Source organism: Acidobacteriota bacterium, assembly GCA_030949985.1.
Lineage (GTDB): Bacteria > Acidobacteriota > Polarisedimenticolia > J045 > J045 > JALTMS01.
The window spans coordinates 1-57,671 of record JAUZRX010000104.1 but is presented as its reverse complement, the minus strand read 5'-3'; the positions used below and the strand labels follow the sequence as shown (position 1 = coordinate 57,671).

Here is a 57,671-nt window from a genome sequence, read left to right as displayed (position 1 = left end):
TTCCCGGCTCCCCGGCGGAACGGGCGGGCCTGCGGCCGGGGGACCGCATCGAGGAGATCGCCGGCACGCCGGTCAGTGCGTGGCTGGCGGCACAGGATCGCCTGGCCGGGGCCGAACCCGGCCGCCCCCTCGGCCTGGTGATCGAGCGTTACGGCCAGCGACTGCCCGCCACGGTCTCGGTCGGCGCGGTGGTCGAGTGGCACGGGGACCGGATCCTCGCCGCCTCCGTCGCCCTGCTCTTTCTGCTCGGTGCCGTGGCGGTGCTCCTGCGGCCCCGCTACCGGCGGGCCAGCCTGGTCTACGCCCTGTGGTGCATGGCCGGCGCCCTCGTTCTCGGGGTGAGCTGGTCGACCCGGGCCGAGACGGCTGACTGGCTGCTCTTCTGGGTCGACCGGGCGGCACGGCTGGTTTTCCCCGCCCTGTGGATTCATCTCGTGCTTTCGCTGCGCTCCGCCCGGTCGTCCTGGCGACGCTGGCTGCCGGTGATCTACGCGCCCGCGGCGACACTGCTGGTGGCGGAGGTGCATCTGGTGGGATTCAGCGGTGCCTTGCGGGCCGAGGATCCCGTGGGGCTGGTCGACCTGCTTCAGTCCCGGATCGAGATCGGCTGGATCGGCGGCGGCCTGCTCGCGGGAGTCCTGGTGCTGGCGCTGCAGGCCCGGCGCACGTCCCGGGCCGAGCAGAAGGCCCAGGCCCGCTGGCTGCTCTTCGGCGCGGCGGCGGCGGTCCTGCCCTTCGCCGCCCTGACCTGGTTGCCACGGTTGCTCGGCGGGGTCGAGCCCTCCTGGTCCTGGATCGCCCTGCCCTTGATGGGGCTGGCGCCGGCGCTGCTGACGCGGGCGGTGATGGAATACCGGCTGATGGACCTGGCGCTTTTCGGGCGCCGAGCCGTTGCCGGGGGCCTGATGCTGGGTCTGACCGTGGTGCTCTTCCTCGGTCTGTTCAGCCTGGCGCGGGTGCTGGTGCCCTTCGTGCTGGTGCCGGCGGGAATCGTCCCGGTGCTGCTGGCGGCCGTGGGAACCGCGGCACTGGCGCCTGCCGTGCGAGCCGGTGTGCGCGACCTGGTGGGCCGCCTGTTCTACAGGCGGCGCTACAGCTTCCGCAAGGCTCTCGAGCGTGTGGCGCGGGAACTCAATGCCGAGCAGCACCTGCCCCGGCTGGCGGAGGTGCTCGAGCGGCGTATCGGTGAAGCGCTCGATGCCGATCCCGTACGCCTGCTGCTGTTGACAGACAAAGCGCGGCCGGTCGAACCGGCCACCGGACGCCCGGTGGCCGCGCGCATCGACGCTCCCCTCCGCCGACGGCTGGAAGAGGGAGAAGTGGTGACCCTGGCGGACCTGCCCGACGCTCCGGAGAATCTCCCCAGCCTGCACCTGGCGGGAGTCCAGGTGCTCGTTCCCTTGCGGGTGGAGGGTCGGGTGATCGCCCTTTTGGCGGTGGGGCCGCGGCGTCACGGCGTGCTCCTCGATTCCGACGACCTGGACCTGCTGCGCACGGTGGCCGCCCACGCGGCGGCGGCCGTGGCGGGAGCCCAGCATCTCGGCCGACTTCGCGAGCAGGTGACCCTCGTCGAGCGCCTGAAATCGCGCACCGAGGCGCTGGTGGAGGCCAGCCCGATCGCCATCGTGATGATCGACCAGGAAGGGTTGGTGCGGCACTGGAACCAGGCCGCGGAACGTCTGTTGGAAAAGCGTCGGGACGATGTGCTCGAACGGTCCTACGTGGACGTGCTGCCCCCGGCGCTGCACGAGCAGGTCCGCCAGACCCTCTACACCCTCAGTCGCACGCGCCGGTCGTTCCGGGTGCGGGTGGGGCAGGGGCGGCTGGTCAACCTCACCTGCTCCCCCCTGGGGGCGCCCTCCGCTCTCGATGGGCTGCTGCTGACCCTCGACGACGTCACCGAGCAGGTGAGGATGGAAGAGCAACTGATCCAGCAGGACCGCCTGGCGTCGGTGGGCATGCTGGCTGCGGGAGTGGCCCACGAGGTGAACACGCCCCTGACCGGGATCTCCTCCTACGCCCAGATCCTGCTCGAAGAAACACCCGCGGAGGATCCCCGCAGGCCCCTGCTGGAGAAGGTGGTCACCCAGGCCGACCGGGCCTCGCGGATCGCCCGGGGTTTGCTGAGTCTCTCCCGGCCCGGCGGGGAGGGCGCCCTGGCCCTCGGTCCCGTGGACCTGATGGACCTGGCCGAAGAGACCGTTGGCCTGATCGCGCCCCAGGTGCGCCGGGCCGGAGCCACGGTCACCTGCGAACGGCCGCCTCGGCCCGTGGTGGCCGAGGGAGACCGGTCGAGGTTGCAGCAGGTGGTGATGAACTTGCTGCTCAACGCTCTCGATGCGGTGGGCGAGGGGGGCGAGATCACCCTCCGGGCCTGGCAGGAGCGTGACGGCATGGCCCGCCTCGAGGTTCGGGACAACGGCGTGGGCATCCCCGCCGAGGCCCGCGACAGAATCTTCGATCCTTTCTTCACCACCAAGGATGCCGGCGCCGGGACGGGACTCGGGCTGTCGATCAGCTACGCCATCGTGCGCGAACACGCCGGTACCCTGGCCGTGGACAGCGAACCGGGCGAGGGCACGGCCGTTCGCATGCTCCTGCCGCTGGCCGCGGTCTCCGCGGATCGCCGCGCCGTCTGACCCGCCGGCACCGGCGCTCGGGTTCCGGGGCGAGTGCCCGTATCGCGGGCTGTGCGGCATAATCTCCCCGCCCTTTCCTCCAAGGAGCCAGGTGTGGCCGCTTCCTCTCCCAACCGGGTGCTCGTCGTCGACGACGAAGACGTGATCCGCGACGTCCTCGGCACGATGCTCGAGCGCCGGGGGGGCTACGACGTGCACCTGGCCCGGAACGGGGACGAGGCCCTGGCGCACCTGGCCAGTCACAGCGTCGACGTGGTCCTGGTGGACCTGATGCTCCCGGGCATCGACGGGCTGGACCTGCTGCGGCAGATCAAGTCCGACGACCCTACCCGGGAGGTCATCATGATGACCGCCCACGGCTCGGTGGAAACCGCGGTCGAGGCGATGAAAAACGGTGCCTTCCACTACCTGACCAAGCCGTTCCAGAACGAGGAGGTGATTCTCCTGGTGGAAACGGCGCTGACCCAGCGCCGGCTGCGTCTCGAGAACATCGGCCTGCGTCGGGCTTTGGCCGACCGGCACCGGGAAGGGCGCCTGGTCGGGCGATCGCCGGCGATGCAGGCGCTTTTCCGGACCATCGAACAGGTGGCGCCGGCTCGCGCCACCGTGCTGATCAGCGGCGAGAGCGGTACGGGAAAGGAACTGACCGCCGAGGCGATCCACCGGCGCAGTGACCGGGCCGCGGCGCCTTTCATCATCGTCAACGGTTCGAATATTCCTGCCGATCTGCTCGAATCCCAGCTTTTCGGGCACGCCCGCGGGGCGTTTACGGGGGCGGATCGGGCGCGCCGGGGGTTGTTCGAGGCGGCGGGGGGAGGAACCCTCTTCTTCGACGAGATCAGCACCATCCCCCTGCCGGTGCAGGCCAAGTTGCTGAGGGTGCTCCAGGAAAAGGAGTTTCTGCCGCTGGGTTCGGTCAAGCCGGTCAAGGTCGACGTGCGCATCCTGGCCGCGACCAACGAAGACCTCGGTGAGCTGGTGGCGCGGGGCGAGTTTCGGGAAGATCTCTTCTACCGGCTCAACGTGATCAGCCTGCAGCTGCCGCCGCTGCGGGAGCGGCGGGAAGACATTCCCTTGCTGGTGGAGCATTTTCTCGCCCAGCTTGGCGACGAGCATCGTCGGCCGGGCCTGCGCCTGGCTCCCGAGACCCTGCATGCCCTGGTGCAATACGGGTGGCCGGGGAACGTGCGCCAGCTGAGAAACTCGATCGAGAGGATGGTGCTCCTCGCCCGGGACGAGATCCTGGGCCCCGAACTGCTGCCGGAGGAGTTCCGCCAGGCTTCTCCGGTCTCCGCCCTGCCGTTGCCCGAGGGGCGCACCTTCCAGCACGCCGTCGAGGACTACGAACGCTCCCTGATCCGCTGGGCGCTCGACGAGGGGGGCGGCGTGCAGCGTCGGGCCGCGGAGATCCTGGGCATGAAGCCCTCGACGCTCAGCGAGCGCATGAAGCGCCTGGGGATCCGCTGAAAGGGTCCGGCAAACCCCGGAGCGCCCCCCTGTGCGCCGGTATTTCGGCGCTTTCCGGGGAGACAGGGCTCCAAGTCGGACACACAGGGGGCTGGCAGCGCCCCGGTGCGGGTCGCGCCCCGCACCGGGAGCCGACCTTGACACTCGGCGATCCCCTGGCGGGTGTAGATTATGCGGCGGCAGCCGGCGCCCGCCTGCCCGGGACGGTTTTATCGGGTAGAATCCCGGCCCGGTTCCCGTAGCCGCGGCAAGGGGCGCGCGGTACATGAGGGTGATCCGTTCGCAGGGGACTCGAGTCGAACGGTGGCCGAGGCCGGTCGTGCAGTCTCGCGCGGCCGGGACCGGCAGGCCTTGGCAGGCCGATGTGGAGGCCCGGGGCGACATCCCGGGGGAGGTCGAGATGAGATCGTTGCGGAAGATCCTGCTGGCGCTCGCCGGAGCCCTGGTGCTGAGTGTGGCGAGCCTGGGCCCTGTTCTGGCCGCTGTCGGCGCCCTGGAGGTCACGGTTTACGAGGTCAACAGCCAGGGTGAGCAGGAGAGCTTGCTTGACGGAGCCAGGGTGATCGTCAAGAGCATCGATGGGGCGGTGGAGCGCGCCGCGGTCACCATCGATGGCCAGGCGACTTTCGCAGGGCTGCCGGAAGGCGATTACAAGGTGAATGTCATGATGCCCGGCTACGGCCAGATCGGCCTGGACGTCGCCGTGCTGCCCAACCGGGTCAATCAGCTTCCCGTCGGCATGCGGCCGCAGAAGAGAGAAGAGCTGACGGTCCGCGCCGCCAAGGACGTGGTGGAACTCGAAAAGGGCGGCCAGACCGAGACCACCATCACCGAGGATTTCTTCGACAACCTCCCGGTGCTCGGTCGCGAGTACCAGTCGGTGTTGACCCTGGCCCCCGGCGTGCAGGACGACGACGGCGACGGTAATCCCAACGTCCACGGCGCCCGCGAGCGGGACTTCCGGATGACCGTCGACGGAGTGAGCAACGTGGACCCGCTGACGGGCCAGTTCCAGTCTTTCGTCAACGCCGACGCCATCGAGGAGATCCAGGTGGTGGATTCCGGCGCCGACGCCTCGTATGGCGGCGCTACGGGTGGATTCGGCAAGATCATCACCAAGAGCGGCAGCAACGAATTCGAAGGCACATTCAACCTCTTTTTGCGGGACTCGGCCTTCGATGGTGATCGTGCCGGCAACCGGGAGCCCACCGATTTCGGCCTGATCCGCCCCTCGGTCTTCTTCGCCGGACCGATTGTCAAGGATCACCTCTGGTACGTCGTCAATCACGAGTACATCGATCTCAAGGATCCCGTCGACCTGATCGGCGGCGACTCCTTCGTGCAGAAGCAGACTTCCTTCCGCAGCATGGATAAGATCACCTGGCAGGTGAACCGCCAGAACAAGCTGTCATTCCAGTATTCGGCGGATCCGTTCAAGATCGACCCCGCCGGTGTTTCCTCGGTGGCTCCCCCCGAAACCGGCGTCGTCTACGAGCAGGGCGGGCCGACGTACACCCTCAAGTGGACCGCGCCCTACTCGCCGACCTTCTTCTGGGAGGCGACGATGGCGTTTTCCGATATCGACCGGGAGTATCATCCCGTCGATCCCAACGCCCAGAACTCCTGCGTCTCCCGGACCAACCCGACGACCGAGCCCCTGCGGGGGATGATGTGTTTCGACGACAACCGGGGCGGCTTCCGCTCGGGCGCCTTCTACCAGGACTTCGAGGACCAGCGGCAGCGCTGGACCTACAGGGTCGACGCCGAGCAGTTCATCCAGGAGTGGCTGGGTGGAAGTCACCGGCTGAAGTTCGGCAGCACGATCGAAAACGTGCGCTACGATCGAATCAAGACCCAGCGGAATTTCCTGCGGATCCAGGCGCGATTCACCCCTATCGGGAGTATCGGCGGCCCGGGGGGCGGTGTCATCGGCTCGTCGGGGGGAGAGCAGGAACTCTTCACCACGCGTTTCGCCCGGACAGAGGGTGACGTCGATCTCCGGCAGAACGGCGCGCGAGGGAATTACTACCATCTCTACGTTTCCGATACCTTCGAGCCTGCCAGCAACCTGACCATCACCGCCGGCGTGCGTTTCTTCCGCGAAGAGATGTCCGCGCCGGGCTACGTGCCCTTCGACCCCCGGGACGAGCGCGAGGCATGGAGACAGTACCTCGACGATTGCGAGCAGTTTTTCATCGACTTGACCGGTAGGCCTGTCGGCCCCTCCGCCTGTCTCGCCCGCTTCCTCAAGGGCAGCGCTCTCGATCCCTCTCCCGCTCCGGGCATCGTTCTCCCCGTGGGAACGGGATTCACCTACCACCCCTTCGATCTGCCCCTGCCGGGCGAGCCCTGCACGACGTCGCGTTGCCGGCTGCTCCAGCAGGCGGCCGGTTTTCCCTTCGTCGGTGAACTGGACGTGGCCAACGCCCGCCCCTCCGAGACCTTCGACGTCGTCAACAACAATCTCGAACCGAGGCTGAGCATCGCCTGGGACCCGTTCAACGATGGCAAGACCAAAATCGCGGCGAGTTGGGGCCGCTTCCACAGCCAGACCTTCCTGCTGCCCCTGGTGGACGAGGCCGACTCGGATGCGGCGTTGACCCTGCGTACGCTCAAGAGTGACGGTTCGATCAGCACCGGGTTCCGAGATTTCGGCTGGTCGGTTCGAGCCATCGACCGCGACCTGGTTTCCCAGGGCAACGACGAGTGGGGCCTTTCCGTCGAGCGGGAGATCGCTCCGGAAACCAGCTTGCGTGTCCGCTATCTGCACAGGAAGTTCAGGGACCAGCTCCAGGATACCGACATCAATCACACCGCCGTGCTCTGGGAAGAACGGCCCAGCGACTTTCCCTCCTGTGACGACCCCGCAAGGGATCCCCTCAAGCCCTGCTGCAAGAAGATCGGCCGGTTCGCGGATTGTGCCGGGAAGATCGACACGGCGGGAAACCCTGTCTACGACGGCCTTCCCGACCTTCGCCTGGCCTCGCCCTTTTTCAACAACGTCTACCTGGTCGGCAACTTCAACGAGAGCAGCTACGAGGCCTACATTCTCGAGTTGACCCGCCGTTACTACCAGAACTGGGAGCTGCAGGCTTCCTACACCTGGTCCAAGGCCATCGGTCAGGCCGAAGACTACAACAGCGGACTGGGAGACGACCCGGCCAATACCGATGACGAGGTCGGTTTCCTCGAGTTCGACCAACGTCACGTGGTCAAGATCAACGGTCGCGTGATGCTTCCTTACTGGGGTGGCATTCGCATCGGTGGAGCGTTCACCTTCGCGACCGGTCGACCCTACTCGCTGGTGACGGTGCGTACCGTCGTCGATTCGGACGCCAACTTCGCTATCGGCGCATCGGGCGTCGACTACACCACCAACAGGGACTCCTTGCGCTTCGGTTCGGCGACGACGCGAAACATCTTCCCCACCGGCCGGCGCAACGACCAGCGCAATTCGCCGACCTGGGAGTTCAACCTGAATCTCCAGAAGGATTTCCGGGTTCGTTCGATGCGGGCCACCGCGCAACTCGACATCTTCAACCTGCTCAACGACAACACGCTGATTCTCCAGCGCATCGTCAGGCAGGAGGTTCCTCTTCCCGAGGGTGGTTTCGAGTTCAGGGAGATCCCTGTCGGGTTCCGCAAGCAAGGGCGGATCTTCCAGCTGCAGATGAAGCTCAACTTCTAGGAAGCCTGGAGAGGCCCCGCTGACCGCCTTCCGGCCTTGCCGGAAGGCGGTTTCGTTTCGGCTCGTGCATAATCCGGGCCACGCACGAGAGGAGATGGCGATGCTGAGGTTCTACAACTCGCTGACCCGGAGCATGGACGACTTTCGTCCCTTGCGCGAAGGGCGGGTGGGCTACTACACCTGCGGGCCGACGGTGCACGATTTCGCCCACATCGGCAATTTTCGCACCTTCGCCTGGGAAGACCTGCTGCGCCGTCACCTGGAGTACCGCGGGTTCGAAGTCCTGCACGTGATGAACATCACCGACGTGGAGGACAAGATCATCCGCAAGGCGGCCGAAGCGGGGGTCGGCATCGAGGAGTGGACCCGGCGCTACACGGAAGCCTTCTTCGAGGACGCCCGGGCCCTGGGGATCAAGCCGGCTCACCACTACCCGCGGGCCACCGAGCACATTGCCGAAATGCTGGACCTGGTACGCCGTCTCGAGGAGAAGGGGCACACCTATCCCTCCGACGGGTCGGTCTACTATCGCATCGCCAGCTTCGAGGGGTACGGAGCCCTGGCGGGCCTGGACCGGGAGAAGCTGGTGGTCGGCGCCCGGGTCGACGCGGACGAGTACGAGAAGGACGATCCGGCGGATTTCGTGCTGTGGAAAGGGGCCCGGCCGGGAGAGCCCGAGTGGGATTCGCCCTGGGGCGCGGGGCGCCCGGGCTGGCACCTCGAGTGCTCGGCCATGGCGCTGAAATACCTGGGCGAGAGCTTCGACATTCACGCCGGCGGGGTCGACCTGAAGTTCCCGCACCACGAGAACGAGATCGCCCAGTCGGAGGGCGCCACCGGGCGCCGCTTCGTCAATTACTGGCTGCACGGGGCTCATTTGCTGGCGGACGAGGAAAAGATGTCCAAGTCCCTGGGCAACTTCCACACCCTCCGGCAACTCCTCGAACGGGGTCACGATCCGCGGGCCCTGCGCTACCTGCTGATCGGCACCCACTACCGCAAGACCCTCAACTTCACCTTCGAGGCTCTCGATCAGGCCCGCAGTGAACTCGAGCGTGTCGATGCCCTCCGGCGGCGCCTGCGCACCGAGGTCGCCGGCAAGGCCGGCGGCCTGCTGCGGGCGGAGCGCCTGAGTCAGACGCGGGAGGCTTTCGCCGCCGCCCTCGACGACGACCTGAACATCTCCGGCGCCCTGGGCGAGGTCTTTCGCCTCGTGCGGGAACTGAACAGCGCCATCGACCGGGGCGAGTTGGGAGTCGAAGATGCCGACGCCGTCGAGGCCCTGCTGGTGGAACTGGACCAGGTGGTGGGCGCCCTGGTGAGCGAGGGGGGCGAGGAAGCCGTCCCCGAGGATGTGCAGGAACTCGCCCGTCGCCGGGAGGAGGCCCGCCGGGCCCGGGACTGGGCGGCGGCCGACAGGCTGCGGGACGAGATCACCGCCCGGGGCTACCTGATCGACGACACGCCCCAGGGCACCCGCCTCCAGCGTCGCCGCGACTGACGCGGGGCCTCCCGCGGCCGCAACAGGCCGACGCGGTGCTTCGGCCCCCCCGGGCTCTGCCGGGCCACAGTGGACGGGGAGGCAGGCCGATGGACGGAAGACCCGCGTCCCCCGCTCAGCGCAGCGCCCGCGGACGCCAGGCCGAGCGCCTGGCCGAGCGCTACCTACGAGCCCAGGGATACGAGATCCTGGCGCGCAACGTGCGATTCCGGCGGGGTGAGATCGACATCATCGCCCGGGACCGGGGCGAGATCGTCTTCGTCGAAGTGCGTTCCCGCAGGGCGGGATCCTGCCGTTCTCCGGAGTTCCTATCCCTGGCCAAACGTCGGGCCCTGCTGAGGGCCGCAGCCCAGTGGGTCGGCCGGGAGGGCCATGGCAACACTTTCTGCCGCTTCGACCTGGTCACGGTGCGTTTCGCCAGCCAGGAGGCGCGTCTCGAGCACCATCGGGGGGCCTTCGTCGACGATCTCGACGAGTGATCCCCGGGCACGCCCTGTTCAGGAGGCCTTGCGGGCCCGCAGGCGCAGGTGGAACGAGCGGCGGTCGAGTTCGACGGCCAGGTTCTGCCGGGTGAACAGGAGTTCGAGCTGATCGCCGGCCAGAAAGAGGCTGCCGAATCCCGTCCAGCGCTCGAGGCGGGCGATCCAGGAACCACGCAGGCTGGCCGGATCCGGCTCGAAGAGCACCGCCAGTCCTCCAGGGGTGAGGACCCGCGCGATTTCTCGGGCGACGGCCTGCAGGTCGCCCATGTGGTGGAGGGCGTCGACCACGATCACCCGCTCGAAGCTCGCCGCGGGGAAGGGCAGGGCTTCGGCACGGGCGCGGGTCGCGCCGAGGCCCCGCTCGGCGGCGCGTCGGATCATCGGCGCGGAGAGGTCGGCCACCACGGCCCGCCGGCAGCGGGGCGCGAGTCTGCGGGCCAGGCGCCCGGTGCCCCCGCCCAGGTCGAGCAGCCGCTCGCCGCCGGTCAGGGACAGGGCCTCGGCCACCGCGTCAGCGGCCCAGCGGCCCACGAGGGAGTCCCAGACCGGGGCCACCAGGTCAAAAAAACCATTGCGCGGATGGCGGGGGCGGGCGCGGGAGGGCACGGGGTTTTCCTCGTTGGGAAGGCGGGACCGCAACATTATGCGGGCCCTGGCGGAAAGTGCCCGAAACCCCTCGCCGCCGGGTGCCGGTGCTGATATCTTGAGCGCTTCAACGGGGCGTCGTGGCCCGCCCGGACGCGGTCCCCGCCTGCGGGAGGAGATGCGGTGCGAGAGGCGATCGGGAAGCTCTGGCCGGAAGCGGAATGGATTGCGGATGCCGACCTGCGCGAGAAGGTTCTCCGCTGCTGGGAGGTCGCCATGGAGCGCTCGCCCCTCGAGCCGGCGGATCTCGAGACGATCCCCTTCACCCTGCTGGTTCCCGACTGCCCGGCGACCTTCATGGAGCACAAGCGCTGCGTGGTGCACATCGCCCGCCGCTCGGCGGAGGCCATGCAGGAGTTTCTCGGCCGGGCGCTGGCCATCGATCTCGACACGGTGATCGCCGGCGCGATTCTGGCGGACGTGGGCAAGCCCCTCGAGTACGAGCTGGCCGACGGCCGGTTGCGCCAGAGCGCCCGGGGGCGGGCGCTGCGTCACCCCTTTACCGGCGTGGCCCTGGCCATGGAATGCGGCCTGCCCGACACGGTCTGCCACATCATCGCCGCCCACGCGGGCGAGGGCGACATGGTGCGCCGCAGCGTCGAGGCCACCATCGTCCATCACGCGGACTTCATGAGCTTCCTGCCCTTCAAAAATCTCTGACGGGACCCGGCCGGGGTCCCCCCGCGCGCTCCCGGCGCGACAAAGGACCGAGACCCATGAGCACCCACGAGACGATCACCGCCACCATGGCACGCTGGGCCGCGGAACTGGAATACGAGCACATCGCTCCCCAGGCCGTCCACCAGGCCAAGCGCTACCTCCTCGATTCCATCGGCTGCGCCCTGGGGGGGTACCGCCAGCACGACGTGAAGATCTACCTCGACCTGATGCAGGAGGTCGCCGGTTCCGGAAAGGCCACCGTCATCGGCAGCGGGGAGAAGGTCGATCCGCTCTCGGCTTCCCTGGCCAACGCCTTGATGGTCCGGGTGATGGATTACAACGACATCTACTGGCAGCAGGATCCCTCCCACCCCTCGGACATTCTTCCCGCGGCCCTGGCCTGCTGCGAGCGGCTCGGGTCGGGGGGGCGGGAACTGATCGTGGGGATCGTGCTGGGTCACGAGTTCGAGATGCGCATGTGCGAGGCGGCCTTCCCGGGCATCCGTGAGCGGGGCTGGCACCATGCCACCCTGACGGCCTTCGTCTCGCCCATCGTCGCCGGTCGGGCCCTGCGGCTGGATGACGAACGGATCCAGCATGCGATCGGTATTTCCGGCAGCCGTATGGCCACCCTGGGGGCCGTCACCGCCGGCAAGCTGACGATGATGAAGAATACCGTCGATCCCCTGGCGACCCAGAGCGGCGTGCTGGCGGCGCTGCTGGCGGAACGGGGCTACACCGGACCCGAGCACGTGATCGACGGCAAGGAAGGCCTGGCTCACTGCCTGGGTCCGGAGTGGAAGCTGGAAGTGCTGACCGAGGGGCTGGGGGAGTCCTGGCGCATCGAGCGCTGCGGGATGAAGGGCTTTCCCACCGAGGCCCTGACCCACGCTCCGATCTCCGCCGTGCTCGACCTGGTCAAGACCCACGACCTGGCGCCCGACGCGGTGGAGAAGGTGCGTATCCGTTCCCTGGCGCGGGCTGCGGATATCCTGGCGGATCCCACCAAGTACGACCCCCGCAGCAAGGAGACGGCGGACCATTCGCTGCCCTACTGCATCGCCGCGGCCATCGTCGACCGGCAGGTGACCCCCGCCCAGTTCCACGACGAGAAGATCATGGACCCCACCATCCGGGCCCAGCTCGAGAAAGTCGAGGTGGTGGCCGACGAGGAGATCGAGAAGGTCTTCCCCGCCCTGCAGCGCGTCCATGTGACCATCTACACCACCGGCGGCGACAGCTTCGAAAAGCAGCTCGACTATCCCAAGGGTGACTACCGCAACCCGCTGACCGACGAGGAGGTGGAAGAGAAGTTCGAAGCTCTGGCCGCGGACGTGCTCACCGACTCCCGGCAGCGGGAACTCAAGCAGGCGATCTGGGAGCTGGATTCCCTGGGCTCGGTCAGCGAGTTGCTGGAACTGACCCGGGCCGACAAGTAGATCCCGCGGCGCGACGGGAGGCAGCGATGGTTCAGACCGTCATCGAGAAGATTGCCGGGGCTCACGGGGTGGGGCTCGAGGCTCCGCAGCGGGTTCGCGCGGGGGACTTCATCACGGTGCGGCCGCGTCACGTGATGACCCACGACAACACGGCGGCGGTGATGAAGAAGTTCCAGGCCATCGGAGCCGGAAAGGTCCATGATCCCGCCCAGCCGGTGTTCACCCTCGATCACGACATCCAGAACCACTCCGCGGCGAACCTGGCCAAGTACCAGGCCATCGAGACTTTCGCCCGGGAGCAGGGCATCACGTTCTACCCGGCGGGTTCGGGCATCGGCCACCAGATGATGCTCGAGCAGGGCCACGCCCGGCCCGGTGCCTTCGTGGTGGCCTCCGATTCCCACTCGAACATCTACGGGGCGGTGGGCGCCCTGGGCACGCCGGTGGTGCGCACGGACGCCGCGGCGATCTGGGCCACCGGCGAGTTCTGGTGGCAGGTGCCCCGCACGGTGCAGGTGGTTCTAGAGGGGGCCCTTCCCGGCGGGGTTTCGGGCAAGGACCTGATTCTCACGCTCTGCGGGCTCTACGCCTCGGGGGAGGTGCTCAACGCGGCGGTGGAATTCGCCGGTCCCGGTGTGGGGACCTTGTCGATGGACGCGCGGATGACCATCGCCAACATGACCACCGAGTGGGGCGCGCTGGTGGGCTGGTTCCCCGTCGATGACGTGACCCTCGAGTGGCTCGAGGGGCGCCGGGACCAGGGGGCGCGCATCACCCCCGAAGACCTGGCCGAGTGGCGGGAGGCTCCCCCGCGTCCCGACGAGGGCGCGGCCTACGCCGGGCGTATCGTGGTCGACCTGGGCCAGGTGCGACCCCACGTGGCCGGTCCCGACACGGTGCAGGCCGTCACGCCCCTGGCCACCATGGCGGCCCGGCGGGTGTCCGTGCAGAAGGCCTACCTGCTTTCCTGCGTCAACTCTCGCTACGAGGATCTGGCGGCGGCGGCGGCGGTGCTCGATGGCCGTCGGGTGGCGCCGGGCGTGCAGCTCTACGTGGCGGCGGCGAGTCGGGAGATTCAGCAGCGGTGCGAGGCCAGCGGCGTCTGGGAGACTTTCCGCCAGGCCGGGGCGCGCTTCCTGGAACCGGGCTGCGGGCCCTGCATCGGTCTGGGCGAAGGACTACTCGAGCCCGGCGAGGTGGGGATCTCCGCCACCAACCGCAATTTCAAGGGACGGATGGGTTCGCGGGAGGCGCAGTGTTACCTGGCCTCGCCCCAGGTGGTCGCGGCCTCCGCCGCCGCCGGCGTGATTTGCGGCCCGGAAACCATGGCGCCGGTCGAACTGGAGCGCCGCTGGGAACCCCGGCCCCTCGCACCCCGCTCCAGCGGCGGCGTGGAGATCGTCGAGGGTTTTCCCGCGGTGGTGGAGGGCCGGGGGCTGCTCCTGCCCCAGGACAACCTCAACACCGATGGAATCTACGGCAAGGACTACACCTATCGCGAGGATGTGAGCCCGGAACTGATGGCCCGGGTGGTGATGGAGAACTACGACCCCGAGTTCAGCGGCAAGGCCCGCCCGGGCGACATTCTGGTCGGGGGCTGGAACTTCGGCACCGGTTCCAGCCGCGAACAGGCGGTGACGGCACTGGCCGCCCGGGGAATCGCCATGGTCATCGCGGGGAGCTTCTCGCAGACCTACCTGCGCAATGCCTACAACAACGGCTTCATCTGCATCGAGCAGGAAGAAGTCGTGCGGGCGCTGCGTGAGCATGCCGCGTCGGCCATCGAAGCCGGCGTGCGAACCATCGTGATCGATCCGGCGCTGCGGGTCGATTTCACCCGGGCGCAGATCACCTGGAACGAGCAGCACTTCGCCTTCGCGCCCCTCGGTGCGACGGCTCAGGAACTGGTTGTCGCCGGCGGCGTGGAGGCCCTCGTACGCCGGCGTCTGGGACTCGACGGAAAGTAAACGGAGACAATGACGCCATGACGCGCCACACCATCGTCAGCATGCCCGGGGACGGAATCGGCAAGGTCGTTCTGCCCCAGGCCATCCGGGTGCTCGAAGCCGTGGGTTTCGATGCGGACTACGTTCACGCCGACATCGGCTGGGAGTTCTGGATCAAGGAAGGCAACGCCCTGCCCGAGCGTACCGTCGAGTTGCTGGCCGAGCACAAGACGGGACTCTTCGGGGCGATCACCTCCAAGCCCAAGCCCGCCGCCCTGGCGGAGTTGTCACCGGAGTTGCGGGACAAGGGCTACGTCTACTTCAGCCCCATCGTGGGCCTGCGCCAGCGCTTCAACCTGGACGTTTGCATCCGCCCCTGTCGCTCGTTCCCGGGCAACCCGCTGAATTTCATCCGCCGTTCGGCGGACGGCGGCTACGAGGAGCCCAAGGTCGACGCGGTGATCTTCCGCCAGAACACCGAGGGTCTCTACTGCGGGCTCGAATGGAGTCACCCGCCGGAGGCGCTGCGCCGGGCCATGGCGGAGCATCCCAAGTGGAAGGCCTTTGCCGATGTGCCGCCGGAGCAGATGGCCATGTCGGTGCGCCTGTTCACCCGTGGCGCCTGCGAGCGGATCCTGCGCGCCGCGTTCACCTACGCGCGTCGCCATGGCTACAAATCGGTGACCGTCTGCGAGAAGCCCAACGTGCTGCGGGAGACTTCGGGAATGATGGAGGAGATCGCCGCCGAGGTGAAGGCGGATTTCCCCGACATCGCCCTCTGGTCGACCAACATCGACGCCCAGATGATGTGGCTGACCAAGAACCCCGAAGACTACGGGGTCCTGGTGGCGGGGAATCTCTTCGGTGACATCGTCTCCGACGCTTTCGCCGGCCTGGTGGGCGGCCTGGGCTTCGCCTGTTCGGGGAATATCGGCGACGAGGTGGCCGTGTTCGAGCCGACCCACGGTTCGGCGCCGAAATACGAAGCTCTCGACCCGCCGATCGTCAACCCGATCGCGATGATTCTCTCCGCGGCGATGATGCTCGATCATCTCGGAGAAGGCGACAAGGCCGAGAAGATCCGAGGCGCGGTGGCGGCGGTGGTCGCCGAGGGGCGCGTCCGGGCCTATGACATGATGAAGCTGCCTGGAGGACCGGACGTGATCTCCAGGGGAGCGGCGACCACGGTGGAGTTGACCGACGCCATCATTTCCGCCCTGTAGAAGCGAGACGTGCCATGAGCCAGGCCCCAGGGCAAGGATCGATGCGGCCCGCCCAGGCGGGGCGGCGGGGCGAGAAGGTGCGCTCCGATCTTCACGTGGCCTTCGAGCCGGCGACGGCGGGTGGCATCCAGGTCGACCTGGAGTCCCGCGTGGCCGCCTACTACGGCCGGAGGATCCGTCGGCAGGTGGAAGAGATCGTCCGGCAGCACGGCATCGACCATGCCCGCCTGCGAGTGGTCGACGCCGGGGCGCTGCCCTTTGCCATCGAGGCCCGGGTGCGGGCGGCCCTGGTGCGGGCGGGAGCCGCGCCGGCGCCGCCGCCGCCGGTGCGACATCCCCCGTCGGGAGGCGGGATCGACCGCCTGCGGCGCAGCCGACTCTACATTCCCGGCAGCGACCCCAAATTGATGACCAACGCCGGTCTCTACGGTGCCGACGGGATCATCCTCGACCTGGAGGATTCGGTTCATCCGGACGAAAAAGACGCCGCGCGCCTGCTGGTGGCGGCGGCTTTGCAGTACCTCGACTTCGGTGACGCGGAGCGGATGGTGCGTATCAATCAGCTTCCAGCGGGGCTGGAAGACCTGGATGTGGTGCTTCCCGCCCGGCCGTCGTTGGTGCTGATTCCCAAGGTCGAGTCGGCGGCCGAGGTGCGGGAGGTCGATCGGCGCCTGACGGCTCTCGACTGCCCGGTGGAAGGTGACGGCGCCGTGTGGCTGATGCCGATCATCGAGTCGGCCCGGGGCCTCGAGGCGGCGGCGGAGATCGCCGCCGCCTGCGGCCGGGTGGCTGCGCTGACCATCGGCCTGGAGGACTACACCGCGGACCTGGGGGTGGTGAAGACTCCCGGAGGCGAGGAGAGCGCCTGGGCCCGCTCCCGCCTGGTCCAGGCGGCCCGCGCCGCGGGCTGCCAGGCCATCGACTCGGTCTACGGTGACATTGCGGACCTGGAGGGGCTCGAGCGTTGGGGGCGGCGCAGCCGGGCCATGGGCTTCGAGGGCATGGGCTGCATTCACCCCTCGCAGGTGCCGGTGGTGCACCGGGCCTTTGCTCCCGGGCCGGACGAAATCGAGCGGGCCCTGCGGGTGGTCGAGGCCTTCGAACAGGCCCGGTCTTCCGGCAGGGCCGTGGTGGCGTTGGGCAGCAAGATGATCGACCCGCCGGTCGTGGAGCGGGCCCTGGCCCTGGTGGAACGAGCGCGGCGCATGGGCCTGTTGGGCGGCGAGGAGGGCAGGCGGCGATGAGAGAGCACGGCGAGATGGTGGTCAACGCTTTGGGTCGACGCGTACCCTCGTCCATCGCCGGCCGGGCCCAGGTTCCCTACCGGGGCGTCGACGCTCACCGGCCCGCGGGGCGGCGCTGGGGGCCTGCCGTGGTTACGGCGTCGGACTACCCGTCCGACGGCGACAAGCGTTTGCCGGGATTGCGGGAGGCGCTCGAGGCCTGTGGCCTGGCCGACGGCATGACCCTCTCCACCCACCATCACCTGCGCAACGGGGACCGGGTGGCTCTCGCCGCCCTCGAGGCCGCGCGGGACCTGGGCGTGCGGGACCTGATGTGGTTTCCCAGCGCTTCGTTTCCCTGCCATGCCCCGGTGACCGGACTGATGGACGACGGTACGGTGCATCACATCGAGGGCAGCATGAATGGCCCGTTGGGCGCTTACTGTTCGGCGGGAAAGATGCGGGGCCTGGGCGTGCTGCGGTCCCACGGCGGGCGCTGGCAGGCGATCCAGGACGGCGAGGTCAAGATCGACGTGGCGGTCATCGCCGCCCCCACCGCCGATCCCTTCGGCAATGCCACCGGATCGCGTGGCCAGTCGGCCTGCGGCTCGATCAACTTCGCGCTTGCCGACTCGATCTATGCCGACAAGGTCATCGTGGTCACCGACAACCTGGTGCCCTTTCCCTGCATTCCCTGGCAGGTCCAGGGCAACAACGTGGACTACGTGGTGGAGGTGGAGTCCATCGGCGATCCGGCGAAGATCGTCTCGGGGACGACCCGTATCACCCGTTCGCCTGATCGCCTGCGGACGGCGGAGATGATCGCCCGGTTGATCCGCGACGCGGGGATTCTGCGGGACGGGTTTTCCTTCCAGGCCGGGGCGGGGGGCATCGCCCTGGCCTTCGTGGGCTTCCTCAAGGAGATGATGCGCCAGGCGGGGGTGCGCGCGCGTTTCGTGCGTGGAGGTTCGACCCGATACCTGGTGGACCTGCTGCAGGAAGGGTTGACCGACTACATCCTCGATGGACAGACCTTCGATCTGGCGGGGGTGGAGTCCATCGCCGGTGATCCACGTCATGTACCCACTTCGCCCTTCACCTCCTACAACCACCACGGCAAGGGGAATTTCGCCTCGATGGTCGACGTGGCGGTACTGGGAGCCACCGAGGTCGACCTGAACTTCAACGCCAACGTGGTGACCCACTCCGACGGCCGCCTGTTGCATGGCATCGGCGGCTGGCAGAACTGCCTGTTCTCCCGCTGCACCGTGCTGGCGGTGCCCAGCTTCCGCGATCGCCTGCCGGTGATCGTGGACGAGGTGACCACCATCACCGGTCCGGGAGAACTGGTGGACGTGGTGGCCACGGAGCGGGGCATCGCCATCAATCCCCGGCGGAAAGACCTGCTCGAGGCCCTGGAGGGTTCCGACCTGCCGATCCGCCCCCTCGAGGAGATCAAGGCCGAGGTGGAAGGCCTCTGCGGCGGTGCTCCCGAGCGTCCCGCGATCACCGACGAGCCTGTGGCGGTGATCAAGTGGGTCGACGGGACCGTGATCGACACGGTGTACCGCGTCGAGCCGTAAGGCTCTCGCCGGAGCTGTCGGGAAAGAAACGCGGCTGGAGGCGCCGCCCGGATTCGAACCGGGGATAAAGGTTTTGCAGACCTCTGCCTTAGCCACTTGGCCACGGCGCCTGGAGACGACCCGCCGGGCCCGTCGGGCCCTTCGGAGCGAAGAGAATACGCCGCGGCCGACAGGGCGTCAACGCAGATCCGGTTCACCCGGCGGAGCCAAAAGCAGGGCCCTGAGGAGGTCTGGATTCGGAGGCGTCTGTCCTCTTGCGGCCTGGGCCGAATCCTCCAGCCGGGCCGCGAGGAAGGGGGCGGCGGGGGCGAGGCCGAGCTGCTCGGCGGCGGCGAAGAAAGCAGGGGTGCAGCGGAGCGTCCCGGCCTGGTCGACGGTGAGCGCCGCCAGGGCCTCGGCGGCCTGCCGGGCGCTGAGCGGGCGGGGATCGCCCCCGCCGCCGAGGACCCGTCGCGCGATGGCGGTCAGGGCCACGGCGGACCACTCCACGTCCTCGATGTTCCGGCGGCCGGCGGGCAGCCGGGCCAGCTCGGGGAGTTCCCGGGCGCCGGCGCCGAGCCGCTCTTCGAGGAAGGTGCCCATGGACTCGGCCGCCAGCAACAGCTCATCGCAGCGCTCCAGGTCCTCGACGGCCCGGAAGGGGCGGGACTCCTCCCAGCCCTCGAAGCGGGGACGATGGCGCAGCAGGCCGGCGAGGGCGCGGGCGATGGGGGCGTCGAGCCGCTCGCCGGCCAGGTGGACGCGCCGGAGCCAGCCTTGCTCGAGGCGGCGGGCCCGCTCGACCCGTTCGATGACCGCTGCCGTGCCGGCACCCACCACTTCAGCCGCCGAGAGGTGATCGAGGGCGGGGCCGAGACGGGCTTCGTCGCCCCGGGTGATCAACTCCAGCCCGAGGTTGGCGTGACAGAAGGCCAGGCGCAGGCCGTCGCGGTGGGTGCGGGGGCGGCCCAGGTGGGCCAGGGAGGCGACGGCGAAGCGGTTGCCCAGCCGGGCCAGACCTTGATGGATGAAGGCTTCGGCCCTGGAGGGGTCACACGCGGCAAGAGCCTGGGCCAGGCAGGGCAGGGGGTCGCTATCGACCGGGACCAGGGCCGTGGATGCCGCCGGTCGCGGGCTGCCTGGGGATGGGGCGAGGGACGCGAGACGTCGGGCGAGCTGTTCGGCCGTAAGGCTCGGAGCCCAGACCTCGAGGGACTCCTCGAGGGGCGGGAAACCCCGCTCCGCGAGCCGCGAGACGCGCTCGGTGTAGACCTCTTCTTCGTGCTCGGCGGGAATCGCCCACAGGACCTGCTCGAGCAGGGCTTCGTAGACCCGCGTCCCCGCGCCGCGCAGCAGGGCCAGGCCGCCGAGCAGGCCTTCGAAGGCCTTGGGGCTCAGGCGCGGGACGGGGGCTAGATAGTAGAGTCCGTCAAGGGTCCGGGGCGCCGGCTCGGGGGGCCAGCGGGATTCGTCCACCGACGGGTCGAGCTTGTACACCGTCAGGACTCGGGAGAGGGCCAGGACCACGGTCTTTTCATCTCCCTCCCGCAGCCATCGGGCCATCAGTTCGGGGCCGGCCTCGGCGAAGCGTTCAAGCCAGGTTGCCAGGCGCCCGGCGGAGAATCGGTCCCGGCCCCAGGCGTCGATGTCGAGGACGAAATCGAGCTGGTGCCGCGACGCGAGAGGCAGCAGGGCGCGCGCTTCGGCGGGGGAGGCTTCGGCCAGGGTGAGGTAGAAGTCCTGGGCCGGCAGAACCCGGGCCAGGGCCGCCGGCCGGCGGGCTTCGAGAATCGAACCGATGCGCCGGCGTGGAGAGAGGGCCAGCAGTCGCCGCCGGTTCTGCTGAAGCTGTCTCGAATGAGCGTCCACGGCCCCCATTCTGCTCAATCAAGCAGGATGCGGCCACACCGGCGGGGCCTGGGGGAAGAAGGCCTCAGGAGGTCGTGGCGGGCGTGGGTTCGGTCGACGAGGTCAGCGACGCCGACGCGGGACGCAGCAGGGTGCAGCCACATCCATGGCAGACCGCTGTTTCGAGCTCTTCGTCGGAGATTGCGTTGTGTTGCCCACAGACGCATACGATCGTGAGAATCACCATCCACTCCTAAGCCCAGCCCACGAATAACATGGTTCGATCTCAGGCTCCGGGCCACAGGAATTGACAGGATTCTTGCGGCAGGAAGAGTGCCGCCGAAGCCTGGGGCCCCGGGTTCCGGTCCGCCGGCTCCCATTTCCTTGTGCACCAGTCCGATATCTTCCTCGCCGGAGCTCTCCCCGCTGCATCGCGCAGCGCCCGCGGTTGTCGTAGGATCGCTCCACGCCGGGATGGCGGAACGGGTAGACGCAGGGGACTTAAAATCCCCTGGCCGACAGGCCGTGTGGGTTCGAGTCCCACTCCCGGTACCAGCGCACGGTCTCCTCTCCGCAGTCGGCGGGCCGCGGGCGGTGCCCGCCTCGCGTGGCCGGGGACGTGCCGCCCGCCAGGGCCCGCTCCCGGCCGCCGTTTTCGCCGGTGACGGCTTCCCCGGGCGAGTCCCCTGGAGATCGCGCGCCCGGGCCTCCCGTCGCCGGAGCGGGAAAGGGCCCGGAGCGCGGGATCAGCGGCCGGCGTCGGCGCGCTTGACGGCAAACCAGCTGTAGATGGTTGGCAGGACCAGCAGGGTGAGCAGGGTGGAGGTCACCAGCCCGCCGATGACCACCGTGGCCAGGGGCCGCTGGACTTCTGCGCCGGCGCTGGTGGCCATCGCCATGGGCAGGAAGCCGAGGGAGGCCACCATGGCGGTCATCAGCACCGGCCTGAGCCGGACGCTGGCGCCCTCGATGGCGGCATGTTCCGGATCGGCGCCCTCCCGGCGCTTCTGCTCGACGTAGGAGATCAGGACCACGCCGTTGAGCACCGCCACGCCGAAGAGGGCGATGAAACCGACGCCCGCCGAGATCGAGAAGGGATAGCCTCGCAGGGCGAGCGCCAACAGGCCGCCGGTGACGGCGAGCGGTACGTTGGTGAAAATCAGGATCGCCAGGCGTCCCGAGTTGAAAGTCGAGTAGAGCAGGACGAAGATCATCAGCAGGGCCAGCGGTACCAGTAGCGTCAGGCGCCGGGTGGCCGCCTGGAGGTTTTCGAACTGGCCGCCCCACTCGATGAGCCAGCCGGGTGGTAACTCGACATCCCGTTCCACCGCCGCCCGGGCCTCCTTGACGAACGAGGCCAGGTCGCGGCCCCGGACATTGCTCTCCACGTTGATCCGGCGACTGATATTCTCCCGGCTGATCTGCGCCGAACCGTCCTCGATGGAGATGTCGGCGAGCTGGGAAAGGGGGATCAAGCGTGCCCGCGCGTCACCTTCCGCGGGGCCGCGGACCCGCAGGTTCCGAACCTGGTCGAGGCTCTGCCGTACGTTGTCGGCCGCGAAGCGGACCTGCAGCACGAAGCGTTTCTGGCCTTCGAGCACCACGCCCAGTGACTTGCCGCCGATGGTCTCCACCACGTCGAGCACGTCCTGCGCGTTGATGCCGTGCCGGGCGATGGCTTCCCGGTCGACGCGGACGTTGAGCATCGGCAGGCCGACGGTCTGCTCGGCCTTGACATCGGCCGCGCCGGGAATCTTCTGGAGCACGGCCACCACCTCGTCGGCCTTGCGCTTCATCAGCTTGAGATCGTCGCCATAGATGTGCACGGCGATGTCCGAGCGGACGCCGGCGATCAACTCCTGCACCCGCAGCTCGATCGGCTGGGAGAAAGAGAAGATCGCGCCGGGTACGTTCTCCTTCATCGCCGCGTCGATGGCCTGGATCAGCTTTTCCTTGGTCTTGAAACGCCAGGTCTTGGGGGGCTTGAGAATCAGGTAGGTATCACTGATCTCCACTCCCATGGGATCCGTGGCGATCTCCGCCCGGCCCGTGCGGGAGACGACCGTTTCCACTTCCGGGAACTGTTCGAGGATCACCTTCTCGGCGATCAGGCTGACCCGGTTGGATTCCTCGAGAGAGATGCTCGGGGGACGCCAGATTTGCATCGCGATCGCGCCCTCGTCCAGGCGCGGGATGAACTCTGCGCCGAGGAAGGGGATGACGCCCAGGCTGGCGACGAAGAGGGTCAACGCGATGGTCGCGGTGATGATCTTCCAGCGCAGAGCCCGCTGAAGCAGAGGCTTGTAGAGTCGCTGAATCATCCGGAAGAGCAGGGGTTCCTTCTCGGAGACCTTCTTGATCAGCAGGCTGGCCAGCACCGGCATCAAGGTCATGGCGCAGACCAGGGAGGCGGCCAGGGCGAAGACCACCGTCAGGGCCATCGGACGGAACATCTTCCCTTCCACCCCCCGCAGGGCGAGGATCGGCAGGTAGACGATCATGATGATCCCGACGGCGAAGACCACCGGCCGGGCCACCTGGTGGGCCGCGGCGCGTACCTTCTCGATGTGGGGCACGCCCGTCTCGTGGCGTCGGCTGTGCAGGACCCGGACGATGTTCTCGATCATGACCACCGAACCGTCGACGATCAGGCCGAAATCGATGGCGCCCAGGCTCATCAGGTTGCCCGACAGGCCGGCGAATCGCATCGCGGTGAACGCCACGAGCATCGAGAGGGGAATGGCGGCCGAGACGATCAGGCCACCGCGAAGATTGCCCAGCAAAAGCAGCAGAATGACGATCACCAGCGCCCCGCCCTCGATCAGGTTCTTGGCCACCGTCTTGATCGTTCGGCGCACCAGGTCGGTGCGATCGTAGAAAGTCTCGATCGTCACGCCCTCGGGCAGCGTCTTCTTGATCGCCTCGATCTTCTGCTTGACGTGGTCGACCACGACGCGGGAGTTTTCGCCCATCAGCATCATCACGATGCCGACCACCGCCTCGCCGCGACCGTCGCGGGTCACGGCCCCTTGGCGGATCATGGGCGCAAACTCGACTTCCGCGATGTCGGAGACATAGACGGGTGTCCCCTGGCGATCGTGGGCCAGGACGATCAGGCCGATGTCCTCGAGGCTGGCGACCAGCCCCTCGCCGCGGATCAGGTATTGTTCTCCCTGGTGGGCGATGTAGCCGCCCCCCACGTTGCGGTTGTTGGCTTCTATGGCATCGAAGACCTCCGCGAGAGACAGGCCGTAGGCCGTCAGCCGCAGGGGGTCGATACTCACCTGGTAGGTCTTCAGTTCGCCGCCGAAGGAATTCACCTCGACGATCCCGGGCACCGAGCGAAGCTGGTAATTGACAAACCAGTCGAGGATGGTGCGGAGTTCCATCGGTGTGTAGCAGGCATCCGTGTCGGGCTCTTCCGGGCCGCACATGGGTTCCCCTCGCACCTCGAACTGGTAGATCTCACCCAGGCCGGTCGAGATGGGGCCCATCTCGGGCTCGCCGTACCCGTCGGGAATCTGCTCCCGGGCTGCTGTCAGCCTCTCGGCGACCAGCTGACGGGCCCAGTAGATGTCGCTGCCTTCCTCGAAAACGACGGTCACCAGTGAGAGGCCGAACTTGGAAACCGAGCGGATCTCCTCGACCCGTGGCAGGCCGCTCATGGCGGTTTCCACGGGGAAGGTGATGAAGCGTTCCACCTCCTCGGGGCCCAGGCCGGGGCTGTTGGTCAGCACCTGGACCTGGATGTTGGTCACGTCGGGAACGGCGTCGATGGGCAGCGTGTTGAGCGAGAAAACCCCGACGACCGCCAGCAGAAGCCACGACACGATCACGAGAAAGCGGTTGTTCAGCGAGAAATCGATGATGGCGTGAATCATACCGTTCTCCTCAGTGCGCGTGGCCCCCGCCCAGGGATTCCTTGGACAGCTCGGATTTGAGAGTGAAAGAACCCTGGATCACGACTTCCTCGCCGGCTTCGATGCCTTGCCGGATCTCGACGAAGCCCGATGCCTTGCGACCCGGTTCCACTTCGCGGGCCATGAAGCGACCTTCTCCCAGGCTGACGAAGACCAGGTACTCGTCGCCGTTGCGCTGTACGGCGTCTTCCGGGACAACCACCATGCCCGCGGATTGGGCGGGAGCGAGATGCGGATCGGAGATCTGCACGCGAACGAACATGCCGGGGCGCAGGGCGCCGTCGGCGTTCTTGACATCGATGCGGGCGCGAACGGTACGCGTGTCGGTGTCCACTTCGTCACTGAGATAGGTCACCTCGCCGATGAAAATGCGGTCGGGGTAGGCGTCGGCCCGGACGCGGATGTCGTCCTCGAGATGCACGTGCTGCAGGTTGCGCTCGTAGACGTCGATCCAGATCCAGACGGACGAGAGGTCGGCTATGGTGAAGAGCACCGAGTCGGTGGAGGCCATCTCGCCGAGGGAGATGTGCTTGCGGACCACCTTGCCCGCGATGGGAGCCCGGACTTCGTAGAGCGAAGACTGGGGATCGTCGTAATGAACCGCGGCCAGGGCGTCTTGATCCAGCCCGAGAAGATGCAGCCGTTCCTCGGCGGCGCGCAGTACGGCCGTGGCCTCGCGCAGGGCCGCCTGGGCGTCGAGAACCTCCCTCTCCGAGGAGATCCTCTCGGCGCGCAAGGACTCTTCCCGTTCGTAGTTCTGGAGGGCCAGCTCGCGGCGGGCCCGCGCCTGGAGATAGTCGGATTTGGCCTGCCCCAGCTCGATCGAGTCCATCACGGCCAGGACCTCGCCCGGGCGTACCCGGTCGCCGAGATCCGCGCGGGCCTCGACGATACGACCGGCGATGCGGGGGGTGACGTGGACCAGGCGGTCGCGATTGAAGTCCACTTGCCCGGTAGTCCTGATCTCCGCCGGGAGGTGGCGTCGCTGGGCGGTGGCGGTGCGAATCTCGGCTCGCGCGAGCAACCGGGGGGACAGTTCCACGATGCCGGGTTGGTGTTCGTCGTGGGCTTCCGCTTCGTGATCCTCTCCCGGTGTGTCGTGGTGCTCGTCCCCGGCGACCGGGTCGTGCCCGTCCCCGGTGGAGGCCGCCGGCGCTTCCCCCGAACAGGCGGCAAGAAAGGCCAGGAGCAGCAGGAGCAGGAGAAAGAGCGGGGCCGCGGATGCGGTGGGCTTGGCCGTCATCGGGAGGACTCCTCATGAAAGAGAACGGAGAGGTCGGTGCCGGACGCGAGATCGAGGCGGATCTTGGCCAGTCGGGCCCGGGCCACCGTGTCCACGTAGTCGCGCTGAGCCAGGGTGAACTCCCTGCGAAAGACGATCACCTCCGTCCAGCCGATCTTGCCCGCTCTCAGCGAGCGATTGAGAAGGTCGAGGTTCTGGTTGAGCGAGCCGAGAACTCGTTGTTCGAGATTGCGGGTGGCCGTGGACGCTGCGGTGAAGAGCGCGTAGGACTCGATGATTTCCCGCTGGACGCGGTTTTCCGCCGCCGACTTTTCGGCCAGGGTCTGCCGGAGGCCGGCGTCCGCCTCGGCGATGCGGCCGCGGTTGCGGTTGAAGACCGGGATCGACAGGGAGATGCCCGCGCCGAAAATGCGATCGGTCCCTTCCTCCCGGTCCCAGGACGCGCTCAGGCGGAGATCGGGGATCCGCTGGCGGCGGCGCAGCCGGCGGGCCGACTCGGCGGCGAGAATGCGGTCGCTGAACGCCGCCAGATCCGCGCGGCGAGTGGCGGCGACCCGCAGCAACTCGGAAAGCGGCGGCGTCCCGGAGCGAGGTACGGTGAGCGTGCCGGTCACCCGGGGCAGGGATTCGGGCGGCAGGCCGATGGTCTCGGCCAGCAGGGCCCGGGCCGCTTTGTAGGCGCCCTCGACCATGGAGAGCGAGAGCTCGTCCCGGCCGACCTGGGCCAGGGCCAGATTCATTTCGATCTGGGTCGCCTCGCCGGCCTCGAGACGGCGTCGGGTCACCTCGGCGAGGTTGCGGGTCAACTCGACGTTGGTGCGCTCGACTTCGAGCAGCTCCCGGGTGCGCAGGACTTCGACGAAAGCGGCACGGACGGTTGCCGCCAGCAAGCGTTCTGCGCGTCGCAGGCGATCGTCGGCGTCCGCCAGGAGGGCTTCGGCGCCGCGGATCTCGAGGCTTCGCTTGCCGCCGATGCTGATCTGCTGGGAGAGTTCGACGCTCCGGTCGGTGCTTGGCGTGCCTCCCCCCCTGCGGCGGCCCTGGCCGATGAAAAGCTCCGGGTTGTAGGGGTAGGTTTTCGCACTCTGGAGGCGGGCGCGAAGCCTGTCGACCTCGGCCCGTCGGGCACGCAGAGAGGGATGGTTCTCGATGGCGGTACGAACGGCCCGGCTCTCCGTCAGGGCCGGCGATGTGACGTCCTGCGTCGGGCCGGCCGCCACGGGCAGCGGCAACATCAGGAAGGCGCCGACAGCGGATAGGGGCGGGATCCAGGTCCAGGAACGGAGATGTGGCATGTTTCGGGCTCCCGTCGGGCGGCACGGCCGCCCTCGGTTCGTCGAACGAAAAACGTGCTGCGGAAAACAATCGCCGTCCGGCGGCCGGCCCCGGTTACGGAGGCGGGCGCAGGGCGGCGTCAGGGCAGCCGACGGGAGAGATCAGGCGCGCAGGACGATGGTGCGCAGAGCCGCCAGGGCGGTGCCGATCGCGGGGGGCGGGGGCGTTTCCAGAACCGCCTCGTTCGGCGGCAGAAGGGAGAGCGGGCCGGAGACGAGAGGCGTGAACAGGGCGACGGTGTCGCTCTTTCGGGTGGAGGTATAACGGCCTTCCCGGAGCGGCGGGAGATCGTTGCACGGCCCGCAGGCGAGGGGACCCGGCGCGCCCAGCATCAGGGGTGCGGGAGGCGCGTTCGGTGGTGTTCGCTCCTCCCCGGCCGCGGAAGCGTCCGCGCAACACAGACCCCATGGGGCGAACTCGAGGGCGCGGTGGCCGTCAGAGCCGATACACAGCACCATGCCCCCGCTCAGCGCGGGCAGCACGCCGACCTGGGATAGGATCAGCGTCGCCGCGAGCAGGAGTCTGAGGATCTTCTCACGCACCCATCGGCCCCTTTCACAGGAACCATGACGGTAAGTCCGGCCGGCGGTCGTGTCAAATCCGCCGCCGGGGGCCGCGGCCGGCGTTTCGCGACGTGACGAGCTGTGCTGGAATGGCCCCGTGTTTGGAGGTGACAGCGGTGAACCCGACAGTCTCGCGGCCCTCGGTTCTCTTTCTCTGCACCGGCAATTCCGCGCGCAGTCAACTCGCCGAGGCTCTCTTGCGGCATCTGGCTCCGGGGCGTTATCGGGTCCTCAGTGCCGGCACCCGGCCCGCTGCCCGGGTCCATCCCCTGGCGCTGGCCGTCCTCGAAGAGCAGGGGATCCCCACGGTGGGCCTGGTGCCCAAGTCCCTGGCGGAAGTGCGACGGACCGGGGACATCGTCCACCTGATCACGGTGTGCGCCGCTGCGGCCCGGGAGTGCCCCACCGGGTGGGCTGGGGTGAGGACGCACGAGCACTGGCCCCTCGAGGATCCCGCCGCGGCGGTTGGGGACGGTGAGCAGCGGCTCAACGTGTTCCGGGCGGCCCGCGACGAGATCGAGCGGCGAATCCTGCGCTGGCTGGAGCGCGGCGAGGCGTGCGGCTGAGCGGCGGCCGCGCGGCGCCGCGTCAAGGCCCGCTGTCAGCCGAAGATGCCGCGCTCGCGGGCCGCACTTTCCAGTTCGGCGCGGAAGTCGGGGTGAGCGATCTGGATCAGGGCCTCACAGCGTTGACTCAGGTTTTTGCCGAAGAGGTGGGCTGTACCCCACTCCGTGACCACGTAGTGCACATCGGCCCGGGTCGTGACTACCCCGGCTCCCTGCTGCAGGAAGGGAACGATACGCGATTGACTGCCCTTACGGGCCGTCGAGGGGAGTGCGATGATCGGTTTGCCGCCCTTGGCCTTGGCCGCGCCCCGGATGAAGTCCACCTGCCCACCGAATCCGGAGTAGATCCGAGGGCCGATGGAGTCCGAGCAGACCTGGCCCGTCAGATCGACCTCGATGGCCGAGTTGATCGCCACCATGTTCTCGTTCTGGCTGACGATGAAGGGATCGTTGACATAGTCGCAGGGATGGGCTTCGATCATCGGATTGTTGTCGAGAAAGTCGTACAGCTGCTGGGAGCCGAGGGCGAAGGTGATCACGACTTTGCCCTGGTGCAGAGTCTTGCGGGCTCCCGTGATCACGCCGCGCTCGATGGCGTGCATGCAGCCGTCGGAGATCATCTCGGTGTGCACCCCCAGGTCCTTGATGCCGTCGAGGGATTCGTAGACCGCGTCGGGGATGCCGCCGATGCCCATCTGCAGCGTGCATCCGTCCTCGATCAGGGGCAGGATGTTCTGGCCGATCTGCCGTTCGACCTCGGAGATCGGCCGGGCGGCCAGCTCGGGCAAGGCCTCGGTGTGTTCCACGATGGCGTCCACCCGGCTGACGTGAATGAAGGAATCACCGAGGACGCGTGGCATCTTCTCGTTGACCTGGACCACCACCTTGCGGGCCGCAGCGCAGGCTGCCTGGGCCGCCATGGTTTCCACGCCGAGGCTCATGAAGCCGTGTTCGTCGGGAGGGGAGGCCATGACCATCGCCACGTCCAGGTCGATGATCTTCTCCTTGAACAGGCGTGGAATGTGGTGCAGGAAGACGGGCACGTAGTCGGCCCGCCCCGAATTGACCGCTTCGCGGTCGGCCGGGCCGACGAAAAGGGAGTTGTGGCGGAAGTGCCCCTCCATCTCGGGAGCCGAAAGAGGGTCCTCTCCGAGCAGCAGCACGTGATTGAGCTGCACGTCGTGCAGGGCCTCGTAGTCTTCGGCCAGGGCTCGCACCAGAGCCATGGGGATCGCCGCGTTGCCGCCGTAGTAGACCCGGTTACCGCTTTCGATGAGGCTGACCGCGTCCTTGGCGGAGCGGACCTTGCGCTTATAGAGATCGAGCCAGGCCATGACGTGTTCTCCTCGGGTCGTCCTCAGTCGAGCATTTCATGAAGGGCAGTGGCCTTGAGGCCCACGGCGGCGGCGGCGGCTTCGTTGACCATTCTTCCGCGGTAGAGGTAGACGCCCTCGGCCAGTCCCGGGTGGACGCGCAGGGCGCGCTCGATGCCGGCGTTGGCCGTGCCTACGATCTGGTTGATGGCCGCGATGGTCAGGGCCCGGGACGCGGTACGCGGAACGTTGGTCGTCATGTTGGGCACGCAGTAGTGGGTCACTCCGCCGACCTGGAAGGTCGGATTGTCCGGGGTGGTGGGTCTGCTGGTCGCCACGCAACCTCCCTGGTCGATCGACACGTCGATGATCACGCTGCCGCGTTTCATGGTGTCGACCATTTCTTCCGTGACCAGGTAGGGGGTGCGTCCGCCCGGAATCATCACGGCTCCGATCAGGACATCGGCGATCGCCGCGTAGCGGCGCAGGTTGCGGGGCGAGGCGAGGGCCGTGACCAGGTGCTGACCGTTGCCGGCGATGGCTTCCCGCAGCCGGGGAAGGTGCGAGTCGAGGACGATCACATGGGCGCCGAGGGCGGTCGCCGTCCGGGCCGCCGTCATCCCCACCGTACCCGCTCCGAGGATCACCACCGTGGCGGGCGGCACTCCCGGCACGCTCCCGAGAATGATGCCGCGGCCGCCCTCTTCGTGTTCGAGCAGGCGGGCCGCCATGGAAATCGCCAGTCGGCCCGCGATTTCGCTCTGGGAGGTGAGGACCGGCCGGTGGCAATCGCCCGAGTCGCATTCCACCAGTTCGTAGCCGATGGCCGTGATCTCCCGTTCGACGAGTTCCACCAGCACCTCCCTGGGCGTGACGGCGAGGTGGTGGAAACTCAGGACGGCCGTACCCGGATTGAGGAAGCGGGCCTCCTCGACGTCGAGGCTCCCGACCCGGCAGAGCAACTCGGAGCGTCCGTAGACCTCGTCAGGGCGATAGACGATGGTTGCGCCGGCCCCCACGTAGTCTTCGTCGGAGAAGTGGGAGTCTCTACCGGCATCCCGCTCCACGTACACCTCGTGACCCTGGTGGACGAGCCGGGAAACGCCGAAGGGGGTCAGACCCACCCGGTGCTCGTGGCGCAACCTCTCCTTGGGAACGCCGATTCTCATGGAAGTCTCCTTGGACCCACGTACACAGGCCCCCGGCCGGCAACGCCGCGGCCGGCGGCGGGGCGGGCCTTGCGGCCCTTCGGGCCGGCCTTCGCGGCGTCCCGCCTGGCCTGTCCCCGGTTGTCGCGGGTCGAAAGCACTGGCTGCCTCCGGTCTCGAGTGGCATGCGGACCTGGGCTGCGAAAATACGAAAAAAGGAGCGGGAGGCAGAAGAATAGCTCCCGAACCCGATGGAGGCCAGTACTTTCAGCAGCTATCGTGAGCCTCGGCACGGAACCCGCGCAGCAGGCGCCGGGGCGTCGATCCGGGCGTTCCTCGCCACGGAGTCCAAGGAGGGGAAGGGCATGTCTCGATTCGCCGTACCGCGGCTGGCTTCCATCGGCCGGGGAGATCTGGACGGCTTCTTCGGCCTGATGGTCGACAACCTGCTTCAGTTCCTGGTGATCTACGCCCTGTGCACCGGGCTCTGCGGCTTTCCTCCCGATTTCGTTCTCACCCGCATCTTTCCCGGCGCGGCCCTCTCCCTGATCGTGGGCAACCTCTACTACGCCCGGCTCGCCCGCAGGCTCTCCCTCGAGCGCGGCCGGCCGATGACGGCGCTGCCCTACGGCATCAACACGGTCAGCCTCTTCGCCTACGTCCTCTTCGTCATGGCACCGACCTACGCCGAACTGGCGGCGGATCCCGCCGTTTCGGCCGAGCAGGCGGCCCGCACCGCCTGGCAGGTGGGACTGGTGGCCTGCCTGCTTTCCGGACTGATCGAGGCGGCAGGGGGTTGGGGCGCGGGCTGGGTGCGGAAGATCACGCCCCGGGCGGCCCTGCTCTCCACCCTGGCCGGCATCGCCATCGGCTTCATCTCGATGGAGTTCATCCTGCGCTCCTTCGACAAGCCCCTGATCGCCCTGGCTCCCCTGGCCCTGGTGCTGGTCACCTACCTCAGCCGGGTGCGTTGGCCGGGGGGGCTGCCCGGCGGGCTGATCGCGGTGGCCGTGGGTACGGCGCTGGCCTGGTTGATTCGCCTCGCCGGCTGGCCCGGAGGGGTCGGCGTCGGTGGTGAGAACCTGTTGGCCGGCGCTGGTTTTCACCCGCCGATGCCGGCTTTGGGCGATCTGTCGGCGGCTCTCGCCAGTCCCCACGTCTGGGGGCGGATCTCGATCATCGTGCCGATGGGGCTGATCAATCTCCTCGGTGCGCTGCAGTGCATCGAGTCTGCGGAGGCGGAGGGCGACAGTTACCCGGAGCGCCCCTGCCTGGTGGCCAACGGGGTGGGTTCAGTGGCGGCCGCCTGCTTCGGCTCGTGCTTTCCCACGACGATCTACATCGGCCATCCAGGGTGGAAACGCATGGGAGCCGGTTGGGCCTATTCGGCGGCCAACGGCATCTTCTTCGGGTTGCTGGCTCTTTTCGGCCTGATCGGTCCGATCGCCCGGATCGTGCCGGTGGAAGCGGCGATGGCGATCCTGGTCTGGATCGCGGTCATCATCACCGCGCAGGCCTTCACGGCCACGCCCGCGCGCCACGCTCCCGCCGTGGTGTTGGGTCTTTTGCCGGGCCTGGCCGCCTGGGGTTGGCTGCTGGTGGAGATGACCACCGGCAGCGCGCGGCTCGCCGGCCGCCTGGTGGAGGGGGCCACCCTGCCGGTGCTGGTGGAGGACCTCTCCCGGACCACCTTGCCTTACGTGGGCGGGCTGCTGACCCTCAAGGCCGGGTTTCTCTTCTCCGCCACCTTCCTGGCCGCCATCGGCGTCTTCCTCGCCGAGCGTCGCTTCGGCACGGCCGCGTTCTGGGCGCTGGTCGCCGCCGCCTTCACCTGGGTCGGCCTGATGCATGCCTACACCATCACCCCCGCGGCGGTGCGGGAGGAGATCCGCCCCGGATTCGCCTGGCCGATGGCCGTGGGCTATCTTGCGGTGGCCGCCGTCGCCCTGGCGGCGCGCTTGCTGGCCCGGCCCGTCGAGGAGACGGCCGAAAAGGGGACATGATGCCCTCCACGGCGGATTTCAAGAAAGGCACTCGCCTGCTGATCGACGGTGAGCCCTGGGCGGTGGTCGAGCACACCCTGCAGACGCCCTCGGCCCGCGGCTCGGCCACCCTGGTCCGGGCCCGTTTGCGGCACCTGCTCAGCGGCCAGGTACTCGATCGCACGTTCAAGGCCGGCACGGTCTTCGAGAGTCCGGACCTGACCTACCGACCCGCCCAGTTCCTCTACGCCGACGGTGAGGACCTGCACTTCATGGACGAAGAGTCCTACGAGCAGTTCGCCCTTCCCGTCGCCGGCCTGCCGGAGGTGGCGCCGTGGCTGGAGGAGGGTATGACCGTGCGGGCGGTCCACTTCCAGGGCCACGTCGCCGCGGTGGAACTGCCCCGCACCCTCGAGGTGGAGGTACTCGACACCGAACCGGCGGTGAGGGGCAACACCGCCGCCGGCAAGGTGATGAAGAAGGCCACGGTGGCGGGAGGGGTGGAAATCCAGGTCCCGCTCTACCTGGAAAAGGGAGAGCGGATCGAGGTCGACCCCCTCGAGAAGCGTTACCTGCGCCGCGCCTGAACTCCCGGAGGATCAGAAGTTACGAGCGAAGCCGATCGCCAGCTCGGTGGTCTTGACCGTGCGCTCCCGGATGTTGACCAGGCGATGGAAGCGCCGCGCCCTCAGGTCGACGAAGGCGTTCCACTTCTCCCCCAGCTTGAAGTCCTTGCGCAATCCGAGGTAGTAGGTGGCTCCGCTGCCGCCGTCCTGCTTGATGCCGGAGGCCCGTCCGTAGACCTGGTTGAGGAAGGCGTCGTCTTCCTGGGTCGCGGCCCAGCCCAGGCCCATGGGGATCCCCAGCTCGAAGCTGCCGATGTTGATCTTCGGGATCAGTGTGAAGTCGAGGAAGATCACGGTGGTCGAGACGTCGCCGTTTTCCGTGTTGAGCATGGTGCCCGGGGAGACGCTCAGGCGGGTTTCGAAGCTCACCCTTTCGTTCAGGTCGACCAGATAGAACAGGCCGACGGTCATCTCGTCGTCCAGCTCCGCCTGGAATCCATCCTGAACCAGCTCGGAGGCAAGGTCGCCCACCATGTAGCCGACGGTCAATCCCCAGGCCTGGGGGGGGGGCGCTTCGTCTTCCTGGGCAAAAGCGAGGCCGGTGCCACCGATCAACAGCAGGGTCAGTCCCAGCAGAGCCACTACCTTCCGGACCATTCTCTCTCTCCTCTGTGCCGCGCGGCCGCCGAGGTATCCGGAGGCAGTCGGGCCGCTGCGAGACGCGAGATTATCCACCAGGCGAGGCCTTCTGTCATGTCTCCCTGTCGATCTCGCGCGGAGCGGGCACCCCGGCCGTCACCGGCCGCCGGTCCGCGGTAGCATGGGAGACGGACCCGGGGGCTCGTCCCCGGGGGAGGATCGCGATGCTGTCCCGCTACTGGCTTCCCTGCCTGGCAACTTTCGCCATTGTGACGGCCTGCGCGGGGGGGGGGGACCTGGCTCCTCCGTCCCGGGAGGAGATTTACAGTCTCTTCCATCTGCTGCTCTGCCAGGAGGATCGTCCGCCCGCGGACGAGCTTCCCCTGGCGGTGTGGGTCCTTCCCCCTGACAAGCCCTCCTACTACCGGCCCGCCGACGCCGCCGAGCGGGCCGCACTCTTCCTGCCGCCTCCCCTGGCCGACATCGAGGTCGGGGGGCTGCGTCAACGGCGCTACCCGGCCTGGCGGGTCGAGCTCTTCGCCCTCGAAAAGGGGCGGCGTGGAGCGACTTTCCTGGCTGACGTGGTGCGACTGGACGGAGAGTTGGCCGCCATCATGCACTGGCGGCCGGCCCTGAAGACCGAAGACGGCGCCCGGCTGCCCGATTTCCGGCCCCACCCGGGCCGGGGTGAGGATGTCTCCGGCGCTGTCGCCGTGGTCGTCTTCCCGCCCTGGGCCGTCACTCCCCGATGAGCGAGGATTCCTGTTGAACAGCCATGAAATCACCATCGAAACGCCGGGAGGCGAGATTCACCTCGAAACCGGCCGTGTCGCGCGCCATGCCGACGGCGCGGTCGTCTTGCGTCACCGCGACACCGTGATCCTGGCGACCGCCGTGGCGGCCTCCGAGCCCCGGCCGGGGGTGGGCTTCTTCCCGCTCACGGTGGAATACCGCGAGAAGCTGTCCGCCGCGGGCCGGATTCCCGGTTCCTACTTTCGCCGGGAGGGGCGCATCACCGATGCGGAGGTCCTGGTCTCCCGCCTGGTGGACCGCACGATCCGCCCGCTGTTCCCCAAGGGGTTCGCCTGCGAGACCCAGGTCCTGCTGACTGTCCTCTCGGCCGACGAGCAGGTCGAGCCCTCGGGCCTGGCCATCGTCGCCGCCGCGGCGGCGCTGGAGGTCTCGGACATCCCCTTCTCGGGGCCCGCCGCGGGGGTGCGCATCGCCCGCGGCGCCGGCAAGTGGAAGGTTTTCCCCAGCCGCCGCGATCGCCTGGGGGCCGAAGTGGACCTGGTGGTGTCGGCCTCCGGCAAGGGCCTGGTCATGGTCGAGGGGGAAGCCCGGCAGGCCACCGAGGAGCGCGTGGTCGCGGCCCTCGAACGGGGCGCCGAGGTCTGCCGCAGCCTGGCGGGAGGGATCGGGGAACTGGGCCGCCGCGTCGGGCGTTCGCGGCGGGAGTGGACCCCGCCGGAGGTGGACGAGGAACTCGCCGCCCAGGTGGCCTCCCGGGCCGCCGAACCCATCGACCAGGCCCTCGGGAAGGGGTCGAAGGCCGAGCGGCGAACGCTCCTCGAGCAGATTCGCCGGGATGTGTTGGCGGCTCACGCGGAGCGGGAGGAGGAAGCCGCGGCCCTCTTCGAGGCCGAAGTGGCGCGGCGGCTGCGCGCGGCCATCGTCTCGGAGGGGCGGCGGCCCGACGGTCGCGGTCCGGAGGAGATCCGCGCCATCACGGGGGAAGTCGGATGGCTGCCGCGGCCCCACGGATCGGCGATCTTCACCCGGGGCGAGACCCAGGCGCTGGTCACGTGCACCCTGGGGACGGTGGGTGACGAGCAACGCTACGAAACTCTCGAGGGCAGCGCCAGCCAGCGCTTTTTGCTGCACTACAACTTTCCCCCCTACTCGGTCGGGGAAGTGCGGCCCCAGCGGGGGCCGGGTCGCCGGGAAATCGGTCACGGGGACCTGGCCCACCGGGCACTTTCCCCGGTGCTGCCGGAGGCAGACGATTTCGCCTATACGATTCGCCTCGTCTCCGACATCTCCGAGTCCAACGGTTCGTCGTCGATGGCGACGGTGTGCGGCGGCTGCCTGGCGCTGATGGACGCGGGGGTGCCGATCCGCGCCCCGGTGGCGGGCATCGCCATGGGCCTGATCCACCAGGCCGGGGAATACGTCGTGCTATCCGACATCCTGGGTGAGGAAGACCATCTCGGCGACATGGATTTCAAGGTGGCGGGAACCCGGGAAGGCATCACGGCGATCCAGATGGACAACAAGCTGGGAGCCTTGCCCGAAGAAGTGCTGTCTCGGGCGCTGGAGCAGGCCCGCCGCGGGCGCGAGCATATTCTCGGCGAGATGGAGAAGATTCTCGATCGGCCCCGCGACGATCTGGCCGCTTCGGCACCGCGGGTGCAGACCCTGCGTATCCGGCCGGAGCGTATCGGCGCGGTGATCGGTCCGGGGGGCAAGACGATCCAGGAGATCCAGGCCAACGCCTCCTGCCGCATCGATATCCAGGACGACGGGCTGGTGCGGATCTACTCGGAGGACGCCATCGGAGCCCGCAAGGCCCGCGCCCGCATCGAGGCGTTGACCCTCGAGCCTGAAGTGGGGAAAGTCTACGACGGCAAGGTCATCGTCGTCCGGGACTTCTTCGCCGTGGTGCAGATCGCGCCCGGCGTGGAGGGCCGACTCCACGTCTCCGAACTCGAGAACCGCCGTGTGGGCAAAGTCTCCGACGTGCTCTCTGTCGGCGACGAGACCCCCGTTCGGGTCCAGGGTGTCGATCGGCAGGGCCGTATCGTTCTTTCCCGGCGGGCTGCGCTGGCGGCCGGCTGAGGGCGCGTTCGAGAGGTTCGACCCGGAGACGCGGCGGGGCGCTCCCGCGCCGCCGGCCCGCCCGCGCTCCGGGGCGAGAGGTCATGGGAGCGAGTCACGCCGTCCAGTTCCTGGCCGACCAGATCACCGTTCCGAAAAGAAGATCCGCCAGGGTGGCTTCGTCCGGCAACTCGATGGCGCGCGGTGGTTCGACCCGGGTGGGCAGGGGGAGCAGGAGCAAGGTGGAGCCGCTCACGCAGGCCCGGGACAAGAGCAGGTCATCGCCCTGGCGGAAGGCGTGAATCCGGGAAGGGTCGAAGGCGGAGGGCCGGCGGTCGACCACCACCACGTCCTGGGAGCCGATCCAGCAGGCCACGTCCCGGGTCATGGATTCGGTGGCTCGCAGGGCGACCAGGTCCCGGCCGGACGTTCGTCCGAGCAGCCGCGGGTCGAGGGCCAGCAGGCATTCCACGTCTTCGGCCGGCGGCGGTGAGGCCTCGCAGCGGCTGCCGGGGGCGAGGAGCGGGATCCGCAGGGGGGTCAGCAGGTCGTCGTCGGCAAGCGCGTAGCTGACGCCGAAAGGACGATTTTCGCGCCGGGGCGGCCGGCCGGGGGGGCGTCGGGGGGCCGCGGTGACGGTCGGGGCCGTGGAGTCTTCAGTGGGGGGGGACAGGGGGAGGGGCTCGACACTGGCGTACTCCCGGGCGCGCATCACCACCTCGCGGGTGGTGGCGTCCATGCGGGCCGTCGCCGCCCAGATCCGGTAGACGTCTTCCTTTTCGCCCAGCACCTGGGCCAGGCGTACCGCCACCTGTTCCGAGGGGACCTTCTCGCCGTGTTCGATCAGGGAAATGTAGGAGGGGCTGACACCCGCCCGCCGGGCCAGCTCCGTGCCGGTCAGGCCCCGGCGTAGGCGCAGGGTGCGGATGCGGCGATGCAGATCCATGGAACCTCCCGTGACTAACCCGTGCGCAGTTGCAGTAAAGTCTACGCTGGGTCTGGAGGCGGGACAACTACTCGGCGCCTGGGCCATTCCGCCAGCAGCCGGCAAAAAAGGCCGAAGTCGAGCAGGGCTTCGAGGCTGCGGGGCAGGGCGTCGAGCAGGTGCGGGCTGGCCAGGACGATGGTCTTGGTCCGGGCGCGGGTCAGGCTGACGCAGAGCCGGCGGGGCGAGAAGAAGAACCGGGCGTCGTGGCGCAGGGCCCCGGGGTCGGAACAGGCCAGGCTGACGATCACCGCTTCGCGTTCCTGGCCCTGGATGCGTTCGACCGTGTCGACCACGGGCAGGTCGGCCTCGCTTCCGAGTCGGTGGCGCAGGCGTCGCAGGATCTCCCGGTTCTGCCGGCGGAAGGGTGAGATCACGGCGACCTCCTCCGCGGGCAGTTCGTGGTGCACCAGCAGTTCTTCGACCAGCGCGGCCGCAAGGTCGGCCTCGGGAGGGCAGTGGCTCCGGTAACCTTCGTGGTCCATGGGCACCACCAGGGCTGCGGGGTCGGGGGCGAGCACCTCGTCGTAGCGGCCCCCGGGCCGGGTGGGCAGTGTCCGGCGCGCGGCGGCGGCGGTGGGTTCGAGGCGGCCGCCGTAGAAGGCTTGGGAGGGAAAGGAGCAGATCGCGCTGTTCAGGCGGTGGGTACGGTCGAGCATCACCGGTGGCGCCAGGGGGCGCAGGTGTTCGAAGAGGGACCGGCGGGCCAGGTCTCCGTGTTCGGCCAGGGTCACCGGTCCCAACTGCCGATCATCGCCGAAGAGCAGCCAGCGGCAGGCCGGTCGCAGGGCGCAGGGGGCGTGGGAGAGGGGCACCTGGGCGGCCTCGTCCACGATCACCCGCGTGAAGCTGCCGGCTTCGAGGCCGGCGGCCGAGAAGAGCGTCGCCCCGATCACCTGGCCCCCGCGTTTCCCGGGCTGGTTCAGGGCGCCCCGGGTGCCCCGCAGCACCCGGATGCCGGCCTGCTCGAGCTGCCATCTCTGTCCCGGTCGCGGGTTGAGCCGGGCGAGGGGGAGTTCCAGGCCGAAGGGCTCCGCCACCCGGGCCAGGGCCAGCAGGGCGTTGTCCACCGCCCGGTGGGTCAGGGCGGTGATCAGCAGTCGCTCTCCCCGCCAGGCCAGGGCCGCGGCCAGCAGCGCCAGCAGAAAGGTCTTGCCCGTGCCCGGGGGGCCCTGGATCAGTTGCACCGGCCGGCTGGCCCAGCCCGCCGCATAGGCCTCCTGCTGGGCCGACTCCAGGGCCAGGCCGCGAGCCTCCAGCCGGCGCAGGGAATCTTCGGCCCGCTCGCGCTGCCGCGGGTCCACCTGGAGCTGAAAAGTGCCGCAGAGCACCTGGGCGACCGCCCGGCTCGCGGCGTCCGTGCCCCGGAACACCTCTTCGACGGCGCGGCCCAGGAAGGTGCTGAGATCCACCTCGCCCCTGTCGAGTACGACGCTCCGGCCGCCGGTCGGCAGGGCCGGGTCGATTCGCCGCTGATCCTCGCCCCAAAGGCACTGCAGCAGCACAGTGCCTCCGTCGTCCTCCTCCACCAGCCGCATTTCCGGCTGTCGGTGGGGGTCGGCCCCGGAGCCGATGCGCAGCAGGTCCCCCGGGCGGAACCGGGACGTGTTCTCGGCGAAGTGCAGAGCCAGGAGGTTGGGGCTCCGCCAGCCCAGTACGCGGCCGCCTGCCAGCGCGTCCCCCGAGGCGATGCGACTGGCCAGAGGCTGGGACCAGAGTTCGTCGAGATCGAGGGCTCCGGCCAGCCGTTCCCGCTGGAGATAGGTCAGCAAGGCCTGTCGAATGTCGGCCGGGTCGAAGGGGCCTTTCATCGGGGCCGCCGGGGAGGGCGATGGGGTTGGGCGAGGATCCACCCGAGTATGGCGGCGAGTTGGTCCAGGTCGCTTCGGCAGCGGGCCTCGATGGCTTCCCGCAGGGCGGGGTCCTCGCCCTCCCGCAGCGTCTCCGCGAGGAGGAAGGTATCGGAGCCTTCCCCCGGCCAGGGCAGGGGCCGTCCGCGGAGGGCGGCAGCCACCTGTTCACGCCGGTAACGCCAGACAGGCAGCCAGGCGGCGCCCCGGCGGAGCGTGGAACGCAGGTCCCACAAGCGGCGGGAGAGGGCCTCGAGGGCCGCGGGTTCGAGGCCTGCCTCGTCCCCGAGGCGCGCGAGGGCCGCCGGCGCGGCGCCGCCGAAGTGGAAAAGCCGGCCCCCGTTGTTCCGGGCGGCCTGCTCGAGGGCCCCGGCAGCGGCCCGGCACTCGTCCGGCGAGGTCAACAGCCGGACCGTGCCGCTGGCCGGCGCGGCGTCAAGGGAGCGCCAGGCCAGGGTCAGCACCGCGCCCGCCTGCAGGGGGTCGCGTTCCGCCTCCAGCAACAGTCCGCCCTCCACTTCGGGAAGCTCGAGGGGGCGCGACAGCTCCACCCGGCCCTCGCACAGGGCGCGCGCCTGGGGGACGAGTCGTTCGAGATCGAGAGGCGGCCGCCGCGGGTCCCCGGTCCCCGGCTCGAGGCGGGCGAGCGCGTCGAGGCTCCGCACCCCGCGAGCCTCGAGCAGACGCCGCCGGGTGGGAGTCATGCCATCCACCAGGGAAAGGTCGGCCCGCTCCACCAAATCCGGCAGGCAACGGCCCCGCCACGGGCAGGTCCCGCAGGCCGGACAGAGGAAGGGAGAGGTGGTTTCCCGGCCATCGATGATGCGCTGGACGCGGCTGAGCACCTCTCGCGTGGCGGGGAGCAGCCGATCGAGAGGCAACTCCACCCGGCGGGAGTCTCCCATCACGAGAAAGCCGGTCTCCGGCAGGCGGCCCTGGGCCGCCTCCAGCAGCAGCGCGCTGAAGCCGACCTGCAGCGCCTGGTGGGCCTGGGGTACGAGGCCGGCCTTGATGTCGCCCGGTCGATAGTGGTGGTCACCGAGCTCCGATGCGCCCGGGGTCCGCTCCAGCAGGTCGGGGACCGCCAGCCGTCGCCCGTCCTGGACAACGCCCTGGTAGATGCCGGGAACCCGGGCCCGCATCAGTTCCAGGGTGGCCCGGGCTCCGGCCTCGAAGTCTCCCGGGGGGTAGACCGGTTGGGGCCAGCCCAGCGTCTCTGCCACCTGCCGTTCGAAGTCGAGGCCGCGGCGCATCAACCGCTGCCGGGCAGCGCTGGGGGGATCCCGCTGATCGGGGCCCAGGCGGCGCTCGAGATGAACGCGATGGGGGCAGAGGGCCAGATCGTGGAGATCGGTGGCGCGGATGCGTCCCGGGGGCGAACTCACCGGGGCTGAAAGAGCTCGGTCTCCACGGCCTCGCAGAGGATATGCCCGAGCAGGATGTGGATTTCCTGGATGCGGGAGGTCTTCTGGGCGCCGACGACGATGGCGTGATCCACCATCGCGCGCAGCTCGCCGCCTTCACGGCCGAGCAAGCCGATGGTCTCGATGTCGTGTTCGCGGGCGGTGCGGACGCCCTGGATCACGTTGGGCGACTGGCCGGAGGTGCTGATGGCGATGGCCAGGTCGCCCTTGCGGCCGAGGGCTTCGATCTGGCGCGAGAAGATCTGCTCGAAGCCGGTGTCGTTGGCGATCGCCGTCAGGGCCGAGGTATCGCAGGTCAAGGCGATGGCGGCCACGGCGGGGCGATCTTTCTCGAAGCGGCCGGTCAGCTCGGCGGCGATGTGCTGGGCGTCGGCGGCCGAGCCGCCGTTACCGAAGAGCAGGATCTTCCCGCCTTGCTGAACGCAGCGGACGATGCGCGTGGCGACGCGGCTGACGTCCTCGGCGCAGCGGTCGAAGAAGCGGTTGACGAGAAAGGAATGTTCTTCGGCGATCTTGAGGATCTGGCTACGGTTCATGGCGGGCTCCCGGAGGGTCGAGTCCATTATCGCCCCTCCTCGGGGCGGGCGCCCGCCGCCGGGTCCGCTGGTATAGAATGGAGGCCTGCCGCCGGCGCCTGCCGCGCGAGGAGAATGGTGATGAGCCAGCGCCAGCCGTCGTCATCCGGAGGGTCGATTCTGGTCGACCGCATGAGGGCCCATGGCGTGCGTGTGACCTCCCCCAGGCGGGCCATCGCTCGCGTGCTGGAGACGGCCGAGGACCACCTGGACGTGGAAGAAATCACCGTTCGGGCGCGTCGGCTGGACCCCAGCGTGCACCGGGCGACGGTCTACCGGACCCTTGGACTGCTCAAGGAGCTGGGCCTGGTGGACGAGCTCGACCTGCTGCACATGCGGGGCGATCGGCACTTCTACGAGATTCGCTCCGGCGGTCAGCACGCCCACGTGATCTGCACGGCTTGCGGCGCCGTGCTCGAGCCGGGAGGGGCCATCATGGAGCGCTGCGTCGATCGGCTCCGGGAGGCCACCGGTTATGCCATCGCTTTCTACCGGCTCGAGGCCGGGGGGCTGTGCCCCGAGTGCAGCCGCCGGCAGAGCGCGGAAGAGGCCTGAGCGTTTCCATCCTGGAAAAAGTCGATCGCATACCGACGAGGACGTCACGGAAACGGAGAAAGAAACATGTCTTGTGTATCCCGGGCTGTGACCACCCGGCTGGAACGGGCGTCGTGGATCCGCCGGATGTTCGAAGAAGGCGCGCGGCTGAAAAAAGAGCTTGGCGCCGACAAGGTCTTCGACTTCACCCTGGGCAATCCCGAGGTGGAGCCGCCCCCGGTGGTCCAGCGGGCCCTGGGCCGGGTGCTCGACGGTGCCGCGCCCGGGCAGCACGCCTACATGCCCAACGCGGGATTCCCAGCTGTGCGCGCGAGGCTGGCCGAACAGCTCAGCCGGAAGACCGGTCTCGACTACGACGAGCACCACGTGCTGATGACCGTCGGTGCGGGAGGAGCGCTCAATACGGTGCTCAAGGCCCTGCTCGACCCTGGGGACGAGGTGATTCTGCTCGCTCCCTACTTCGTCGAATATGGTTTTTACGTGGCCAACCACGGGGGGCGGGTGGTGCTGGTGGAAACCGACGAGGATTTCCAGCTCGACATTCCGGCCATCGAGGCCGCCCTCACGGCGCGCACCAAGGCCATCCTGCTCAATTCCCCGAACAATCCCACCGGTGTGATCTACAGCGCCGAGAGCCTTGCGGCCCTCGACGCCATGCTTCGCCGCCGCGCTCCCGACGTGGTGGTGATCAGCGACGAGCCCTACAAGGCGCTGACCTTCGACGGACTCGAGGCGCCGGAGGTGCCGGCCTGCATCGAGCGCTGCGTGATCGCCACGTCCTGGTCCAAGGCGCTGGCGATTCCCGGTGAGCGCATCGGCTACCTGGCGATTTCCCCGCGCATCCCCGCTGCCCGTCAGCTCTTCGACGCCTGCTGCTTTACCCAGCGGACCCTGGGGTTCGTCAACGCCCCGGCCCTTTGGCAGCGAGTGGTGGGGGAAGTGGGTCTCGACGACACGGTGGAGATCGGTCCCTACCAGGAAAAACGGGACCTCCTGTGGGAGGGGCTGACCCGGATGGGCTACCACTGTGTGCGACCCTCCGGGGCCTTCTACCTCTTTCCGCGGACTCCCGATCCCGACGACGTGGCTTTCGTGCGGCGCCTCCAGGAGGAGGGGATCCTGGCCGTTCCCGGCTCCGGCTTCGGGAGAGGCGGACACATGCGCCTGGCCCTCACGGTGCCCCGGGAAACCATCGAGCGCTCCCTCCCCGGCTTCGGGAAGGCCCTGCGCGCCGGGGCCTGAGAGGACCGGTACGGTTCTGCGGCGTCAGGCGGAGTGATCGCGATCCAGCGCGTCGCGCAGGAAGGCGGCGGCGTCTTCCGGTGCGGTGGGGTTGATGTAGAGCCCCGTACCCCATTCGAATCCCGCCAGGGGGGTCAGCCGGGGCAGGATCTCCAGGTGCCAGTGGAAGTCGTGCGCCAGGGTCACCCAGAATCCCGCCCGGGGAGCCGCCGCCCGGGTGTTGGGTGCGTTGATCAGCATCCAGTTCAGCGGCGGATTGCCGAGCACCACGTCGAGGCGTCGGAAGACCTGCTGGAGGTGGGCCGAGAGGGCCTCGAGGGTCGCCTCGTCGGCATGGACGAACTGGTACTGGTGCCGGCGGGGATAGACGTGTAGTTCGTAGGGAAAACGGGAGGCGTAGGGTGCGAAAGTGACGAAAGCCTCGTCCACTTGCACCAACCGCGCGCCGTCGGCCAGCTCCTGGTCGATGATGTCGCAGAACAGGCAGCGCTCTTTGATGTGGTAGTAGCTGCGGGCCGAGCTGAGCTGGCGACTGACCCGCAGGGGCGTGACCGGCGTGGCCACGATCTGCTGGTTGGGGTGATGGACCGTGGCTCCCGCGGCGACACCGTAGTTGCGGAAGAGCAGCGCGTATTTGAAGCGGCCGTCGTTCATCAGGTCGGCCATGCGAAGACGGCTGGCGGCGAGGGCGGCGGCGAGCTGCAGGCGCGGCGTTTCCGCCGGCCGCAGCCGGTGGTCCGGGGTTTCGATCACGATTTCGTGGGCTCCCACGCCCCGCATGCGGTCGTAGAGGCCCACGGCCTTGCGATCGAGGTCTCCCTCGATGGCGAGGACCGGCGTCCGGTTCGGAACCACGCGGACCATCCAGCCGGGGCCATTGGGCTCGCCGCTGTCCCGCAGGGCATGCAGCTCGGGGGGGGTGGACGATTCGTGGCCGGGGCAGAAGTCGCAGGGCGGCTCGTCCGTCTCGGGCACCGGGGGCGCGAAATCGAAGTCACCCGGCCTCCGGGAACGCTCGAGGGCCACGGCGACCCAGCGCCGGTTGATCGGATCGTGTCTCAGTTCGCTCATGGGCCGAAGCATAGCCCCGATCGAGCGGCCGGTCTCCCCCTTTCCGCCGCTCCGGAGGGGGATGCGGGGATTGCCGCCCCTCGTGCCAGCGGCTATCGTTCCCCCCCGAATGGAGCCGCCGGTGAACGAGCCCGAATCCCGCAACCTGACCTGGCATCCCGAGGCCATCGAGCCGGGGGCCCGCCGGCGCCTGCTCGGCCAGAAGGGCTGCGTGGTCTGGCTGACCGGGCTGTCGGGTTCGGGGAAGAGCACCATCGCCCGGGCCACCGAGAAGATGCTGATCGAGGCGGGCCACGCGGCCTACGTGCTCGATGGCGACAACCTGCGTCACGGACTCAATGGCGACCTGGGTTTCGAGCCGAAAGATCGCCAAGAGAACATCCGCCGGGTCGGAGAAGTCGCCGCGCTCTTTGCCGACGCGGGGCTGATCGCCCTGGTCTCCCTCATCTCGCCCTATGCCCGGGATCGACGGCGGGCCCGCCAGGCGGCGGGGGCGGGGCGTTTTCTGGAGGTCTTCGTCGATGCGGACCTGGCCACCTGCGAAGAGCGGGACCCCAAGGGGCTCTACCGGCGGGCCCGGGCGGGGGAAATCGCCGGTTTCACGGGTATCGACGCGCCCTACGAGGCGCCGGAATCTCCCGACCTGGTCCTGCACAGCGCCGAGCAGAGTGTCGAGCAGGGGGCGCGGGAGATCGTTCGTGAGTTGAGCCGCCGCGGCCTGCTCGAGGCGCCACCGGCCGGCGAGGAGGTACGGTGACTTCCTACAATCTCTCTCATCTCCGGCAGCTCGAGGCCGAGAGCATTCACATCATGCGCGAGGTGGTCGCCGAGTGCGAGAACCCGGTGATGCTCTACTCGGTGGGTAAGGACTCGTCGGTGCTGGTGCGGCTGGCCCAGAAGGCCTTCGCGCCGGGGCCGATCCCCTTTCCGCTGCTCCATATCGACACGACCTTCAAGTTCCGCGAGATGATCGAGTTTCGCGACCGCTTCTGCCGTGAGATCGGCGCCAGGCTGATCGTCAAGACCAACCACGAGGCGCTGGCCCGGATCGGGCCGCCGGAGAAATGGGATTGCACGCTCTGCGCCGACCTGCTCAAGACCCAGGCCCTGGTCCGGGCGCTCCAGGAGGGCGGCTATGACGCCGCCTTCGGCGGGGCGCGGCGGGACGAGGAAAAGTCCCGGGCCAAGGAGCGGGTGCTTTCCTTCCGGGACAAGTTTCAGCAGTGGGATCCGAAGAATCAGCGCCCGGAGCTGTGGAACCTCTACAACACCCGCCACGGCAAGGACGAATCCTTCCGGGTCTTCCCCCTGTCCAACTGGACGGAGCTGGATGTCTGGCATTACATCTACGCCGAGCAGATCCCGATTCCACCGCTCTACTTCGCCAAAGCCCGCCCGGTGGTCCGCCGCGACGGCATGCTTCTGCTGGCCGGTGAGCTGATCCAGCCCTTGCCGGGCGAAAAAGTCGAGACCGCGATGGTGCGTTTCCGGACCCTCGGCTGCCAGCTCTGCACGGGAGCCGTCGAATCCGACGCCACCACCCTCGAGCAGATCATCGAGGAAACCATGCTGGCGCGGAAGAGCGAGCGCGAGAACCGAGCCGTGGACCAGGACCGGGAAGGCTCGATGGAAGAGAAGAAGAAAGAAGGCTACTTCTGATGGGCGGCAAGCCGGAACTGCTGGCTCAGGACGAGCGCAAGGATCTGCTGCGGCTGGTGACGGCCGGCAGCGTCGACGACGGCAAGAGCACCCTGATCGGCCGCCTGCTCTACGAGTCGAAGGGGATCTACGAAGACCAGCTCGCCGCGGTGGAGCGGGCCTCGGGACGCGCCGGCTCGACCCGGCAGAGCCTCGATCTGGCCCTGGTCACCGATGGCCTGAAAGCGGAGCGGGAGCAGGGCATCACCATCGATGTGGCCTATCGCTATTTCTCCACACCCCGGCGCAAGTTCATCATCGCCGACACCCCGGGTCATGAGCAATACACCCGCAACATGGCCACCGGCGCCTCCACGGCGAACCTGGCCATCGTGCTGGTCGATGCCCGCAACGGGGTGTTGACCCAGTCCCGTCGCCACGCCTTCATCGCTTCCCTGCTGGGGATTCCCCACGTGGTGGTGACGGTGAACAAGATGGACCTGGTGGGTTACTCCGAGCCGGTCTTCGACGGGATCGTCGCGGATTTCAGCGACTTCGCCGCGCGGCTGGAGATCAACGACGTCACCTTCATTCCGATTTCCGCGTTGGTGGGGGACAACGTGGTCGAGCGCAGCGAGGCCATGCCCTGGTACCAGGGGCCGACGCTGCTGGGACACCTCGAGACCGTCCACGTGGCTTCCGATCGCAACCTGATCGACCTGCGTCTGCCGGTGCAGTACGTCTCCCGGCCGGACTCGGGTTTTCGGGGCTATATGGGCACGGTCGCCTCCGGTATCGTGCGGCCGGGGGACGAAATCATGGTGCTGCCTTCGGGGCACCGCAGCCGTGTGCGGCAGGTGCTGGGGGTGGATGGCGCGCTCGAAGAGGGTTTTCCGCCCCTGCCGGTGACCGTCACCCTGGAAGACGAGATCGACATCAGTCGCGGAGACATGCTGGTCCATCCGCGCAACGTTCCCCAGGTGGATCGCCGTTTCGAGGCGATGCTCGTCTGGATGGGCGAGGAAAGCCTGCGTCCCGGCGCCCAGTACCTGGTCAAGCACGCCACGCGTTTGACCCCGGCGGTGGTCGACACGGTGCGCTACCGCATCGACGTCAATAGCCTGCACCGGGTGGAGGCGGACACTCTCGGCTTGAACGAGATCGGGCGCGTGCTGGTGGAACTGGCGCGACCGGTGGCCTTCGATCCCTACGCCCGCAACCGTACCACCGGCTCGTTCATCGTGATCGACAAGGTCACCCACAACACGGTGGCGGCCGGCATGATTCTCGACCGGGAGGCCAGTGACCTGGTCGTCGACGATGCGCGGCGGACCACGGCGGCGCCCAGCGAACTGCTCAGCGAACAGGAAAGCCAGGTCAGTTCCGCCGAGCGCCGCCAACGCCTGGGGCATGGCGCCGCCACGGTCTGGCTGACGGGATTGACCGGCTCGGGGAAGACCACCATCGCCTACGCCCTCGAGCGCAGGCTCTTCGACGAGGGCTGCGCCTGCCAGGTCCTGGACGGCGAGAACGCCCGCCTGAGCTTCAGCATGGACCTGGGCTTTTCCGCCGATGACCGGGCCGAGAACAATCGCCGGGCCGCGGAGGTGGCTCGGCTGTTCAACGAGGCGGGATTGATCTCGATCTGCGCCTTCCTCTCGCCCTACGAGGAGGAGCGGCGTCGGGCCCGGGAGATTGTCGGCGGTGAGCGTTTCATCGAGGTCTACCTGGCCGCGCCTGTCGAGGTCTGCCGCGCACGGACCCCCGAGGGGCTGTATGAGAAGGCGGAGCGGGGCGAGATCCGCCATTTCCCCGGTGTCAGCGCTCCCTACGAGGTCCCCGTCGGCCCCGACCTGGTGCTGGCCACCGACCGGCAGGACGTGGAGGCCTGCGTCGAGGCCATCGTCGCCGCTCTCCGTCAGCGCGGCGTCCTCAGCCGCTGACCGCCGCCCGTTCCCGCTGCGGATCCGGGAGGTGGCTTTCCGGCCCGCCGCGGCGCCGGGCGTTTTCAGGGTACGGGGCCCGGCGGGATCAGAAGGGAAAGACCCGTGGCGCGATGGCGGTGGCGATGGCGCAGACGATCAGCGTCAGCGGAAGGCCCACCCGGGTGTAGTCCGTAAAACGATAGCCGCCGGGGCCGTAGACCATCAGGTTGGTCTGGTAGGCGATGGGTGTGATGAATGAACATGCCGCCGCGGACATCAGGCAGATCACGAAGGGCAGGGGCGAGACGTCGGCACTCGCCGCCACGCTCATGGCCACCGGGAACATCAGGACGGCGGCCCCGTTGTTCGATACGAGTTGCGCCAACAGGCTGGTCGCCAGGTAGACCGCTACCAGCAGACCGTGGGGACCCAGGCCCGAAAACAGGTCGATGATCGCCGCCGCCGCGGCGGCGGCCACCCCCGTGTGCTCCATGGTGCGGCCGATGCCGATGGCCGCGGCGATGACGATCAGCACCTGCCACTGAATATTCTTTCGCGCGATGGTCCACGGGACGCAGCGGCTGAGCACCATCAGGGCCGCACAGCCCAGGGCCGCCACCATGCGGTCCAGGGACGAGAAGGCGAGCAGCCCCACCAGCAATCCCAGGATGCCCAGCGCCAGCCAGGCCCGGTCGTGACGGGGTTCGCGGGACTCGGGGACCTCCGAGACCATGTAGAAATCCGAACGATGGCGGTAGGCGTCGGCGAAGCCCGCGTGGGTTTCGAGCAAGAGCGTGTCCCCCGGATGCAGGCGGATGTCGCCGATCTTGCCCGGCACCCAGCGTCCCGCCCGGTGTACGCCGAGGATCACGGCGTTGTAGAGGGTGCGAAAGCGGGACTCCCGTACGGTTTGTCCGATCAGGGGGGAAAGGGGAGAGACCACCGCCTCGGCCAGGGTGCCCTGGCGGCCCTGCTTCTGGATCGGCAGGGCGGTGGTGGCGGGCACCAGGCCGCGGATCCGCCGCAGGTCCCGCACCGATTCCACCGCGCCGATGAAGATCAGCACGTCCCCCGCCAGGATCTTCTCTTCCGGGCTGACGGCGGGGAGCCATTCCCGGGCGCGCTGGATCTGGGCCAGAAACAGGCCCGGCAGGTGCCGCAGCCCCGCGCCGGCGATGGTGTGCCCCACCACCGGGCTCGACTCCAGCACCAGGACTTCCACCCGGTACTCCCTCCCACGGCCGACGCTCTCCTCGATGGGGGTGCGTTCGGGGATCAGCTTCCGGGAGGCCAGCAGCAGGTAGGCGATGCCGGCCACCGTGGAGGGCACCCCCACCACCGCGACGTACCAGAAAGCGGGCGCTTCGAGGGAGAAACGGGCGGCGACCGCCGGGTGAGTCTCCAGCCAGCCCTGGTAGAGTCCCGCCAGAGTGATGTTGGAACTGGTGCCGATCAGGGTGCAGGTACCGCCGAGGATCGCCGAGAAGCTCAATGGAATGAACAGGCGGCTGGGCGCCATCCGCAGCCGCCGTGCCCAACCGCTGACCAGGGGGATGTACATGGCCACCACCGCCGTGGTGTTGAGAAAGGCGGAGATGACGGCCACCGGCACCATCAGCCGCACCTGGGCGGCCAGGTCGCTTTTGGGCTGGCCCAGCAGGCGACGGACGAGCAGTTCCGTGGCGCCGGTCTCGGTCAGCCCCGAGGCGACGATGTAGATCGCGGCGATCATGATCACCGCCCGCTCGGCGAAGCCCGAGATCGCCTCCCGGGGCGGAGCCACGCCGGTGACCAGCAGGAAGATCAGGCCCCCCATCATCGCCAGGTCGGGGGAGACCCGGTTGCTCAGCAGGGCGGCGATGACCAGGACGATCGCTGCGATGGTGATCCACGCTGCAAAACCCACGGCCCGTCGACCCTCGGATTGGCGGCGCCGCCCGCCCGGGCCGCAATCGCAGCGCATGTTAGCATCTCGGGCCTTTTTCGGAGAGGATGCCCCGATGGAGAACCTCCCCTTCCGTACCCGCGCCGCCGCGGCCCGACATGCGGTCGCCGCCCTTCGCCGTGCCGCGAGGATCTGCCGCTCGGTCGGGGCGGACCTGGAGCGAACCGGCGCCCGAGCCAAGGACGATCGCTCTCCGGTCACCTTGGCGGACTACGCCTCCCAGGCGGTGATCTGCGCCACCCTGGCGGAGGTCTTTCCGGCCGATGCGGTGGTGGCCGAGGAATCGTCCCGGGCCCTGCGCGAGGCCTCCGCTTCGTCCCTGACCGGGCGCCTGGTGGACCTGGTCGCCGGGGAGATGGGTGCCGGCACCGGCCTCGACCGCGTGTTGGCCTGGATCGACCACGGTGACGGCCGAGCGGTATCTCCCGGACGTTTCTGGACCCTCGACCCGATCGACGGCACCAAGGGTTTCCTGAGGGGTGGGCATTACGCCATCGCCCTGGGGTTGATCGAGGACGGCCGGGTGGTCTTCGGGGCGCTGGCCTGTCCCCGGCTCGACGGCGCCACGGGCGAGGGCGTGCTGCTGCTGGCCTCCCGCGGAGAGGGAGCCTTCGAGCTGCCGCTCTTCGACGAGGGGCCGCCACGGCCGGTGTCGGTCAGCTCCTGCAGGGTTCCCGCCGAAGCGCGGCTTTGCGAGAGCGTCGAACGGGCCCACTCCCACCACGATCACGCCGCCCGGGTGGCCCGAGCGATGGGCCTCGGCGGCCCGAGCGTGCGCCTCGACAGCCAGGCCAAGTACGCGGCGGTCGCGCGGGGAGATGCGGAGATCTACCTGCGCCTGCCCACCCGTGCGGACTACCGGGAGCGCATCTGGGATCACGCGGCGGGCATGCTGGTGGTCGAGGAGGCGGGAGGCCGGGTCAGTGACGTGGCGGGCCGGCCCCTGGATTTCGGCCGGGGCCGCACCCTGGACGGCAACCGGGGTGTGGTGGCCACCTGCGGCGCCTTCCACGACGCCCTGATCGAGACCCTGGTCCGGGTGCTCGACGCCTGAGCGGGATCAGGCCAGGGCGTCCCCCAGGTCGTCTTCGGTGATCGGTCTCACCGGCGTGTCCGCGGGGGTCAGCGCCTCGGGCTCCATGCCGGCGGCGGCGGCCAGGCGCAGGGCCGCGGGCCGGCAGTCGTCCCAGGCGCCGCTGGCTACCGTACGTCGCGTGCTGGCGAGGACGTCGTCGCCGACGGTGTCGCCGGCCAGGCCGATCAGCTTCGCCAGCGGCTCGTAGACATCTTCCCGCCGGCGCAGCAGGGTGGCGTGGGTCAGGTGAGCCAGGCGCAGGTCGAGAGCCGGGCGCAGGGCCACCAGGTCCCCGGCCTCCAGGCCCGCGCCATGGGCGGCGGTCAGGGCCTCGGTGAGGGCTTCGATCTCCTCGGCCAGGGGCCGGCAGGCCGAGCCGAGGCGGGCGGTGAGCAGGGCCCGAGCGCCTCCCGAGATGGCTTCGGCCATGGGTGGCGGCAGGGGCGCGGTCAGGCTGCGCGCGTCCCGGGCGACCCAGCCCACCTGCCGGAGCACCTCGGCGCTGGCCGCGGGCAACAGGGTCGCGGCGCGCCGGGCGCCGATCGCCAGGGCCTCCTCCCGCAGGGCCGTGCACTCCGGCGCCCACGGTTTCCCGTCGATGATCAACCGGACCGGCTCCCCCGGCGCCTCGGAGATGGTCTCGAAACGGCCTTCCCACCGTTCGAGGGTACGCAGGTGGGTGACACGACCCCGCCCGACGACGCTGACGCGTTTGCCGTCGTCATCCCCCGGCCGGGGAGTTTCCATGTCGTCCACGGTGAACAGTCCGAAGGATCGCGAAACCGGGGCCATGGCGCGGCGGCCGGCCAGGGCCAGGGAGAGGTGCACCAGGCCGTGGTGGGCCAGGGCCACCACGGGCTCGTGCCGGGCCGGCAGCACTTGCCGGGCGTAGACCTCCGCCGCGTCGGCGAAGCCGGGGGCGTTGACCTCGGCGTCCCGCAGTCGGGCGATGAAGGCCTCCTCCACGTCGACACCGAAGACCGTGCGGCACAGTTCGGCGGCCCGGGCTGCGTGGCGCAGCACCTGCATCGCCTCGAGGCCCGCGATGTCGTCGAAGAACCAGCCGCAGGAGGTGGCCGAGAAAAGCGTCTGCCGCACCAGCTCCAGGAGACTCGCGCCGCGCTGTCGAGCCTGCTGGTCGGCGTCGGCCGGCAGGTGCCGGGCGAGCAACTCCTCGAGGGCATTGCGGGAATGGGGCCGGGCCAGGACGGCTCCATAGTCCTCGAGGGCCTGCCAGGGATCCCCGAGGACTTCGTCGCCCCTGCGGTCGATCAGCATGAAGATGCGGTCCCGGAGGGTGTTGACCGCCGCGCGCAGCACACTCCGCCACTGCCAGCTCCAGCCTTCCGGATGGTCACTCATGCGGCAGCCGCAGTCGGTGGACCAGCGCCCCACGCCGTGGGCACAGGACCAGGCCGAGGGAGCGGCCAGCCGCGCCTCGTGGGTCGGAGGGAGGGCGTCGAGGACTTCGCCCAGGTGAGCGACCCGGGCCAGGCCGCCCGCCCGGCAGCGCATCAGCGCCTCGGCCAGGGAGCGCTCGGCGCCCCTCTGATGGTGACCGAAAGTCTCGCCGTCGGCGGCCAGCAGCACCATGCCGTCGGGCTCGGGCAACCCCTCGAGGGCGTCACGCAGTCGGCCGAGCAGGGCCTGGCCCGAACTGAGATCACCGCCGAAGGCCACCCCGCGGGAGATCGCGCCGTTGAAGACGAAGATCGTGAAACTGCGACCCGAGGGCAGGCGGACTCGCAGGGGGCGATGGGTCGGCACCCGGCCACCGGAGACGTCCTGCCAGGGGCCGTCCGGGGTATCGAGGGGGCGGATGCGCAGTACCTGCTCGGGAGCCAGGATCGTGTATTCGAGGCCCATGTCGGCGCAGGCTTCGAGGGTGGCCGGGTCCACCGCCGTTTCCGGCAGCCAGATGCCTCGGGGCGAGCGGCCGAACCGGCGACGGAAATCCGCCAGGCCCCAGGCGAGTTGCAGCCGCCGCTCGCGCTCCTCGCACAAGGGAAGGATGGGGTGGGAGTAGGCCTGCATCATCGCCGCCCCGCCTCCTCCGCGAGCCGCGGCCCGGGCGTCGCCGGCCCGGGCGTCGGCCAGCACGCCCGGGCGCTGGCGTTCGAGCCACAGGGCCAGGGTGGGGCCGATATTGAACGAAAGGCGCGCGAAAAGATTGACCAGGCCGTAGACGCGGCCCCCCGGATCGGTCACCGCCGCGGCGCCCAGGCGCTCGTAACATTCGTCGGAAACCCGCTCGTTCCAGTCGTGGAAGGGTGTCGCCGAGGGTTGGCGGTGAATCATTTCGGTCCAGGGATTCTCCCGGGGAGGCTGGTAGAGGTGGGCGTGGACGACGAGAAAGGGCATCGGCGGGCTTCCCGGGTGTTCAGGCCGACTTGCGCGTGGAGCGCTCGTCGGCCCGGTCCGCCGCGTCCTCGGCTCGGGCGAGCAGCAGGGCTGCGGCCAGCTGACGACGGCGACGTCGGATCAGGTACGCGCCCGCGACGGCCGCAACCGCCAGGGCGGCCAGGGCGGCGCCCAGCAGGCCGGCATCCCGCACCCAGCGCTGGAGTTGGGCCAGCGAGGCGCTGGAATGGTAGCCCAGGAGCACCAGCACCGGGACGAGCACGAGCACCGAGGCCAGGTCGAAAAAGAGGAAGCGCCGCCAGCTCATGCGCAGGGCACCGGCGGTGAAGAGGAACGGCATCTTCAGGCCTGGCAGCAGGCGGGCGAAGAAGAGGGTCCAGGGTCCGCGGCGCACGTAGAGATCCTGGGCCCGCTGCACGTAGCGGCCGCGGATCACTCGGCTGAGAAAACGGTGCTCGCTGAGGTGGTCGCCCACCCGGCGACCGACCATGTAGACGAAGAGGTCTCCGGTGAAGCAGGCGATGGCGCCGGCCAGGATGGCCCAGCGCAATTCGATCACACCGACTGCCGCCAGCAGACCCGCGGTGAGCAAAGGAACCTCCTCGGGTACCGGGACACCCAGGGAAGCGGCCCAGATCCCGAGCATCAGGGCCAGGTAGGCGTGGGTGGCCGGGGAGAGGGGCAGCAACGCGAGCAGGGTGTGCAAATCAACCTCGGCCCCGCGACTGCGGAAGTCTGGTGGCAGTCACGGCGGGCCCAAGCTACGCGCGAAGCCCGTCCCGGTCAACATGGACCCCGGGCTATGATGGCGCCCGGGAGACCCGGGAACGGGCGGAGGTGAAGATCCGATGAAGGTTCTGGTCAGTGGCGGCGCGGGATACATCGGGGGCTTCGTGGCCCGCTCCCTCGAAGAACGGGGGCATGGGGTGGTGGTGCTCGACGATTTTTCCACCGGCCACCGGGGGGCGCTGGGCGGTTGGCCCCTGGTGGAACTGCGCTGCGGCGAGACCGAGGCGGTGGCCGCGGCGATGAAGGCCCGGGGCATCGAGGCGGTGGTGCACCTGTCGGCCCTGAGCCTGGTGGGAGAGTCGGTGCGGGACCCGGGGCGCTACTGGCGTGAGAACGTGGGCCAGGCGGCGGGGCTGCTCGACGCCTGCCGCCGGGCGGGGGTGGAGCGCTTCGTTCTCTCGTCGACGGCGGCGGTCTACGGCGAGCCCGAGCAGGTGCCCATCGTCGAGGAGCACCCCCTGCGCCCGACCAACCCCTACGGGGCGACCAAGGTGGCCATCGAGCAGATGCTGGCCCACTTCCAGGACGCCGCGGGCCTGGGCTGGGTCTCGCTGCGCTACTTCAACGCCGCCGGCGCGGCCCCGGACGGCTCCCTGGGCGAGGACCACGCCCCGGAAACCCACCTGCTACCCCTGGCCTTCGCTGCGGCCCAGGGGACCCGCGGGCCGCTGACCATTTTCGGCGACGACTGGCCCACCCCCGACGGCACCTGCCTGCGGGACTACGTCCACGTCGTCGACCTGGCCGCCGCCCACGTGCTGGCCCTTGAGTGGCTCGAGGCTCATCCCCGGCGGAGCCTGGTGGCCAACCTGGGAGGCGGCGCCGGCACCAGCGTGCGCGAGGTGATCGACGCGGTGGCCCGCGCCGCGGGCCGCGAGGTGCCCCACTCGGTGGGGCCCCGCCGCGCCGGCGATCCCGCCGTGCTGGTCGCCGCCACCGGGCGCGCCCGGCGCGAGCTGGGCTGGCGCCCGGAGCATTCTTCCATCGAGGAGATCGCGCGGGACGCCTGGGCCTGGCACCGGGCGCACCCGCGGGGGTTTGGGGAGGGCGCGTGAGGGCCAGGCGTCAAGCGCTTGCCCGCGGCCCGGTGCTCTGGCGCGACTCCTCGGCGGGGGCCGGGGAGCACAGTAGCCCTTCGGCACCGAGGGCCCGATGGAGCGGTGTGGCCCAGGCTGGGAGAACCGCGTCGCGGGCCGCGGGGAGCAGTTCGAGGCACAGGGGCGGAGCCGAGCCCCGGGGTTCGGCGTAGTAGGCCCGCAGGGTCACCAGGTCCTCCTGGCTCGCGTTGGCAGCCTGGCCTGCCCCCGCGGGCGCGAGGGTCAGCGCCAGTACGTGGCGGGTCTGCCCGATGGGGGACGCGGGCAAGCTCGCGCCGTCTGGCTCCGTTTGACGAAGCTGCCACTTGCGCCGGAGGAAAACGGCGTCTTGCCGGCTGTAGTCCGCCCAACCGAGGCCCAGCAGCATGGCCTTGCCCTCGAGGGCCGCGGCGACGGTAGGTCGGCCGGTCAGGCTGCTGGCGAGCATCAGAGCCAGAGGCGCGTCCGGCCAGCGGTGAGGGGGCAGACCCGAGCCCGCGCCCCGTGGGCCGGGCGCGGGGAGGAGCACGCGGTAGTAGCCGATGACGTCCCTTCGCGGGTCGTAGATCGGAATCAGCGGCACGACCACGCGCTGATCGCTGGCCACGGGAAACCACGTCGCCCACCGCTGCCAGTTCTGCTGGATCAGGCTGGCCAGCTTGGCGGCGCGGGCTCTTCCCACCGCGGCTTTCGGGCCCTGGGGTGGCGCCAGCAGGGCGCGGATCGCCCGCTCCTGGAGCCGCTGGGCGAGAACGACGGCATCGATGTCTCCCAGCCAGACGGCGAGCACCCGCTGGGGTGCTGCGGGCAAGATCTGGCGGGCCTGAAGGTCGAGCAAGGGCTCGATCTTCTCCCACTGCCTGCGGTCCACGTCGTGCCACAGCGCGCGCAGTCGGCGCCTGTTGTCCTGGTAGAGACGGCGGCGTGCCCACTGACGGTAGTCGCTTCGCGCCATCAAGGCCTGGCCCAGGCGCGAGCGGAGCTGGATGAATGTCGACCCGTGAACGATGGCCGGTTGCCTGGCGAATCGTGTCTCGAGCAGCAGGGCCAGCTCCAGGCTGTTCCAGCCGCGTTGCACGCGCTCGAGCGGGGGTGGGTCCAGCGCAAACTCGCGCACGGCGAAGCGTGGCTTCCACTCGATCGTGACGTCGTAGGTCTTCCTCCCTGGCGAGAGTCTCTCCTTGTAGAGCCGCCCCTGTTCGTGAATCAGATCCAGAACGCGGCCCCGCGCGCCGCCCGGGCCCAACTCCAGGTAGGTGCTCCCCACAGCCTGGCAAGGTCCATCGTCAGGTGGCTTGTCGCCCTCCCGGCAGGCGGCGGTCCAGGGGGAGGGGAGGGCGAGGCGCAAGGGTGGCGTCAGGGTTGGTGCTGGCTCGGCTGCGTTCAGCAAGTCTCTCAGGCGATCGTCTTGTCTGGAAGGCCGAGCCGCGCCCTCGTAGCGAAAGGGAGGGCCGGAGGCCTCGAGCCGACAGCGTCGATTGAGTTGCCGCCGCTTCCACCGAACCCGAACCTTGCGTCGCCTCGCCCTGTTCGTCTCGGCCCCGTCGTTCGGACCTTCACCGAAGGGCACGGGCCGGTAGGTGATCGATCCCTCCCCCTCCAGGTGCTCGAAGATCCGATTGAAGACGCCGCCGAGCTTCTCGTGCCAGTCCCTGGGGTAGGGCTGCGAGGGGATCAGGTAGGAGGCCCCACCGCTGCCCCTGGACAGAAAGGCCAGGACCTCCCGAGGATCGAAGGTGCTCGACTGACGATCGGCGCAGCGCGGCGGCACGGCCAGGCCCACGGAGAAGATGCTCAGGTTCTCGGTTTCGGCTAGATGGCCGCCAGCTGGGAGGGGTCGTCCAGCGAACTCCGCGGCAGCAGGCTCGCAGTATCGCAGCCGTCGCTGAGCAGGATCACCACCTTGCGTTCCGGGCGCGGCGCGAGATAGCGCAACAGGTCGTCGAGTCCGTCCCACAGGGCGGTCAGGCCGGAAGTGCGGATCTTCTCCCCCCACGCAGCAAGCCGAGCGGCGACCTCTCGCGCCGGAGCGAAGCCCTCCACCATCCTCAGGTTCTCGCCGAGGGTCAGCACGGCCATCTCGTCCTGGGGTCTGATCTTCGTCGCGTATTGACTGGCAGCGGCCACCGCGGCGGGAAGATACTCGGTGCGGCTGGAGCTGATGTCGATCACCACCGCGTGAATCGTCGGCAGGCGGGTCAGGCTCAGGTCCGCCACGGGCAGGGGCGGACCCCCGTCCTCGCTCACCTCGACCATTTCCGGACCGAGCCCATCGCAGCCGTCTTCGATCTTGGGCTGGAAGAGCACCGGGTAGTGCACCCAGCGCACCCGTACCTGTTGCCGCATGTCGGTCTTGAAGAGGGGCTTCCCGTCGCTCTCGGCGGCGAGGGCGAAGCAGAGTGTGCCACCGAGCGCCAGAGCGATGGCGAGAGTCGAGCGCGCCCCCCGCCCGAACGAACTCTCCGCCATCGCTCCGCCAACCACCACGGCGCCCTCCTCTGTCGTCATTTCGGCATGAAGACTAGCCTGAAATGCATCGTTCATGAAGGCCCGCCCGCAACAAAGGGATCCTGTGTTATCGTTCTCAGTATGCTGACCTGGAAGGAGCGCACCTCACCGATCGAGGGGCGTCGCAACGGGGTGCAGTCGCCCGGGGGCGGGATGCAACGCGGGGCGCGGGTCGGTAGACGGGGTGCCGTCCTGGGGGAAAGATGCTCGCCATGGCCCGCTCGTTCAGGGTAGATT

42 protein-coding genes and 2 tRNA genes (1 of these 44 running past the window's edge) are annotated in these 57,671 nt (G+C 69.0%); 24 read left to right on the top strand and 20 right to left on the bottom strand.

Going from position 1 to position 57,671, the window contains the following annotated elements; translation table 11 throughout:
- From Q9Q40_14785 to Q9Q40_14765, 5 genes are all read left to right on the top strand, one after another.
- A protein-coding gene (locus Q9Q40_14785; protein ID MDQ7008484.1) for an ATP-binding protein crosses the window boundary here: on the top strand, positions 1–2,639 show its 3' portion. Its footprint begins 154 nt before the window's first position; only the last 2,639 of its 2,793 coding nucleotides appear in the window; the start codon falls outside the window, past its left edge; the stop codon is at positions 2,637–2,639.
- 93 nt (positions 2,640–2,732) lie between these two features.
- Complete coding sequence (locus Q9Q40_14780) at positions 2,733–4,106, top strand: sigma-54 dependent transcriptional regulator (GenBank protein ID MDQ7008483.1); 1,374 nt, start codon at positions 2,733–2,735, stop codon at positions 4,104–4,106.
- A 400-nt stretch (positions 4,107–4,506) separates the two neighbouring features.
- Complete coding sequence (locus Q9Q40_14775) at positions 4,507–7,794, top strand: TonB-dependent receptor plug domain-containing protein (protein ID MDQ7008482.1); 3,288 nt, start codon at positions 4,507–4,509, stop codon at positions 7,792–7,794.
- Between the two features lie 100 nt (positions 7,795–7,894).
- On the top strand, positions 7,895–9,295 hold the full coding sequence (gene cysS / locus Q9Q40_14770) for a cysteine--tRNA ligase (GenBank protein MDQ7008481.1): 1,401 nt from the start codon (positions 7,895–7,897) through the stop codon (positions 9,293–9,295).
- Between the two features lie 89 nt (positions 9,296–9,384).
- Entirely contained in the window at positions 9,385–9,774 is a 390-nt protein-coding gene (locus Q9Q40_14765) for a YraN family protein (protein ID MDQ7008480.1), read from the top strand.
- An 18-nt stretch (positions 9,775–9,792) separates the two neighbouring features.
- Here the strand turns inward: Q9Q40_14765 and Q9Q40_14760 are convergent, their stop codons facing one another.
- Entirely contained in the window at positions 9,793–10,383 is a 591-nt protein-coding gene (locus Q9Q40_14760) for a class I SAM-dependent methyltransferase (protein ID MDQ7008479.1), read from the bottom strand.
- Positions 10,384–10,545: 162 nt separating this feature from the next.
- On the opposite strand from Q9Q40_14760, the gene Q9Q40_14755 reads away from it, so the two are divergent.
- The 6 genes from Q9Q40_14755 to Q9Q40_14730 are packed head-to-tail and all read left to right on the top strand — an operon-like array spanning position 10,546 to position 18,496.
- Complete coding sequence (locus Q9Q40_14755) at positions 10,546–11,082, top strand: HDIG domain-containing protein (GenBank protein ID MDQ7008478.1); 537 nt, start codon at positions 10,546–10,548, stop codon at positions 11,080–11,082.
- A 56-nt stretch (positions 11,083–11,138) separates the two neighbouring features.
- Positions 11,139–12,521, top strand: a complete 1,383-nt coding sequence (locus tag Q9Q40_14750) for an MmgE/PrpD family protein (protein ID MDQ7008477.1) — start codon at positions 11,139–11,141, stop codon at positions 12,519–12,521.
- 26 nt (positions 12,522–12,547) lie between these two features.
- Complete coding sequence (gene lysF / locus Q9Q40_14745) at positions 12,548–14,488, top strand: homoaconitase (protein ID MDQ7008476.1); 1,941 nt, start codon at positions 12,548–12,550, stop codon at positions 14,486–14,488.
- A gap of 17 nt (positions 14,489–14,505) precedes the next feature.
- Positions 14,506–15,690, top strand: a complete 1,185-nt coding sequence (locus tag Q9Q40_14740) for an isocitrate/isopropylmalate family dehydrogenase (GenBank protein MDQ7008475.1) — start codon at positions 14,506–14,508, stop codon at positions 15,688–15,690.
- Between the two features lie 14 nt (positions 15,691–15,704).
- Entirely contained in the window at positions 15,705–16,934 is a 1,230-nt protein-coding gene (locus tag Q9Q40_14735) for an aldolase/citrate lyase family protein (GenBank protein MDQ7008474.1), read from the top strand.
- The gene (locus Q9Q40_14730; GenBank protein MDQ7008473.1) at positions 16,931–18,496 is read left to right on the top strand and encodes a citrate lyase subunit alpha; all 1,566 of its coding nucleotides are present in this window, start codon (positions 16,931–16,933) and stop codon (positions 18,494–18,496) included. The genes Q9Q40_14735 and Q9Q40_14730 overlap by 4 nt, the downstream gene beginning before the upstream one ends.
- Positions 18,497–18,531: 35 nt before the next feature.
- Here Q9Q40_14730 and Q9Q40_14725 read toward each other — a convergent pair.
- Together Q9Q40_14725 and Q9Q40_14720 are read right to left on the bottom strand one after the other, a co-directional pair.
- Positions 18,532–18,606, bottom strand: a tRNA-Cys gene (locus Q9Q40_14725).
- A gap of 67 nt (positions 18,607–18,673) precedes the next feature.
- On the bottom strand, positions 18,674–20,344 hold the full coding sequence (locus Q9Q40_14720; GenBank protein ID MDQ7008472.1) for a DUF6178 family protein: 1,671 nt from the start codon (positions 20,342–20,344) through the stop codon (positions 18,674–18,676).
- 447 nt (positions 20,345–20,791) lie between these two features.
- Here Q9Q40_14720 and Q9Q40_14715 point away from each other — a divergent pair.
- Positions 20,792–20,878, top strand: a tRNA-Leu gene (locus Q9Q40_14715).
- Positions 20,879–21,069: 191 nt separating this feature from the next.
- Here Q9Q40_14715 and Q9Q40_14710 read toward each other — a convergent pair.
- The 4 genes from Q9Q40_14710 to Q9Q40_14695 all read right to left on the bottom strand — a co-directional run bounded on the left by Q9Q40_14710 (position 21,070) and on the right by Q9Q40_14695 (position 27,363).
- Positions 21,070–24,204 (bottom strand): CusA/CzcA family heavy metal efflux RND transporter, encoded by a 3,135-nt coding sequence (locus Q9Q40_14710; protein MDQ7008471.1) that lies wholly within the window; start codon positions 24,202–24,204, stop codon positions 21,070–21,072.
- Positions 24,205–24,214: 10 nt separating this feature from the next.
- Positions 24,215–25,486: an efflux RND transporter periplasmic adaptor subunit gene (locus Q9Q40_14705; GenBank protein MDQ7008470.1), complete on the bottom strand. Its 1,272-nt coding sequence runs from the start codon at positions 25,484–25,486 to the stop codon at positions 24,215–24,217.
- Entirely contained in the window at positions 25,483–26,781 is a 1,299-nt protein-coding gene (locus Q9Q40_14700) for a TolC family protein (protein MDQ7008469.1), read from the bottom strand. Before Q9Q40_14700 ends, Q9Q40_14705 begins: the two co-directional genes overlap by 4 nt.
- A 141-nt stretch (positions 26,782–26,922) precedes the next feature.
- Positions 26,923–27,363 carry a hypothetical protein gene (locus Q9Q40_14695; protein MDQ7008468.1) on the bottom strand — a complete coding sequence of 147 codons (441 nt, stop codon included), beginning with the start codon at positions 27,361–27,363 and terminating at the stop codon, positions 26,923–26,925.
- Positions 27,364–27,500: 137 nt separating this feature from the next.
- On the opposite strand from Q9Q40_14695, the gene Q9Q40_14690 reads away from it, so the two are divergent.
- The gene (locus Q9Q40_14690; GenBank protein MDQ7008467.1) at positions 27,501–27,950 is read left to right on the top strand and encodes an arsenate reductase ArsC; all 450 of its coding nucleotides are present in this window, start codon (positions 27,501–27,503) and stop codon (positions 27,948–27,950) included.
- A gap of 35 nt (positions 27,951–27,985) precedes the next feature.
- On the opposite strand, the gene Q9Q40_14685 is transcribed toward Q9Q40_14690, so the two are convergent.
- Both Q9Q40_14685 and Q9Q40_14680 read right to left on the bottom strand, forming a co-directional pair.
- Complete coding sequence (locus Q9Q40_14685) at positions 27,986–29,284, bottom strand: acetyl-CoA hydrolase/transferase C-terminal domain-containing protein (protein MDQ7008466.1); 1,299 nt, start codon at positions 29,282–29,284, stop codon at positions 27,986–27,988.
- Positions 29,285–29,307: 23 nt separating this feature from the next.
- Positions 29,308–30,432: an alanine dehydrogenase gene (locus Q9Q40_14680; protein ID MDQ7008465.1), complete on the bottom strand. Its 1,125-nt coding sequence runs from the start codon at positions 30,430–30,432 to the stop codon at positions 29,308–29,310.
- A 344-nt stretch (positions 30,433–30,776) separates the two neighbouring features.
- On the opposite strand from Q9Q40_14680, the gene Q9Q40_14675 reads away from it, so the two are divergent.
- Positions 30,777–32,414 (top strand): NCS2 family permease, encoded by a 1,638-nt coding sequence (locus Q9Q40_14675; protein MDQ7008464.1) that lies wholly within the window; start codon positions 30,777–30,779, stop codon positions 32,412–32,414.
- Positions 32,411–32,980 carry an elongation factor P gene (locus Q9Q40_14670; protein MDQ7008463.1) on the top strand — a complete coding sequence of 190 codons (570 nt, stop codon included), beginning with the start codon at positions 32,411–32,413 and terminating at the stop codon, positions 32,978–32,980. Before Q9Q40_14675 ends, Q9Q40_14670 begins: the two co-directional genes overlap by 4 nt.
- Positions 32,981–32,992: 12 nt before the next feature.
- On the opposite strand, the gene Q9Q40_14665 is transcribed toward Q9Q40_14670, so the two are convergent.
- Complete coding sequence (locus Q9Q40_14665) at positions 32,993–33,616, bottom strand: outer membrane beta-barrel protein (protein ID MDQ7008462.1); 624 nt, start codon at positions 33,614–33,616, stop codon at positions 32,993–32,995.
- A 206-nt stretch (positions 33,617–33,822) separates the two neighbouring features.
- Here Q9Q40_14665 and Q9Q40_14660 point away from each other — a divergent pair, with 206 nt between their 5' ends.
- Both Q9Q40_14660 and pnp read left to right on the top strand, forming a co-directional pair.
- Complete coding sequence (locus Q9Q40_14660; GenBank protein MDQ7008461.1) at positions 33,823–34,350, top strand: hypothetical protein; 528 nt, start codon at positions 33,823–33,825, stop codon at positions 34,348–34,350.
- Between the two features lie 13 nt (positions 34,351–34,363).
- Positions 34,364–36,436 carry a polyribonucleotide nucleotidyltransferase gene (gene pnp / locus Q9Q40_14655; GenBank protein ID MDQ7008460.1) on the top strand — a complete coding sequence of 691 codons (2,073 nt, stop codon included), beginning with the start codon at positions 34,364–34,366 and terminating at the stop codon, positions 36,434–36,436.
- Positions 36,437–36,530: 94 nt separating this feature from the next.
- On the opposite strand, the gene Q9Q40_14650 is transcribed toward pnp, so the two are convergent.
- Genes Q9Q40_14650 through Q9Q40_14635 form a run of 4 tightly spaced genes read right to left on the bottom strand, consistent with a single transcriptional unit; the run spans position 36,531 to position 41,210 of the window.
- Complete coding sequence (locus tag Q9Q40_14650) at positions 36,531–37,361, bottom strand: helix-turn-helix transcriptional regulator (protein ID MDQ7008459.1); 831 nt, start codon at positions 37,359–37,361, stop codon at positions 36,531–36,533.
- 41 nt (positions 37,362–37,402) lie between these two features.
- Positions 37,403–39,211 carry an AAA domain-containing protein gene (locus Q9Q40_14645; GenBank protein ID MDQ7008458.1) on the bottom strand — a complete coding sequence of 603 codons (1,809 nt, stop codon included), beginning with the start codon at positions 39,209–39,211 and terminating at the stop codon, positions 37,403–37,405.
- Positions 39,208–40,635: a TM0106 family RecB-like putative nuclease gene (locus Q9Q40_14640; GenBank protein ID MDQ7008457.1), complete on the bottom strand. Its 1,428-nt coding sequence runs from the start codon at positions 40,633–40,635 to the stop codon at positions 39,208–39,210. The genes Q9Q40_14645 and Q9Q40_14640 overlap by 4 nt, the downstream gene beginning before the upstream one ends.
- Positions 40,632–41,210, bottom strand: a complete 579-nt coding sequence (locus Q9Q40_14635; protein MDQ7008456.1) for a D-sedoheptulose 7-phosphate isomerase — start codon at positions 41,208–41,210, stop codon at positions 40,632–40,634. The genes Q9Q40_14640 and Q9Q40_14635 overlap by 4 nt, the downstream gene beginning before the upstream one ends.
- A 120-nt stretch (positions 41,211–41,330) precedes the next feature.
- Between Q9Q40_14635 and Q9Q40_14630 the strand changes: the two genes are divergently transcribed.
- Together Q9Q40_14630 and Q9Q40_14625 are read left to right on the top strand one after the other, a co-directional pair.
- Positions 41,331–41,804, top strand: a complete 474-nt coding sequence (locus Q9Q40_14630; GenBank protein MDQ7008455.1) for a Fur family transcriptional regulator — start codon at positions 41,331–41,333, stop codon at positions 41,802–41,804.
- 66 nt (positions 41,805–41,870) lie between these two features.
- Positions 41,871–43,046: a pyridoxal phosphate-dependent aminotransferase gene (locus Q9Q40_14625; protein MDQ7008454.1), complete on the top strand. Its 1,176-nt coding sequence runs from the start codon at positions 41,871–41,873 to the stop codon at positions 43,044–43,046.
- 24 nt (positions 43,047–43,070) lie between these two features.
- Here Q9Q40_14625 and Q9Q40_14620 read toward each other — a convergent pair whose 3' ends face one another.
- Positions 43,071–44,117, bottom strand: coding sequence for a galactose-1-phosphate uridylyltransferase (locus tag Q9Q40_14620; protein MDQ7008453.1), 1,047 nt, complete (start codon positions 44,115–44,117; stop codon positions 43,071–43,073).
- Positions 44,118–44,238: 121 nt separating this feature from the next.
- On the opposite strand from Q9Q40_14620, the gene cysC reads away from it, so the two are divergent.
- From cysC to cysN, 3 genes are read left to right on the top strand one after another with little or no spacing between them, the layout of a single operon-like run.
- Positions 44,239–44,874, top strand: a complete 636-nt coding sequence (gene cysC / locus Q9Q40_14615) for an adenylyl-sulfate kinase (protein ID MDQ7008452.1) — start codon at positions 44,239–44,241, stop codon at positions 44,872–44,874.
- Positions 44,871–45,776, top strand: a complete 906-nt coding sequence (gene cysD, locus Q9Q40_14610; protein MDQ7008451.1) for a sulfate adenylyltransferase subunit CysD — start codon at positions 44,871–44,873, stop codon at positions 45,774–45,776. Before cysC ends, cysD begins: the two co-directional genes overlap by 4 nt.
- Complete coding sequence (gene cysN, locus Q9Q40_14605; protein MDQ7008450.1) at positions 45,776–47,698, top strand: sulfate adenylyltransferase subunit CysN; 1,923 nt, start codon at positions 45,776–45,778, stop codon at positions 47,696–47,698. The genes cysD and cysN overlap by 1 nt, the downstream gene beginning before the upstream one ends.
- An 88-nt stretch (positions 47,699–47,786) precedes the next feature.
- On the opposite strand, the gene Q9Q40_14600 is transcribed toward cysN, so the two are convergent.
- Entirely contained in the window at positions 47,787–49,586 is a 1,800-nt protein-coding gene (locus Q9Q40_14600; protein ID MDQ7008449.1) for an SLC13 family permease, read from the bottom strand.
- A gap of 94 nt (positions 49,587–49,680) precedes the next feature.
- Here Q9Q40_14600 and Q9Q40_14595 point away from each other — a divergent pair, with 94 nt between their 5' ends.
- On the top strand, positions 49,681–50,679 hold the full coding sequence (locus Q9Q40_14595) for a 3'(2'),5'-bisphosphate nucleotidase (GenBank protein MDQ7008448.1): 999 nt from the start codon (positions 49,681–49,683) through the stop codon (positions 50,677–50,679).
- 6 nt (positions 50,680–50,685) lie between these two features.
- On the opposite strand, the gene Q9Q40_14590 is transcribed toward Q9Q40_14595, so the two are convergent.
- Both Q9Q40_14590 and Q9Q40_14585 read right to left on the bottom strand, forming a co-directional pair.
- Positions 50,686–53,061, bottom strand: a complete 2,376-nt coding sequence (locus Q9Q40_14590; protein ID MDQ7008447.1) for a DUF3536 domain-containing protein — start codon at positions 53,059–53,061, stop codon at positions 50,686–50,688.
- Between the two features lie 19 nt (positions 53,062–53,080).
- Positions 53,081–53,767, bottom strand: a complete 687-nt coding sequence (locus tag Q9Q40_14585; GenBank protein MDQ7008446.1) for a DedA family protein — start codon at positions 53,765–53,767, stop codon at positions 53,081–53,083.
- Between the two features lie 142 nt (positions 53,768–53,909).
- Between Q9Q40_14585 and galE the strand changes: the two genes are divergently transcribed.
- The gene (galE, locus tag Q9Q40_14580; protein MDQ7008445.1) at positions 53,910–54,905 is read left to right on the top strand and encodes a UDP-glucose 4-epimerase GalE; all 996 of its coding nucleotides are present in this window, start codon (positions 53,910–53,912) and stop codon (positions 54,903–54,905) included.
- A 10-nt stretch (positions 54,906–54,915) separates the two neighbouring features.
- Here the strand turns inward: galE and Q9Q40_14575 are convergent, their stop codons facing one another.
- Both Q9Q40_14575 and Q9Q40_14570 read right to left on the bottom strand, forming a co-directional pair.
- Positions 54,916–56,709: a hypothetical protein gene (locus tag Q9Q40_14575; protein MDQ7008444.1), complete on the bottom strand. Its 1,794-nt coding sequence runs from the start codon at positions 56,707–56,709 to the stop codon at positions 54,916–54,918.
- A 29-nt stretch (positions 56,710–56,738) separates the two neighbouring features.
- Positions 56,739–57,413 carry a hypothetical protein gene (locus tag Q9Q40_14570; GenBank protein MDQ7008443.1) on the bottom strand — a complete coding sequence of 225 codons (675 nt, stop codon included), beginning with the start codon at positions 57,411–57,413 and terminating at the stop codon, positions 56,739–56,741.
- Between the last annotated feature and the right edge of the window lie 258 nt (positions 57,414–57,671).

Coding starts and splice junctions, on each gene's coding strand:
- Q9Q40_14775 (MDQ7008482.1), top strand. CDS start 4,507: ATGAGATCGTTGCGGAAGATCCTGCTGGCGCTCGCCGGAGCCCTGGTG.
- cysS (MDQ7008481.1), top strand. CDS start 7,895: ATGCTGAGGTTCTACAACTCGCTGACCCGGAGCATGGACGACTTTCGT.
- Q9Q40_14765 (MDQ7008480.1), top strand. CDS start 9,385: ATGGACGGAAGACCCGCGTCCCCCGCTCAGCGCAGCGCCCGCGGACGC.
- Q9Q40_14750 (MDQ7008477.1), top strand. CDS start 11,139: ATGAGCACCCACGAGACGATCACCGCCACCATGGCACGCTGGGCCGCG.
- lysF (MDQ7008476.1), top strand. CDS start 12,548: ATGGTTCAGACCGTCATCGAGAAGATTGCCGGGGCTCACGGGGTGGGG.
- Q9Q40_14740 (MDQ7008475.1), top strand. CDS start 14,506: ATGACGCGCCACACCATCGTCAGCATGCCCGGGGACGGAATCGGCAAG.
- Q9Q40_14735 (MDQ7008474.1), top strand. CDS start 15,705: ATGAGCCAGGCCCCAGGGCAAGGATCGATGCGGCCCGCCCAGGCGGGG.
- Q9Q40_14730 (MDQ7008473.1), top strand. CDS start 16,931: ATGAGAGAGCACGGCGAGATGGTGGTCAACGCTTTGGGTCGACGCGTA.
- Q9Q40_14710 (MDQ7008471.1), bottom strand. CDS start 24,204: ATGATTCACGCCATCATCGATTTCTCGCTGAACAACCGCTTTCTCGTG.
- Q9Q40_14705 (MDQ7008470.1), bottom strand. CDS start 25,486: ATGACGGCCAAGCCCACCGCATCCGCGGCCCCGCTCTTTCTCCTGCTC.
- Q9Q40_14700 (MDQ7008469.1), bottom strand. CDS start 26,781: ATGCCACATCTCCGTTCCTGGACCTGGATCCCGCCCCTATCCGCTGTC.
- Q9Q40_14685 (MDQ7008466.1), bottom strand. CDS start 29,284: ATGGCCTGGCTCGATCTCTATAAGCGCAAGGTCCGCTCCGCCAAGGAC.
- Q9Q40_14680 (MDQ7008465.1), bottom strand. CDS start 30,432: ATGAGAATCGGCGTTCCCAAGGAGAGGTTGCGCCACGAGCACCGGGTG.
- Q9Q40_14675 (MDQ7008464.1), top strand. CDS start 30,777: ATGTCTCGATTCGCCGTACCGCGGCTGGCTTCCATCGGCCGGGGAGAT.
- Q9Q40_14670 (MDQ7008463.1), top strand. CDS start 32,411: ATGATGCCCTCCACGGCGGATTTCAAGAAAGGCACTCGCCTGCTGATC.
- Q9Q40_14665 (MDQ7008462.1), bottom strand. CDS start 33,616: ATGGTCCGGAAGGTAGTGGCTCTGCTGGGACTGACCCTGCTGTTGATC.
- Q9Q40_14660 (MDQ7008461.1), top strand. CDS start 33,823: ATGCTGTCCCGCTACTGGCTTCCCTGCCTGGCAACTTTCGCCATTGTG.
- Q9Q40_14650 (MDQ7008459.1), bottom strand. CDS start 37,361: ATGGATCTGCATCGCCGCATCCGCACCCTGCGCCTACGCCGGGGCCTG.
- Q9Q40_14645 (MDQ7008458.1), bottom strand. CDS start 39,211: ATGAAAGGCCCCTTCGACCCGGCCGACATTCGACAGGCCTTGCTGACC.
- Q9Q40_14635 (MDQ7008456.1), bottom strand. CDS start 41,210: ATGAACCGTAGCCAGATCCTCAAGATCGCCGAAGAACATTCCTTTCTC.
- Q9Q40_14630 (MDQ7008455.1), top strand. CDS start 41,331: ATGAGCCAGCGCCAGCCGTCGTCATCCGGAGGGTCGATTCTGGTCGAC.
- Q9Q40_14625 (MDQ7008454.1), top strand. CDS start 41,871: ATGTCTTGTGTATCCCGGGCTGTGACCACCCGGCTGGAACGGGCGTCG.
- Q9Q40_14620 (MDQ7008453.1), bottom strand. CDS start 44,117: ATGAGCGAACTGAGACACGATCCGATCAACCGGCGCTGGGTCGCCGTG.
- cysN (MDQ7008450.1), top strand. CDS start 45,776: ATGGGCGGCAAGCCGGAACTGCTGGCTCAGGACGAGCGCAAGGATCTG.
- Q9Q40_14595 (MDQ7008448.1), top strand. CDS start 49,681: ATGGAGAACCTCCCCTTCCGTACCCGCGCCGCCGCGGCCCGACATGCG.
- Q9Q40_14590 (MDQ7008447.1), bottom strand. CDS start 53,061: ATGCCCTTTCTCGTCGTCCACGCCCACCTCTACCAGCCTCCCCGGGAG.
- galE (MDQ7008445.1), top strand. CDS start 53,910: ATGAAGGTTCTGGTCAGTGGCGGCGCGGGATACATCGGGGGCTTCGTG.